The organism is Aeromicrobium sp. S22, from assembly GCF_009661045.1.
Lineage (GTDB): Bacteria > Actinomycetota > Actinomycetes > Propionibacteriales > Nocardioidaceae > Aeromicrobium > Aeromicrobium yanjiei.
In genome coordinates this window covers 838,914-894,867 of record NZ_WJWV01000001.1, presented here as the reverse complement: position 1 = coordinate 894,867, position 55,954 = coordinate 838,914, and the positions used below count along the sequence as shown (strand labels likewise).

The 55,954-nt window shown below is 70.7% G+C and carries 51 protein-coding genes and 1 tRNA gene (1 of these 52 running past the window's edge); 20 read left to right on the top strand and 32 right to left on the bottom strand.

Annotated elements, in window-relative coordinates; translation table 11 throughout:
• Positions 1–519, top strand: partial view of a 5-formyltetrahydrofolate cyclo-ligase gene (locus GEV27_RS04465; protein ID WP_208430745.1) — the 3' portion only. The gene continues 57 nt to the left of window position 1, outside the view; 519 of the gene's 576 nt are visible here — the last part of the coding sequence; the start codon falls outside the window, past its left edge; its stop codon occupies positions 517–519.
• Here GEV27_RS04465 and GEV27_RS04460 read toward each other — a convergent pair.
• Genes GEV27_RS04460 through GEV27_RS04450 form a run of 3 tightly spaced genes read right to left on the bottom strand, consistent with a single transcriptional unit; the run spans position 497 to position 5,486 of the window.
• Positions 497–3,022, bottom strand: coding sequence for a penicillin acylase family protein (locus tag GEV27_RS04460; RefSeq protein ID WP_309222029.1), 2,526 nt, complete (start codon positions 3,020–3,022; stop codon positions 497–499). The two genes, GEV27_RS04465 and GEV27_RS04460, sit on opposite strands and share 23 nt — an antisense overlap.
• Before the next feature lie 35 nt (positions 3,023–3,057).
• A complete protein-coding gene (locus tag GEV27_RS04455; RefSeq protein ID WP_153933539.1) occupies positions 3,058–4,110 on the bottom strand; it encodes a hemolysin family protein in 1,053 nt (350 codons plus the stop codon).
• Positions 4,107–5,486: a hemolysin family protein gene (locus GEV27_RS04450; protein ID WP_153654043.1), complete on the bottom strand. Its 1,380-nt coding sequence runs from the start codon at positions 5,484–5,486 to the stop codon at positions 4,107–4,109. The genes GEV27_RS04455 and GEV27_RS04450 overlap by 4 nt, the downstream gene beginning before the upstream one ends.
• A gap of 85 nt (positions 5,487–5,571) precedes the next feature.
• On the opposite strand from GEV27_RS04450, the gene GEV27_RS17660 reads away from it, so the two are divergent.
• The 3 genes from GEV27_RS17660 (at position 5,572) to mscL (ending at position 7,066) form a co-directional block, all read left to right on the top strand.
• Entirely contained in the window at positions 5,572–5,919 is a 348-nt protein-coding gene (locus GEV27_RS17660) for an FmdB family zinc ribbon protein (RefSeq protein ID WP_309222028.1), read from the top strand.
• Between the two features lie 71 nt (positions 5,920–5,990).
• Entirely contained in the window at positions 5,991–6,593 is a 603-nt protein-coding gene (locus tag GEV27_RS04440) for an SAF domain-containing protein (RefSeq protein WP_153933537.1), read from the top strand.
• Positions 6,594–6,652: 59 nt separating this feature from the next.
• On the top strand, positions 6,653–7,066 hold the full coding sequence (gene mscL / locus GEV27_RS04435; protein ID WP_153654048.1) for a large conductance mechanosensitive channel protein MscL: 414 nt from the start codon (positions 6,653–6,655) through the stop codon (positions 7,064–7,066).
• A gap of 13 nt (positions 7,067–7,079) precedes the next feature.
• Here the strand turns inward: mscL and GEV27_RS17530 are convergent, their stop codons facing one another.
• The 4 genes from GEV27_RS17530 to GEV27_RS04420 form a co-directional block, all read right to left on the bottom strand.
• Positions 7,080–7,256, bottom strand: coding sequence for a hypothetical protein (locus GEV27_RS17530; protein ID WP_194839872.1), 177 nt, complete (start codon positions 7,254–7,256; stop codon positions 7,080–7,082).
• Positions 7,237–8,139 (bottom strand): NAD(P)-dependent oxidoreductase, encoded by a 903-nt coding sequence (locus GEV27_RS04430; RefSeq protein WP_194944120.1) that lies wholly within the window; start codon positions 8,137–8,139, stop codon positions 7,237–7,239. Before GEV27_RS04430 ends, GEV27_RS17530 begins: the two co-directional genes overlap by 20 nt.
• Positions 8,140–8,284: 145 nt before the next feature.
• On the bottom strand, positions 8,285–9,061 hold the full coding sequence (locus tag GEV27_RS04425) for an HAD-IIA family hydrolase (RefSeq protein ID WP_153654052.1): 777 nt from the start codon (positions 9,059–9,061) through the stop codon (positions 8,285–8,287).
• Positions 9,062–9,094: 33 nt separating this feature from the next.
• On the bottom strand, positions 9,095–10,042 hold the full coding sequence (locus GEV27_RS04420; protein ID WP_153933535.1) for a PHB depolymerase family esterase: 948 nt from the start codon (positions 10,040–10,042) through the stop codon (positions 9,095–9,097).
• Positions 10,043–10,134: 92 nt separating this feature from the next.
• Between GEV27_RS04420 and GEV27_RS04415 the strand changes: the two genes are divergently transcribed.
• Positions 10,135–10,208 (top strand) — tRNA-Arg (locus GEV27_RS04415).
• Between the two features lie 110 nt (positions 10,209–10,318).
• On the top strand, positions 10,319–10,627 hold the full coding sequence (locus GEV27_RS04410) for an SAV_915 family protein (protein WP_153933534.1): 309 nt from the start codon (positions 10,319–10,321) through the stop codon (positions 10,625–10,627).
• Between the two features lie 4 nt (positions 10,628–10,631).
• Here the strand turns inward: GEV27_RS04410 and GEV27_RS04405 are convergent, their stop codons facing one another.
• Genes GEV27_RS04405 through kdpF form a run of 7 tightly spaced genes read right to left on the bottom strand, consistent with a single transcriptional unit; the run spans position 10,632 to position 19,163 of the window.
• On the bottom strand, positions 10,632–11,648 hold the full coding sequence (locus GEV27_RS04405) for a magnesium and cobalt transport protein CorA (protein WP_153933533.1): 1,017 nt from the start codon (positions 11,646–11,648) through the stop codon (positions 10,632–10,634).
• The gene (locus tag GEV27_RS04400; RefSeq protein ID WP_153654059.1) at positions 11,645–12,322 is read right to left on the bottom strand and encodes a response regulator; all 678 of its coding nucleotides are present in this window, start codon (positions 12,320–12,322) and stop codon (positions 11,645–11,647) included. The genes GEV27_RS04405 and GEV27_RS04400 overlap by 4 nt, the downstream gene beginning before the upstream one ends.
• Positions 12,319–14,814 (bottom strand): ATP-binding protein, encoded by a 2,496-nt coding sequence (locus GEV27_RS04395; RefSeq protein ID WP_309222027.1) that lies wholly within the window; start codon positions 14,812–14,814, stop codon positions 12,319–12,321. The genes GEV27_RS04400 and GEV27_RS04395 overlap by 4 nt, the downstream gene beginning before the upstream one ends.
• 2 nt (positions 14,815–14,816) lie before the next feature.
• Positions 14,817–15,404, bottom strand: coding sequence for a potassium-transporting ATPase subunit KdpC (gene kdpC, locus GEV27_RS04390; protein WP_153654061.1), 588 nt, complete (start codon positions 15,402–15,404; stop codon positions 14,817–14,819).
• A gap of 5 nt (positions 15,405–15,409) precedes the next feature.
• A complete protein-coding gene (gene kdpB / locus GEV27_RS04385) occupies positions 15,410–17,419 on the bottom strand; it encodes a potassium-transporting ATPase subunit KdpB (protein ID WP_153933532.1) in 2,010 nt (669 codons plus the stop codon).
• Positions 17,416–19,074: a potassium-transporting ATPase subunit KdpA gene (gene kdpA, locus GEV27_RS04380; RefSeq protein ID WP_153933531.1), complete on the bottom strand. Its 1,659-nt coding sequence runs from the start codon at positions 19,072–19,074 to the stop codon at positions 17,416–17,418. Before kdpA ends, kdpB begins: the two co-directional genes overlap by 4 nt.
• Positions 19,074–19,163, bottom strand: coding sequence for a K(+)-transporting ATPase subunit F (kdpF, locus tag GEV27_RS04375; RefSeq protein WP_153654067.1), 90 nt, complete (start codon positions 19,161–19,163; stop codon positions 19,074–19,076). Before kdpF ends, kdpA begins: the two co-directional genes overlap by 1 nt.
• Positions 19,164–19,342: 179 nt before the next feature.
• On the opposite strand from kdpF, the gene GEV27_RS04370 reads away from it, so the two are divergent.
• From GEV27_RS04370 to GEV27_RS04360, 3 genes are all read left to right on the top strand, one after another.
• A complete protein-coding gene (locus GEV27_RS04370) occupies positions 19,343–21,256 on the top strand; it encodes a potassium transporter Kup (RefSeq protein WP_153654069.1) in 1,914 nt (637 codons plus the stop codon).
• Positions 21,257–21,347: 91 nt separating this feature from the next.
• On the top strand, positions 21,348–21,926 hold the full coding sequence (locus tag GEV27_RS04365; RefSeq protein WP_153654071.1) for a hypothetical protein: 579 nt from the start codon (positions 21,348–21,350) through the stop codon (positions 21,924–21,926).
• Between the two features lie 49 nt (positions 21,927–21,975).
• The gene (locus GEV27_RS04360) at positions 21,976–22,971 is read left to right on the top strand and encodes a DNA topoisomerase IB (RefSeq protein ID WP_153654072.1); all 996 of its coding nucleotides are present in this window, start codon (positions 21,976–21,978) and stop codon (positions 22,969–22,971) included.
• Positions 22,972–23,082: 111 nt separating this feature from the next.
• Here the strand turns inward: GEV27_RS04360 and GEV27_RS04355 are convergent, their stop codons facing one another.
• Positions 23,083–24,423: an NAD(P)/FAD-dependent oxidoreductase gene (locus GEV27_RS04355; RefSeq protein WP_153933530.1), complete on the bottom strand. Its 1,341-nt coding sequence runs from the start codon at positions 24,421–24,423 to the stop codon at positions 23,083–23,085.
• Positions 24,424–24,485: 62 nt separating this feature from the next.
• Positions 24,486–24,977, bottom strand: a complete 492-nt coding sequence (locus GEV27_RS04350; RefSeq protein ID WP_194839874.1) for a PGPGW domain-containing protein — start codon at positions 24,975–24,977, stop codon at positions 24,486–24,488.
• A gap of 68 nt (positions 24,978–25,045) precedes the next feature.
• Here GEV27_RS04350 and GEV27_RS04345 point away from each other — a divergent pair, with 68 nt between their 5' ends.
• The gene (locus GEV27_RS04345; RefSeq protein ID WP_309222026.1) at positions 25,046–26,353 is read left to right on the top strand and encodes a cyclopropane-fatty-acyl-phospholipid synthase family protein; all 1,308 of its coding nucleotides are present in this window, start codon (positions 25,046–25,048) and stop codon (positions 26,351–26,353) included.
• Positions 26,341–27,174, top strand: a complete 834-nt coding sequence (locus GEV27_RS04340; protein WP_243838767.1) for a DUF1295 domain-containing protein — start codon at positions 26,341–26,343, stop codon at positions 27,172–27,174. The genes GEV27_RS04345 and GEV27_RS04340 overlap by 13 nt, the downstream gene beginning before the upstream one ends.
• Before the next feature lie 24 nt (positions 27,175–27,198).
• Here the strand turns inward: GEV27_RS04340 and GEV27_RS04335 are convergent, their stop codons facing one another.
• Positions 27,199–27,888, bottom strand: coding sequence for a metal-dependent transcriptional regulator (locus GEV27_RS04335; RefSeq protein ID WP_309222025.1), 690 nt, complete (start codon positions 27,886–27,888; stop codon positions 27,199–27,201).
• A gap of 55 nt (positions 27,889–27,943) precedes the next feature.
• On the opposite strand from GEV27_RS04335, the gene GEV27_RS04330 reads away from it, so the two are divergent.
• Genes GEV27_RS04330 through GEV27_RS04320 form a run of 3 tightly spaced genes read left to right on the top strand, consistent with a single transcriptional unit; the run spans position 27,944 to position 31,343 of the window.
• Complete coding sequence (locus GEV27_RS04330; protein WP_153654082.1) at positions 27,944–29,299, top strand: deoxyribodipyrimidine photo-lyase; 1,356 nt, start codon at positions 27,944–27,946, stop codon at positions 29,297–29,299.
• 11 nt (positions 29,300–29,310) lie between these two features.
• Entirely contained in the window at positions 29,311–30,015 is a 705-nt protein-coding gene (locus GEV27_RS04325; RefSeq protein WP_153933528.1) for a hypothetical protein, read from the top strand.
• A gap of 47 nt (positions 30,016–30,062) precedes the next feature.
• Complete coding sequence (locus GEV27_RS04320; RefSeq protein WP_309222024.1) at positions 30,063–31,343, top strand: MFS transporter; 1,281 nt, start codon at positions 30,063–30,065, stop codon at positions 31,341–31,343.
• Here GEV27_RS04320 and GEV27_RS04315 read toward each other — a convergent pair.
• Positions 31,324–32,694 (bottom strand): glycosyltransferase family 39 protein, encoded by a 1,371-nt coding sequence (locus GEV27_RS04315; RefSeq protein ID WP_153933527.1) that lies wholly within the window; start codon positions 32,692–32,694, stop codon positions 31,324–31,326. The two genes, GEV27_RS04320 and GEV27_RS04315, sit on opposite strands and share 20 nt — an antisense overlap.
• Before the next feature lie 38 nt (positions 32,695–32,732).
• On the bottom strand, positions 32,733–33,407 hold the full coding sequence (locus tag GEV27_RS04310) for a DedA family protein (RefSeq protein WP_153654090.1): 675 nt from the start codon (positions 33,405–33,407) through the stop codon (positions 32,733–32,735).
• Positions 33,408–33,520: 113 nt separating this feature from the next.
• Between GEV27_RS04310 and tagD the strand changes: the two genes are divergently transcribed.
• Positions 33,521–33,988: a glycerol-3-phosphate cytidylyltransferase gene (gene tagD, locus GEV27_RS04305; RefSeq protein WP_153654092.1), complete on the top strand. Its 468-nt coding sequence runs from the start codon at positions 33,521–33,523 to the stop codon at positions 33,986–33,988.
• A 141-nt stretch (positions 33,989–34,129) separates the two neighbouring features.
• On the opposite strand, the gene pdxH is transcribed toward tagD, so the two are convergent.
• Positions 34,130–34,774, bottom strand: coding sequence for a pyridoxamine 5'-phosphate oxidase (pdxH, locus tag GEV27_RS04300; RefSeq protein ID WP_153933526.1), 645 nt, complete (start codon positions 34,772–34,774; stop codon positions 34,130–34,132).
• Between the two features lie 36 nt (positions 34,775–34,810).
• Here pdxH and GEV27_RS04295 point away from each other — a divergent pair, with 36 nt between their 5' ends.
• The gene (locus tag GEV27_RS04295) at positions 34,811–35,917 is read left to right on the top strand and encodes a citrate synthase 2 (protein ID WP_153654095.1); all 1,107 of its coding nucleotides are present in this window, start codon (positions 34,811–34,813) and stop codon (positions 35,915–35,917) included.
• 69 nt (positions 35,918–35,986) lie between these two features.
• On the opposite strand, the gene GEV27_RS18215 is transcribed toward GEV27_RS04295, so the two are convergent.
• A complete protein-coding gene (locus GEV27_RS18215; protein ID WP_153933525.1) occupies positions 35,987–39,451 on the bottom strand; it encodes a glycosyltransferase in 3,465 nt (1,154 codons plus the stop codon).
• 307 nt (positions 39,452–39,758) lie between these two features.
• Between GEV27_RS18215 and GEV27_RS04285 the strand changes: the two genes are divergently transcribed.
• Positions 39,759–40,403: an NADPH-dependent F420 reductase gene (locus GEV27_RS04285; RefSeq protein ID WP_153933524.1), complete on the top strand. Its 645-nt coding sequence runs from the start codon at positions 39,759–39,761 to the stop codon at positions 40,401–40,403.
• Here the strand turns inward: GEV27_RS04285 and GEV27_RS04280 are convergent, their stop codons facing one another.
• The 5 genes from GEV27_RS04280 to GEV27_RS04260 all read right to left on the bottom strand — a co-directional run bounded on the left by GEV27_RS04280 (position 40,404) and on the right by GEV27_RS04260 (position 46,705).
• On the bottom strand, positions 40,404–41,195 hold the full coding sequence (locus GEV27_RS04280) for a transglutaminase-like domain-containing protein (protein WP_309222023.1): 792 nt from the start codon (positions 41,193–41,195) through the stop codon (positions 40,404–40,406).
• 140 nt (positions 41,196–41,335) lie between these two features.
• A complete protein-coding gene (meaB, locus tag GEV27_RS04275) occupies positions 41,336–42,322 on the bottom strand; it encodes a methylmalonyl Co-A mutase-associated GTPase MeaB (protein ID WP_153933523.1) in 987 nt (328 codons plus the stop codon).
• A gap of 13 nt (positions 42,323–42,335) precedes the next feature.
• On the bottom strand, positions 42,336–44,519 hold the full coding sequence (scpA, locus tag GEV27_RS04270) for a methylmalonyl-CoA mutase (RefSeq protein WP_153910123.1): 2,184 nt from the start codon (positions 44,517–44,519) through the stop codon (positions 42,336–42,338).
• Entirely contained in the window at positions 44,516–46,324 is a 1,809-nt protein-coding gene (locus GEV27_RS04265; protein WP_153933522.1) for a methylmalonyl-CoA mutase subunit beta, read from the bottom strand. The genes scpA and GEV27_RS04265 overlap by 4 nt, the downstream gene beginning before the upstream one ends.
• A 63-nt stretch (positions 46,325–46,387) precedes the next feature.
• Positions 46,388–46,705 (bottom strand): hypothetical protein, encoded by a 318-nt coding sequence (locus GEV27_RS04260; protein WP_153910121.1) that lies wholly within the window; start codon positions 46,703–46,705, stop codon positions 46,388–46,390.
• Positions 46,706–46,759: 54 nt separating this feature from the next.
• Between GEV27_RS04260 and serC the strand changes: the two genes are divergently transcribed.
• The gene (gene serC, locus GEV27_RS04255) at positions 46,760–47,866 is read left to right on the top strand and encodes a phosphoserine transaminase (RefSeq protein ID WP_309222022.1); all 1,107 of its coding nucleotides are present in this window, start codon (positions 46,760–46,762) and stop codon (positions 47,864–47,866) included.
• 17 nt (positions 47,867–47,883) lie between these two features.
• On the opposite strand, the gene GEV27_RS04250 is transcribed toward serC, so the two are convergent.
• The 3 genes from GEV27_RS04250 to GEV27_RS04240 all read right to left on the bottom strand — a co-directional run bounded on the left by GEV27_RS04250 (position 47,884) and on the right by GEV27_RS04240 (position 50,983).
• Positions 47,884–48,402, bottom strand: a complete 519-nt coding sequence (locus tag GEV27_RS04250) for a gamma carbonic anhydrase family protein (protein WP_153933521.1) — start codon at positions 48,400–48,402, stop codon at positions 47,884–47,886.
• Positions 48,403–48,451: 49 nt separating this feature from the next.
• Positions 48,452–49,891 carry an NCS2 family permease gene (locus GEV27_RS04245; RefSeq protein ID WP_153933520.1) on the bottom strand — a complete coding sequence of 480 codons (1,440 nt, stop codon included), beginning with the start codon at positions 49,889–49,891 and terminating at the stop codon, positions 48,452–48,454.
• A gap of 75 nt (positions 49,892–49,966) precedes the next feature.
• Positions 49,967–50,983 (bottom strand): hypothetical protein, encoded by a 1,017-nt coding sequence (locus GEV27_RS04240; RefSeq protein ID WP_153933519.1) that lies wholly within the window; start codon positions 50,981–50,983, stop codon positions 49,967–49,969.
• A gap of 59 nt (positions 50,984–51,042) precedes the next feature.
• Between GEV27_RS04240 and GEV27_RS18210 the strand changes: the two genes are divergently transcribed.
• Positions 51,043–51,450 (top strand): DUF2530 domain-containing protein, encoded by a 408-nt coding sequence (locus GEV27_RS18210; RefSeq protein ID WP_243838768.1) that lies wholly within the window; start codon positions 51,043–51,045, stop codon positions 51,448–51,450.
• Between the two features lie 97 nt (positions 51,451–51,547).
• Here the strand turns inward: GEV27_RS18210 and GEV27_RS04230 are convergent, their stop codons facing one another.
• Positions 51,548–53,116 (bottom strand): MDR family MFS transporter, encoded by a 1,569-nt coding sequence (locus GEV27_RS04230; protein WP_153933518.1) that lies wholly within the window; start codon positions 53,114–53,116, stop codon positions 51,548–51,550.
• Positions 53,117–53,202: 86 nt separating this feature from the next.
• On the bottom strand, positions 53,203–53,949 hold the full coding sequence (locus GEV27_RS04225) for a DUF3027 domain-containing protein (RefSeq protein ID WP_153654119.1): 747 nt from the start codon (positions 53,947–53,949) through the stop codon (positions 53,203–53,205).
• A gap of 61 nt (positions 53,950–54,010) precedes the next feature.
• Between GEV27_RS04225 and GEV27_RS04220 the strand changes: the two genes are divergently transcribed.
• A complete protein-coding gene (locus GEV27_RS04220) occupies positions 54,011–55,465 on the top strand; it encodes an MFS transporter (RefSeq protein ID WP_194944119.1) in 1,455 nt (484 codons plus the stop codon).
• 10 nt (positions 55,466–55,475) lie between these two features.
• On the opposite strand, the gene GEV27_RS04215 is transcribed toward GEV27_RS04220, so the two are convergent.
• Positions 55,476–55,871, bottom strand: coding sequence for a cold-shock protein (locus GEV27_RS04215; RefSeq protein WP_153654123.1), 396 nt, complete (start codon positions 55,869–55,871; stop codon positions 55,476–55,478).
• Between the last annotated feature and the right edge of the window lie 83 nt (positions 55,872–55,954).

Here is a 55,954-nt window from a genome sequence, read left to right as displayed (position 1 = left end):
GCTGAGCGTGCCGAGGCGGCCGAGGCGATCGCGCTGCACGTGCTGGCCATGCCGGCCGTGGTCCGCGCCCGCCGGGTCGCCTGCTATCTCTCGATGCCGTCCGAGCCCGGCACCGCCCCGACCCTTGCTGGGCTGCACGAGCGGGGCATCGAGGTCGTGGTGCCCGTGAGCCTGCCCGGGGGAACGCTCGACTGGGCCGTCCACGACCCGGCAGGGTCCTTCACCGTGACCCCGATGGGCATCGCGGAGCCGGACGGCCCGCGCCTCGGCGCGGACGCGCTGGCGGGTTGCGACGTCGTGCTGCTGCCGGCCCTGGCGGTCGACCACGCAGGTCACCGGCTGGGACGTGGGGCCGGTTACTACGACCGGGCCCTCGCGGCCACGACGGCACCCCTGTGCGCGATCGTCTTCACCGACGAGCTGCTGCCCGAGGTCCCCCACGAGGCCCACGACGTCCCCGTCCAGATGGCCGTGACCCCCTCGGGCCTGTTCCGCGTCAGGCCGAGCCGCGCGACGTGAGGGTCAGGGTGTCGTCGGTGGCGTCCTCGACGGCTCGGCGGCCGAACACCCACGGCACGGTCTCGCCCTTGCGCCACCGCTCCTGCTGGTCCACGTAGTGGTCGTGGAACGCATGTCCGGAGGCGCCGGTGAGCTGGATCCAGCGTGACCGGTCCAGGTCCGCGAGGTCGACGATCATCCGCATCGACGGCACGGACGTGACCTCGTAGCCCTCCGTCGCGTCCCAGCTCGTCGCGTCCACGATGCCGCCGCCGCCGCCGACGCGGTACGGGCCACGGTTGAACAGCTTGTCGACCAGCCCGACGCCGGAGTCGCCGAGCGTCGGGTTGACCAGCTCCAGCTTGTGCATCGTCCCCCAGCGCCACTGGCTGGGATTGCGCGACTGGATCATCGTCAGCTCGTCGCGGGCGTCCTGCATCGCCGTGGCAAGTATCTGGTCGCGCGACTCCTTCTCGGGGGTCGAGACGTCGTCCCACCAGTGGCTGCCGGGCTTGTCGAGCAGGCCGCTCACGACGTTGAACCAGCGCTCCCCACCCTCGGGCCACACGGCCTCGGGCAGCTCGTCGTGGAACGTCAGCTCCAGCAGGTGGCGCCAGACCGAGTTGAAGTACGCCGCTCCGGGTGAGTCCGCGTCCTGCTTGAGGTCCCACTTCTCGAGGGTGGCCTGCCCTTGGCGGTGGTAGCGGCTGCCCAGCTCGACCTTGAGCAGCGCCGGCACCAGACGAGCGGCGTTCGCGCTGTAGGTGTCGTTCTGGATGCTCGACATGTCCTGGACGTCCAGGCCCTTGCCGCCCTTGCCGATCCGAGACTCGATCAGCTCGCGGATGCGCTCCGAGCGGTAGCCCGCGGCGGTGTCCGCCCCCAGCAGCTTCGGGTACTGGTCCCCGATGACCTTGTTGTTGGCCGTGACGATGAAGCCCTCGTCCGGGTTGAGGACGCTCGGCAGCTCGTCGAACGGGATCGAGCCCTTCCACTCGAAGGCGGGGTCCCAGCCCGGCACCGGCCAGCGCCCGTCGCCCTGGCGACGGACCGGGATCGTGCCCGGGGACTGGTAGCCGATGTTGCCGTCGACGTCCGCGTAGACCAGGTTCTGCGACGGCACCGTGAACAGCTTCGCCGCGGCCCGGAAGTCGTCCCAGTCCTGGGCCCGGCCCAGGGCGAAGACCGCCTTGATCGTCGGCTCCGGCGTGAGCGCGGTCCACCGCAGCGCGACCTCGTACGAGCCGCGGGTCGCATTCTTCTGCGCGGCCTCGCCCACGTCCTCGGCGTCCTCGTCGAGATCGGACAGGATCGGGCCGTGACGGGTCGATCGCACCGTGATGGTCTGCGACTCCTCGCCGGCGATCTTGAACGTCTCGCGGCGGGTCTTCAGCGGCACCTGCTTGCCGTCGTACTCGTACGTGTCGCCCGTGACCCGCTCGAGGTAGAGATCGGCCACGTCGGCGTACATCGTCGTGACGCCCCACGCGATCTTGGCGTTGTGCCCCACGACCACACCGGGCAGGCCCGAGAACGAGAAGCCCGCGACGTCGTACGGGCAGGCCTCGTCGACGGTCCGGCAGTGCAGGCCGACCTGGTACCAGATGCCGGGCATCGACGGCGCGAGGTGCGGGTCGTTCGCCAGGATCGGCTCGCCGGTGGTCGTGTGGTCGCCGTCGACGACCCAGGAGTTCGAGCCGATGCCGTCGCCGATGCCGAGGAGGGCCGGCAGCGCCTCTGCGCTCGACCTGGCCTTCTTCAGCGACGTGACCGCCGAGCGCGCCAGGCCCTCCTGGGTCGGGGCGGGCGCCTGTGCGGTGAACGCGCCGTCACGGACGGTGCCCTCGTCGCCGACGATCGTGCGGTGGCCCTTCGGGTAGTCCGGATAGAGCTCCTCGACCTGCGCGACGGTCAGCTTCTCGGTGGCGAGGACGCGGTCGATCTCGTCGGTCATGTTGCTGCGCAGGTCCCACGCCATCGCCTTGATCCAGGCGAGCGAGTCCACGACCGTCCACGGCTCGGGCGTGTAGTCCGGCCCGGTCAGCTCCAGGACCGCGTACTCGAGCGACAGCTCGGAGCTCGACCGGTTGTCGATGTAGGAGTTGACGCCCCGCGCGTACGCCTTGAGCAACGACAGCGTCGTGTCGTCGAGGAGGGCGACCTCCTTCTCGGCCACCCGGCGCCAGCCGAGCGTGCGCACGTACTTGTCGGTGTCGAGGGCCGCGTCCCCCACCAGCTCCGCGAGCCGCCCGGACGTCACGTGCCGGCGGAAGTCCATCTCGTAGAACCGGTCCTGCGCGTGCACGTAGCCCTGGGCGAGGAACAGGTCCTCGGGGGTGTCGGCGTAGATCTGCGGGATGCCCAGACCGTCGCGCTTGACCTCCACGTCGCCCGCGAGGCTCGAGATCTGGACCTGGCCGTTGGTGTCGGGGAACGACTTGCGCACCGTCACGAACGAGAAGATCGCGACCCCGACGACGACGATGGCGAGCAGACCGGAGATGACGATCAGGAGGCGGCGCACGGAGACAGTCTGGACCACGACCCGGCCGCGGTCGCTCAGGACGTGCGGCCGGCCGCGGGCCGATTGCTGCGGATCTCGCCGACAAGCTCCTCGAGGACGTCCTCGAGCATGATGACGCCCAGCACCGTGCCGCTCTCGTCGGCCACGCGCGCCATGTGGGAGCCGCGGGTCTGCATCGTCCGCAGGGCCTCGTAGAGGCCCGAACCGGCCGCGACCGTCGCGAGCGGGCGCAGCCACTTGTCGGCGATCGTCACCAGGCGCGACCGCTCGTCGGTCTCCAGCACGTCCTTGATGTGCAGGTAGCCGGTGATGTCACCGTCCTCGTCCTCGACCGGGAACCGCGAGAAGCCGGTCTGGGCGCAGGCCTGCTCGACGTCGGCCGGCGTGGCGCTCGGCGGGATCGTGACGAGGCCGTCGCGCGGGAGCAGCACCTGGTCGATCGTGCCGTCGGAGAAGTCGAGGGCACCGGACACGAGACCGTACTCGTCCTCGTCGAGCAGACCCTCGCGGCGGGACTCCTCGACCAGGCCGGCGACCTCGTCGTGCGTGTACGTCGAGGAGACCTCGTCGACCGGCTCGACCCGGAACAGCCGCACGACCAGGTTGGCGGTCCCGTTGAGCACCACGACAAACGGCTTGAGCACGAACACGACGCCGAGCATGAACGGGCCGAGGAACAAGGCAGCCCGGTCGGGTCCCACGAGCGCGAGGTTCTTGGGGACCATCTCGCCGAGGACCACGTGCGCACCGACGACCAGGGTCATCGCGATGATGAACGAGACGGGGTGGACGAAGTTCTCGGGCATCCCGAGGGCCTCGAACACGGGCTCCATCAGGTGGGCGACCGCGGGCTCTCCCACGGCGCCGAGGCCCAGCGAGCAGATCGTGATGCCGAGCTGCGCGGCGGCCATCACCTGCGTGATGCTCTCGATCGCTCGCATCGCCATGCGGGCGGGACGTGAGCCAGCCGCGATGCGTGGCTCGAGCTGCGTCCGCCGCGCCGAGATCAGCGCGAACTCGGCCGCGACGAACAACGCGTTGAGCGCCAGCAGCACGAACGTCAGTGCGACGCCTCCCCAGTCGCTCATGACGTGGCCCCCGTGGTCGTCGCGTCGGCCGGTTCGTCGTCGATGACCGTCAGGGAGACACGGTCGATCCGGCGCCCCTCCATCCGCTCGATGGTCAGGGCGACGTGCAGCGGCTCGGGATCGTCCTCGTCGTCGTCGGGGGTGCGGTCGATGTCGAGGACCACGACGTCGCCGCGGACGCCGATGCGTCCGAGCTTCTCGAGGATCAGACCTGCGATCGTCTCGTAGTCCTCGCCCTCGGGGAGCGCGATGCCGGTCTGCTCCTCGACCTCGTCGGGACGCAGCAGGCCCGACAGCGACCAGGTGCCATCACGGCGGTGCCGGCTGCGGGAGGAGAGCCGGTCGTGCTCGTCGGCGATGTCACCCACGATCTCCTCGATGAGGTCCTCGAGGGTCACGACGCCGTCGGTGCCGCCGTACTCGTCGACGACGATCGCCATCTGCATGCCCTGCTCACGCAGCACCGAGAGCAGGGGGTCCAGCTCGATGCTGTCCGGAACGGTCGTCGCCGGGACCAGGATGTCCACGAGGCGTACGTTGCGGCGGCGGTTCAGGTCGACGCCGACCGCGTCCTTGACGTGGACGATGCCCAGGATCTCGTCGGGGCCCTTGCCGATGACCGGGAACCGGGAGTGGCCGGTCTGCCGCGCCGCCTCGATGACGTCGTGCGCCGTGTCGCGCCCCTCCAGGAAGTGCACGCGGACGCGCGGGGTGCGGACGTCGGCGGCGGTGCGGTCGCCGAACGCGATGCTGCGGGCGACCAGGTCGGCCGTCTCATCGTCGATCGCGCCCTCGATCGCGGAGCGGAGCACGAGCGAGCGGAGCTCGACCGGCGATCGGGCCGAACGCAGCTCCTCCTGCGGCTCGACGCCGAGGGCCCGCAGGATCGCGTTGGCCATGCCGTTGAGGAGCCGGATCGGCCACGCCATCGCCTTGGTGAACAGACGTTGCGGCAGCTGGGTCATCGCGGCGGTGCGCTGCGGCAGGGCCAGGGCGAAGTTCTTGGGCACGAGCTCGCCGACGAGCATCGTCACGACGGTGCTGAGCACGAGCGCGATGCCGTACGAGACGCCCCGGAGCGCGCCGCCCTCCAGGCCAGCGGCCTCGAGGGGATCGCGCAGCAGGTTGCCGATCGCCGGCTCGGCCAGGTAGCCGATCGCCAGGTTGGTGATCGTGATGCCGAGCTGTGCGCCGCTGAGCTGGGTCGACAGCGATCGCAGGGCGATCAAGGTGCCCTGCGCGCCCCGGTCACCTGCCTCGGCGTCGCGCTCGATCGTGGCACGGTCGACCGTGACGAAGGAGAACTCCGCGGCAACGAAGATGCCGCACGCGAGCATGAGGAGCAGGGACGTGGCCAGGAGAAGCCATTCGGTCATCGATGGGCTCCGGGAGGGACGGATTCGGTCACGGTGGGGCCAACTGTACCCTTGTGAAGCATTTTCGATCGAGCGGGAGCAAGTCGTGCCGAAGTACCAGTACCAGTGCAAGGACTGCGGAGAAGCGCTGGAGGTCCAGCAGAGCTTCACCGACGATGCGCTGACCGTCTGCCCCACCTGTGGGGGCGATCTGCGCAAGGTGTTCAACGCCGTGGGTGTCGTGTTCAAGGGCTCGGGCTTCTACAAGACCGACAGCCGTTCGGGCTCCACGTCGTCCAGCTCGTCGGGCTCGTCCTCGAGCTCGTCCTCGTCCTCGAGCTCGTCCTCGTCCTCGGGCGACAGCTCGTCGTCCGCAGCGTCGACGTCCTCGAGCGACAGCAAGCCGGCCGCGTCCACCCCGGCCTCCACGTCGGGCAGCGACTCCGCCGCCTGACGTCCGCTCCGCGGGCCTGGCCTGTGGACGACGGGCGGCACCGTCCGGCCGGACCTGCCTAGAGTCCGGTCATGGACCGGATCCAGGAGCTCGTGCTCGAGCACCGTCGTCTGCTCGCCGCGCTCTTCGCGGGTCTCGCAGTCCTCGCCGCTCTCACGTCGCTTCGCCACGACGTCGACGGCGTACGGGTGCAAGTGGTCCACCGCGATCTCCTCAGCGGGCACGTGATCGGAGCCGGCGACCTGCGCACGACCGTCGTGCCCGCGGCCGTGGCGCCGGCACACGCCCTCGAGCGGGCCGAGGCCGTCGGCCGCCGGATCGCCGGCCCGATGCGCGCAGGCGAGGTCGTCACGGACTTCCGCATCGTGCGGGCCGGCTCCCTGTCGGGCTACGGGGCCGGGGCCGTGCTGACCACGATCCGGGTCGACCGGGCCGATGGTGCAGCAGCCGTACGCGTCGGTGACCGGGTCGACGTGGTCGCGGTCGACCCCGACGGCGAGAACGAGGCGAGCGTGGTCGCCCGCGACGTCGAGGTCGTGACCGTGCCGTCCGACGACGACTCCGACGCGACCGCCCTGGGCCTCGTGACCACCGAGAAGAATGCGCTCAGGCTGGCCGGGGCGGGGCTGACGTCTCGGTTCAGCGTGATCACGTCCACCCCCGGGAGTCCCTAGTTCACGCTGGGAGTTCTCGCTAGGGTCGAGCCACCCATCGAACCCACAGAGGGGGCACCATGCTCAAGGGATTCAAGGACTTCCTGCTGCGCGGCAACATCGTCGACCTGGCGGTCGCTGTCGTCATCGGCACTGCGTTCACGGCGCTGGTGTCCTCGTTCACCTCGTCGTTCATCAACCCGCTGCTCGCGGCCGCAGGTGGCAGGGACTCCGCCAACGGGCTCGGGTTCAAGATCTTCAGCGGCAACGACGAGACCCTGGTCGACGTCGGTGGCTTCATCAACTCCGTCATCACGTTCGTGATCACCGCGGCTGTCGTCTACTTCTTCATCGTCGTGCCGATGAAGAAGATCAACGAGAGGCGGGACGCGGGCAAGGAGCCCGAGCCCGAGGGCGTCAGCGAGGACATCGCCCTGCTGCGCGAGATCCGCGACTCCCTCAAGAGCCGCCCCGGAGGGACGACCCAGCTCTAGCCTGGTTCCCGGCTCAGCCGTGGTGGGGCGGGACGTCGCGGAGGTACTCCTCGTCGCGGGACTTCGCCCCACGCTCGCCCCATCCCTCGTCGGTCTCGTCGGAGGTCGTGCTGGGCAGCAGGTCCCCGAGCAGCTCGGCCGCCCGGCGGCGGCGCTCCTGCTCGGCGCGGTCAGGCTTCGACGAGCTCATCGAACCACGCTGACGTGAGCTGGGGATGGCGCGGGTGCCACCCCGTGCGCTCGCTGAACAGGTGCGAGCTGACTCGCTGCGAACGCGTGAGGATCTCGAGCTTCTCGCCGCCGAGGCGCAGGATCCACGGGGGCAGGAAGTGCCCGCCCGTGCGGCCGGCCGCCTGGGCGATCGTGTCGACGTAGTCGCGCCGCTGGACCGGTTCGGAGCCGACGTTGTAGTAGCCCCCCGGGGCACACAGCGCGTGGACCACGGCCGTGCCCACGTCGTCGGGGTGGACGACGTGCATCCACGTGTCTTCCCTCCCCAGTCCGATGGACCTGCCAGCCGCCGCACGGCGGAACAGCCACGCGGTGTTGGCGTCGTCCCCGGTGATCAGCCCGAAGCGCAGGCTGACCGCGACGCCGCCCCGGTCGCCGAACGCGCGCACGTTGTCCTCCGCCACGACGACCGGCTCGGTCGCGCGGGTCACGTCGACAGGGCTGTGCTCGTCGATCCACTCGTCCGCCTGATCGGCGTAGATGAAGCTGAGGCTCTGCTGGATGAGGCGCCCGACTCCGGCTCGCGTCGCGGCGTCCGCGACGACCCGGGACCCGTTGAGCCGGATGCGGTCGATCGCCTTGAGCGATCCGGGCCTGAGGGCGGCGGCGCCGACCGGGACCTTGGTGGCGAGATTGGCGACGGCGTCGCACCCGGCCATGCCGGCCGCGAGCGTCTGCCGGTCGTACAGGTCACCCTTCCACGGCTGGGCGCCCGTCGCGGCCACCATGGCGGCGTGCTCCTCGGTCCGGACCAGCCCGACCACGTCATGACCTGCCTGGTGCAAGGCCTCGATGGACGATCGGCCCATCACTCCGCTCGCACCCGTGAGAAAAACCTTCACGCTTCGCTCCCTGGTGAGTTGCCCAGGCACGAACGGCCCGGGCGTCCCCCTCATGGACCTGTGGGCCCGGTCAGGAGATTACGAAACGATAACAAATTTCGCCCCGGATGCGTTACCCGCAGGTAACAACTGCGCGTCGGGCAGATCAGACGACGAGAGGCACGATGTCGGCGATCGAGGAGTAGATCTCGGTCGGCCGGAACGGGAAGCGGTCGACCGCGCTGGCCGGGGTCGACCCGGTCAGCACGAGGAACGTCCGCAGCCCGGCCTCGAGACCGGACAGCACGTCGGTGTCCATCCGGTCACCGATCATCACCGTGACCTCCGAGTGCGCCTCGATCTGGTTGAGGGCGCTGCGCATCATGAGCGGATTGGGCTTGCCGACGAAGTAGGGCTCCACGCCGGTCGCCTTCGTGATCAGGGCCGCGACCGATCCGGTCGCGGGCAGCGAGCCCGTGGGCGAGGGGCCGGTCGCGTCCGGATTGGTCGCGATGAACCGGGCACCCTTCTCGATCAGCTGGATCGCCCGGGTGATGGCCTCGAACGAGTACGTCCGGGTCTCCCCCAGCACGACGTAGTCCGGTGCGCTGCTCGTCATGATGTAGCCGACGTTGTGCAGCGCGGTCGTCATGCCGGCCTCGCCGATCACGTACGCCGTGCCCTCGGGGCGCTGCTCGGAGAGGAACTTCGCGGTCGCCAGGGCCGAGGTCCAGATCGCGGACTCGGGCACGTCGATGCCCGCAGCGCGCAGCCGTGCGCAGAGATCGCGTGGCGTGAAGATCGAGTTGTTGGTCAGGATCAGGAACTTGCGACCCGTCTCGTTGAGCCGCCCGATGAACTCCGCCGCGCCGGGGATCGCCTTCTCCTCGTGGACCAGCACCCCGTCCATGTCCGTCAGCCAGGTCTCGATGGGCTTGGTCATCGCGTCACCACGACCTGCTGGTTGCTCATGGACCTATTGTCCACCAGCGGGATGCTGGGCGAAGAACTTCCAGATCAGCGCCGTCGCGTCCACCGGGCTGTCCTTGGTGCGGGAGGTGCGACCAGGTGACATCGGGCCGCCGCCGGGCCATCCGTGCACGCCCCCGACCACCGCGTAGATCTCGACCGACGTGCCGTCCTCGCAGCCGGCCCAGGCGAAGTGCCGCACCGTGCTCGTCGCCCGGGTCGTGGCCCCGTCGGAGGGGCAGCGGTCGTGCTTCGCCCACTGGGACATGATGTCGTTGACCGGCGGCAGGTGGCCGATCACCGTGTTGGCGCCCTTGAACGGCACGGTCGTGTCGGCCGTCCCGTGGAAGTAGACGATCGACGCCGGGGGGGCCTCGGCGCACTGCGGCTCGTAGTAGGGGCCCGACACCGCCGCGTACGCCGCGAACTGCGTCGACGCGTCGCACGCCAGCGCCAGGGTGAGCGCAGAGCCGTTGGAGAAGCCTGCAGCGTACGTGCGCGAGGAGTCGACGCACGCGTCCTTCTTCAGCTGCTTGACGAGCGCGCGGACGAAGGCGAGGTCTGACCGCGGGTTGGAGGTGGGTGAGCGGAAGTGCCACTGCGAGGGCTTGCCGCGACCCAACGGCACCGCCAGGATCGCGTTGGCCTTGTCGGCCATCACCCCCATCTCGGTGGACTCGAGCACAGTGCGGGGATCGCCGCCGAGCCCGTGAAACATCAGCACCAGCGGGGTGCGCTCGGTCGGCCGGTAGCCCGGCGGCACGTGCAGGAGGTACGACCGCTCGCGACCGCCGACGACGATCGAGCGGTCCGTGTCACCTGCCGGAAGCGGGCGCGCGGTCGTGCAGCCGGCTTGCACGGCGCCCGACGCCGCGGTGTCGGCCGGCGCCCCGCACGCCGCGAGCGCGCCCAGGATCAGCGTCAGGATCGCGAGCCCGATCAGGGGCCGCCTCACGACTCACGCCCCGGGCATGACGGAGGCTGGGGACAACAGGGCACAGGGCGATCGTAGGTGCTCGGGGCAAGGCCCGATAGCCTGACACCCACGCCCTCGTAGCTCAGTCGGATAGAGCGACCGCCTCCTAAGCGGTAGGCCACAGGTTCGATTCCTGTCGAGGGCACCCCATGGCACTCGCCACCTCGAGACGCGTGACGTCGACGCTTTCGCCAAGGTCGTGTCAAGGTTGCGTGAAGGTGCTTCCGCCCGTCCCGCAGCGGTCCTACGTTCGTGATGTCAGCACGTCACCAGCTCGAGGAGCACCACCGCATGAAGACTCTGGTCGTCCCCGTCCGCCGTTCGCCGCTCGGGACCCTCACCCCGATGACGGCCCGTCAACAGAGCGGCACGCGGGTCGGCATCGCCTTCAGCTCGATCGCTGCGCTCGAGGCAGTCCAGCCGGGACGGGACTGGATCAGGCTGAGCGAGGGCGCGCTCCATGCGCTGCTCGCGCCCCTGGACATCGTCACGATCCAGGTCGATCCCCAGCTGATCGTGGCCGATCTGCGCAGCTCGGCCCCCGATCGCCCCCTCTGCGCCTGACGTCTCACAGCCAGCGCCGCCGCTTGAAGACGACGTAGAGGACGAGGCTCGTCAGGGCCATCGCCGCCAGCGCGGACGGGAAGCCGAATCTCCAGGCCAGCTCGGGCATGTGCTCGAAGTTCATGCCGTAGATCGTGCCGACCACCGTAGGTGCGAACAGGATCGCGGCCCAGCCGGAGATCTTCTTGACCTCCTCGCTCTGCGCGAGGCTCGTCTCCGCGAGATTGCGCATCTCGTCGTTCTGCCGCTGGCTGATCAGTGTGCTGTGGACCGTGAGCGCATTCTGCAGGATCGCCCGGAACGAGTCAGCGCGCTCGGCGATGCGGGCACAGTGCGCCCGTACGAGGCGCAGGCGGTGCTGCAGCTCGTGCTCGACGCCGTACTTGTCGAAGCCGTCCTCCAGGGACGCGATCATGTTCAGCAAGGAGTGGGTCGCCCGCTGGAACTCGATGACCTCACGCGCGAGCTCGTAGATCCGCCTCGAGACCGTGGCCTCGCCACGGAACAGCTGGTCCTCGATCTCGTCGATGTCGTCCTCGAGCCCACGCAGGACCGGCGCGTACTCGTCGACGACCTGGTCGATGATCGCGTACAGGACCGACTCCGGACCGGCACGGAGCAGCTCCGCATCGGCCTCGAGGTCCTGCCGCACCCCGCCGAGATCAGGCGACTCGGCATGCCGGATGGTCACCACGAAGTCCGGCCCGACGAAGACGTGCAGCTCGCCGAACTCGACCTTCTCGGTCTCCTGGACGTACCTCGCAGGTCGCAGGACCGCGAACAAGGTGCTGCCGTAACGCTCGAGCTTGGGACGTTGGTGGGCGGCGATCGCGTCGTCGACCGCCGACTGGTGCAGCTCGAACTCGGCCGCGACCGCGCAGATCTCGGCGACGTCCGGCCGGTAGAGCCCGATCCAGGCCATCCCCTGCTGCGACCGCAACAGCTCGAACGTGGCCTCGAGGGTCTCGGGGTTGGCCGTGCGTCGCCCGCCGACGTAGATCGCGTTGTCGATGAGGCTCATGCGGGATTGAACCGGTAGCCGAGACCTGCCTCGGTGATGAAGAGCCGCGGTTCGCCCGGGTCCGGCTCGAGCTTGCGCCGGATGCTCGCGAGGTGCACGCGCAGGTAGTTCGTCTCCTGCTCGTAGCCGGGTCCCCACACCTCGTGCAGCAGGTCCGCCTGCCGCACGAGCCGCCCGCGGTTGCGGACGAGCACCGAGACGATCTTCCACTCGGTCGGCGTGAGGTGGATGATCACGCCGTCACGCGTGGCCTTGGAGTCGGCCGAGTCGATCAGCAGCCCGCCCACCTGCACGACCGGCTCGACCGCACCGGTGATGTTGCGCCGCGTCGCGGCCCGCACGCGCGCGAGCAGCTCCTCCATGCTGAACGGCTTGGAGACGTAGTCGTCCGCGCCGAGGTCGAGCGCCTCGACCTTGTCGTCGGACTCGGCCCGCGCGGACACCACGATGACCGGCACCTGACTGAAGGACCGGACCTGGCGCAGGACCGCGATGCCGTCCAGGTCAGGCAGGCCCAGGTCCAGCAGGATCGCGTCGGGCATGCACTCGTGGACGATCTGCAGCGCCGAACGACCGTCGGTGGCGATCTCCACCCCGTAGCCCCGCGCCTTCAGGTTGATGCTCAAGGTGCGAAGGATTGCCGGATCGTCGTCGACGGTCAGCACGAGGGTCATGACTGCTCCTGAGGTGTGGTGAGCTCGAGGACGAAGGTGAGTCCCCCGCCCGGGGTGTCCTCAGCGGTGAGGGTGCCGCCCATGGCCTCGGTGAGGCCCTGGGCCACCGCGAGCCCGAGGCCGACGCCGTCCCCGGCCGGGACGTCGCCGAGGCGTTGGAACGGCGCGAAGAGACGCTCGTGGTTCTCCTCGGCGATGCCCGGGCCGCTGTCCGCGATCCGGATCACGACGCCCCGAGACGTCCGGGACCCGTCGACCGTGATCGGCGCCGGCGGCGGTGAGTACTTGATCGCGTTCTCGCAGATGTTGGCGACGACACGTTCCAGCAGGCCCGGATCGGCGAGCGCGACGAGCGACTCATCCAGGCGCACCGCGATGCGGCTGCCCTCGGCCACCGTGCCGATCGCCTGGTGCACCGTGTCGTCCAGGTCGACCTCGGTGAGGGTGGGCCTGACGGCGCCGGTCTGGATGCGACTCATGTCGAGCAGGTTCACGACGAGCGCGTTGAGCCGGTCTGCGGAGTCCTCGATCGTCTCGAGCAGCTGCGCCTCGTCGTCCGGGGACCACCGGATGTCCGTGTTGCGCAGGCTGCCTGCCGCCGCCTTCACCGCCGCAAGGGGCGAGCGGAGGTCGTGCGAGACGGCCGCGAGGAGCGCGGTCCGTGTCTTGTTGCCCACCGCGAGCTGGGCCCGCTCCGTCTCGGCCTGGTGGGCTCGGGTCCGCTCGGCCAGGACGGCTGCGTGCGCGGCGTACGCCTTGAGCAGACGCCGGTCGGACGCGTCGAGCCTTCGTCCGCAGAGGGCCAGCGTCGTGGACTCGTCGATCGAGACCGTGACGTCTGCGGAATCCAACGAGGCAGGAGGAGCACCCGACGCGGCCATGACCTCCTGCCGACCGTCGACGGCGCCGAAGACCGCCGCACCCCTGGCGCCGAACAGCTCACATGCGCTCGCCAGCAGGGTCTCCACGTCGTCACCCGCGTGCAGGAGGCTGTGGGCGAGCACGGTCAGGGCGTCGGACTCCGCCCGCGCCTTGCGGGCCAGCACCGTGTTGCGGGCGGCGCGGTCCACGACCGAGGCGACCGCGATGCCCACCACGAGGAACAACCCGATCGCGAAGGCGTTCTCGGGATCGGCGATCGTCAGCGACCACAACGGCGGTGTGAAGACGAGGTTGAGCGCCAGGCTGCTGACGACGGCCGCGATGATCGCCGGGACGATGCCGCCCACCAGTGCGGTGCCGACGACGACCGCCATCAGGACCATGGCCTCGGTCGGCAGGCCGTGCAGGGAATCGGTCAGGACCAGCAGCTCGCTGGCGACCAGCGGCGCCAGGATGCCGAAGGCGTATCCCAGGTACAGGCGCCCGCGGCTCAGGTTGCTGGAGGCGCGCACCGTCGTGTTCTTGCGTCGCGCGTAGTCGTGGGTGACCACGTGCGCGTCGATGTCGCCCGACGCGGCGATGACCAGCTCGCCCACCCCAGGGCGCAGCAGGGTCGAGAGCCGGCCACGGCGGCTGGCCCCGATGATCACCTGGCTCGCGTTCTCGGCACGAGCGAAGTCCAGGATCGCCGTGGCCGTGTCGTCGCCGACGACGGTGTGCAGCGTGCCGCCGAGGTCCTCGGTGGTCCTGCGGAGCTTGAGCAGCTGGTCCGGGGTGACCCCGGACAACCCGTCGCGACGTGCGACGTAGAGCGCCATCCACTCTCCTCCGGACCCGCGGGACGCGATGCGGGCGGCCCGGCGCAGCAGCGCCGCCGACTCCGGTCCGCCGGTCAGCGCGACCACGATGCGTTCGCGGGTGGCCCAGGTGGAGTCGATCTCGTGCTTCTCGCGGTACTGGTCGAGCCCCTCGTCCACCCGGTCGGCGAGCCACAGCAGGGCGAGCTCCCGCAGCGCGGCCAGATTGCCCTCACGGAAGTACTGCCCCAGGGCCGCGTCGACCTTGTCGTGGCTGTAGATGTTGCCGTGCGCCATGCGCCGACGCAGTGCCTGCGGGCTCATGTCGACCAGCTCGATCGCATCGGCCTGGCGCACCACCCGGTCAGGCACGGTCTCGCGCTGACGCTGTCCCGTGATGGCCTCGACGACGTCGTTGAGCGACTCCAGGTGCTGGATGTTGACCGTCGTGATCACGTGGATGCCGGCTGCCAGGATCGCCTCGACGTCCTGCCACCGCTTCTCGTGCAGCGAGCCGCCGATGTTGGTGTGCGCGAGCTCGTCGACCAGCACCACCTCGGGCCGCCGCGCGAGGATGCCGTCGAGATCCATCTCGAGGTAGGTGGTGCCGCGGTAGTCCATGGACCGCCGCGGCACCACCTCCAGGCCCGCGAGCGCCTTGGCGGTGTTCTCGCGGCCGTGCGTCTCCACGACGCCGACGACCACGTCGGTCCCCCGGGCGACCCGCCGCTGCGCCTCGTCGAGCATCGCGTACGTCTTGCCGACTCCTGGGGCAGCGCCGAGGTAGACCCGGAGCTTGCCTCGGGAGTCCACGGTCAGCTCGCCGCCTGCGTCGCGGCGTCCTTGACGGCCACGTTGAGCCGCAGGACGTTGACGCCCGGCTCGCCGAGGAAGCCGAGCGAACGCCCCTCGGTGAAGCGGTCGACCAGGGACCGGACCGCAGACGCGCTCAGTCCGTTGGCCTCGGCCACCCGGTCGACCTGGATGTCGGCGTACGCCACAGAAATGTGCGGGTCCAGTCCCGACCCGGACGCCGTGACGGCGTCGGGCGGGACCTCGGACGGATCGACCGACTCCGTCTTGGCGACCGCCGCGCGACGCTCCTCGATGGCCGCGATCAGATCCGTGTTGGACGGCCCGAGGTTGGAGGGAGCCGAGGCCAGGGTGTCGTAGTCGTTGGGCGACGGACGCGAGTGGAACCACTCGTCGCCCTCGAAGTTCTGGCCGATGATGCCCGAGCCGACGACCCGCCCGTCCATCGTCACCGGCTGCCCGTCGGTCTGGTGGTGCACGGTCCGACCGAGTCCCCAGACGGCCGCCGGGTAGACGATGCCGAGGATCACGGTGAAGACCAGGAGGATGCGCAGTCCCGCCAGGGACTGACGGCCGAAGTCTTTGATCATGCTGATTACCCGATTCCTGGGATGGTGGAGATGAGCAGGTCGATGAGCTTGATGCCGATGAACGGTGCGATGACGCCACCGACACCGAACACGAGGATGTTGCGCCGCAGGACCGCCGAGGCGGACGCAGGACGGAACTTGACGCCGCGCAGGGCCAGCGGGATCAGCGCCACGATCACCAAGGCGTTGAAGATGACCGCCGAGAGGATGGCCGACTGGGGAGTCGCCAGCCCCATGATGTTGAGCGCGTCGAGCGACGGGTAGGCGACCAGGAACATCGCCGGGATGATCGCGAAGTACTTCGCGACGTCGTTGGCGATCGAGAACGTGGTCAGCGCGCCGCGGGTGATGAGCAGCTGCTTGCCGATCTCGACGATGTCGATGAGCTTGGTCGGGTCGGAGTCGAGGTCGACCATGTTGCCGGCCTCCTTGGCCGCCGACGTGCCCGTGTTCATCGCCACGCCGACGTCCGCGGCGGCCAGCGCCGGCGCATCGTTGGTGCCGTCGCCGGTCATCGCGACCAGGCGCCCCCCGGCCTGCTCCCTGCGGATCAGGTCCATCTTGTCCTCGGGCGTGGCTTCGGCCAGGAAGTCGTCGACACCGGCCTCGGCGGCGATCGACTTGGCGGTGAGGGCGTTGTCGCCGGTGACCATGACGGTGCGGATGCCCATCGATCGCAGCTGGGCGAAGCGCTCGACCATGCCCTCCTTGACCACGTCCTTCAGGTGGATGACACCGAGCACGGTGCTCGTGTCGCCGTGCTTGGACGCCACGACGAGCGGGGTGCCGCCGTCGCTGGAGATCCACTCGATGACGTCGGTCAGCTGCGACGGCATCGTCCCGCCGACCCAGCCGTGGATCGCCGATCCCGCGCCCTTGCGGATCTGGGTGCCGTCCGCGAGGTCGACACCCGACATGCGGGTCTGTGCGGTGAACTCGACGAACGACGCACCCTGCGGCAGGTCGTTGTCGTCCGCACCCTCGGCCAGCGCCAGCGCGACGATCGATCGTCCCTCCGGGGTCTGGTCGGCCAGGCTGGAGAGCCGCACGACGTCGCGCAGCTCGGTGTCGGTGACGCTGCCGATCGGGACGAAGCGGGCGGCCTGCCGGTTGCCGTACGTGATGGTGCCGGTCTTGTCGAGCAGCAACGTGCTGACGTCTCCCGCGGCCTCGACCGCGCGGCCGGACATGGCCAGCACATTGACCCGCACGAGGCGGTCCATGCCGGCGATGCCGATCGCGCTGAGCAGCGCTCCGATCGTGGTCGGGATGAGGCACACGAGCAGCGCGATCAGCACCGTCAGGTCCTGCGGGGCTCCGGCGTAGTCGGCCATCGGTGCCAGGGTGGCGACCGCGAGGACGAACACCAGCGTCAGGCTGACCAGCAGGATCGACAGGGCGATCTCGTTGGGGGTCTTGCGGCGCGATGTGCCCTCGACCAGCGCGATCATCTTGTCGAGGAACGTGCTGCCGGGGGCCGACGTGATCTTGACGGTGATCTCGTCCGACAGCACCTTCGTGCCGCCGGTCACCGCTGACCGGTCGCCGCCGGCCTCCCGGATCACCGGGGCGGACTCGCCGGTGATGGCCGACTCGTCGACCGAGGCGACTCCCACCACGACGTCACCGTCGCCGGGGATGACCTCGCCCGCCGCGACGAGCACGAGGTCACCGACCTTCAGCTGCGTGCCGGGCACTGACGACTCGGTGCCGTCGGGCCCGACGACGCGCGCGATCGTGTCGGTGCGGGCCGCGCGCAGCGAGGCGGCCTGCGCCTTGCCGCGGCCCTCGGCGACGGCCTCGGCGAGGTTGCCGAAGATGACCGTCAGCCACAGCCAGATCGCCAGGGAGATCGTGAAGGTGCTCGGATCGGCGAAGACCGCGATCGTGGTCGCGACCGAGCCGAGCCAGACGATGAACATCACCGGGCTGCGCCACAGGTGGCGCGGGTCGAGCTTGCGAAGCGCTGCCGGCAGCTGGGCCAGCATCTGCTTCAGCAGGATGGAAAACGTCATGACAGTGCCTCCGCGATGGGACCGAGAGCCAGCGCCGGGAAGAAGGTCAGGCCTGTGATGAGCAGGATGACGCCGACGAGCAGGCCCCCGAAAAGGGGTGTGGTGGTGGGAAGGGTGCCTGCGGTCTCGGGCACCTTGGCCTGCTTGGCCAATGAACCGGCGAGCAGCAGGACCAGCACGATGGGGATCAGACGACCCAGCAGCATCGCGAGGCCGATCGTGATCTGGAAGAAGTCCGAGGTCACGGTGATGCCGCCGAACGCGCTGCCGTTGTTGTTGGCTCCCGAGGTGTACGCGTAGACGACCTCGCTGAACCCGTGGCCGCCCGGATTGCCCATCGCGTCCGGCGTGCTGGCCAGCGAGATGGCGGTTCCGACGCCGACGAGGATGATCGCCGGGACAGTCAGCACGTACAGCGCGACGTACGTCATCTCCTTCGAGCCGATCTTCTTGCCCAGGAACTCAGGCGTGCGCCCGACCAGGAGCCCCGCGATGAACACCGTGAGGATCGACATGATCAAGATGCCGTAGATGCCCGAGCCGACGCCGCCAGGAGTGACCTCGCCGAGCATCATGTTGAGCAGCGCCATGCCGCCGCCGACCGGGGTCATGGAGTCGTGCGACGCGTTGACCGCGCCCGTGGAGGTGCCGGTCGTCATCACGGCGAAGAGCGACGACGCCCACTCCCCCAGACGTGTCTCCTTGCCCTCCATCGACGCCCCGGCGACCTGAGCGGCCTGCGAGTGCGCGCCGACCTCGGCCCAGGTCACGACCGCGACGAACGTGGCCATGAGCGCGACCATCGCACCGAGGACCGTCAGGCCCTGGCGGCGGTTGCCGAGCATCGTGCCGAGCGTGCGGGTGAGGCAGATCGGGATGAGCAGGATCAAGAAGATCTCGAACAGGTTGGTGAAGCCGTTGGGGTTCTCGAAGGGATGGGCCGAGTTGGCGTTGTAGAACCCGCCGCCGTTCGTGCCGAGGAGCTTGATGACCTCCTGGCTCGCGACGGGCCCGCCCGTGATGGTCTGGCTGTGACCGGCCAACGTGTCGACGGACCTGTCCATGAAGTTCTGCATGACGCCGTTGCCGGCGAGGACGAGGGCGCCCACGACGGCGATGGGCAGCAGGATCCGGAGGGTCCCGCGGGTCAGGTCGACCCAGAAGTTGCCGAGCTCGCCGCTGCGCACGCGGACGAAGCCACGGATCAGCGCGACGGCCACCGCGATGCCGACGGCGGCGGACAGGAAGTTCTGCACCGCCAGCCCGCCGGCCTGCGCGGCGAAGCCCAAGGTCGACTCACCGCCGTACGACTGCCAGTTCGTGTTGGCCACGAACGAGCTCGCCGTGTTGAACGACATCCACCACGGCATGCCGGGCAGGTCACGGCTGAACGGCAGGTGCGCCTGGCCGAGCAGGATGGCCATCAGGACCACGACGCTGACGACCGAGAAGCCGACCACGCTCATCGCGTAGGCGCGCGGGCTCTGCTCGGCATCGGCGTTGACGCCGCCGAGGCGGTAGATGCGTCGTTCCACGCGGGAGTGACGCGGGGTCGTGAAGACCTTGGCCATGTAGTCACCGAGCGGCACGTAGACGAGGGCGAGGACGCCCACGAGCGTGACGAGGGTGAGGAGGCCGCTCCAGGTGTCGGACATCAGAAACGCTCCGGGAAGATCAGGGCCGCCAGCAGGTACGCCACGAGCGCGACGACCAGGACGATCAACAAACCGCTTTCGATACTCATGGGCGTCAGTCAATCGCCGGGTCCGGGCGGATCCGCCGACTTTGACAGCCTCTTAGCGGGCCTTGACGCGTTCTTAGCGCGGGCGTCCTGCGACGCCTGCAGACCCCCTGCCGGCGACCGGCGTCAAGATCGCGTCAAGATGTGGGGCCTACGCCGCGAGCCGGGCCTAGGTTGAGCAGGTGACCTCTTCCCGCCCGGCCTCACGCGACGTCCTTCGACTCGCGGTCGTGGTGGGCGCCCTCGGAGTCGTGTTCGGCGACATCGGCACCAGCCCGATCTACACGATCCAGACCGTCTTCAACCCCGACGACCCGCATCCCGTCCCGGTGACCGACGCCCATGTGCTGGGCGTGGTCTCGCTGATCCTGTGGTCGATCACGCTGATCGTGACCATCACGTACGTGATGCTGGCGATGCGTGTCGACCACGACGGCGAGGGCGGCATCATGGCGCTGATCTCGCTGGTACGCCGCTGGCTGGGCGACGGCAGGCGCGGTGCAGCGGTCGTGCTCGCAGGGCTCGGGCTCTTCGGCGCGTCCCTGTTCCTCGGCGACAGCATGATCACCCCGGCGATCTCGGTGCTGTCGGCGGTGGAGGGCGTCAAGACGATCGAGCCCGGTTTCGAGCCGTGGATCGTGCCGGTCACGGCCGCGATCATCGTGCTGCTGTTCTCGGTGCAACGTCACGGCACAGCCGTCGTCGGCAGATTCTTCGGGCCTGTGATGATCGCGTGGTTCGCAGCGATCGGTGCGTGCGGCGCGTGGGGCATCACGAAGGACGTCGACATCCTCAAGGCCGTCTCCCCCGTCTACGCGATCGACTTCCTGGCCGGCAGCTTCCACTACGCGTTCTTCGCCTTGGCCGCGATCGTGTTGGCGGTCACCGGCGCCGAGGCGCTGTACGCCGACATGGGCCACTTCGGACGCCGCCCGATCGCGACCGGCTGGCTCTTCCTGGTGTTTCCAGCGTGCGCCCTCAGCTACATGGGACAGGGAGCACTGATCCTGGAGGATCCGGACAACATCAGCGCCCCCTTCTTCCTGCTCGCCCCGGAGTGGGCGAGGATCCCGCTGATCGTCCTCGCGACAGCCGCGACGGTGATCGCCTCGCAGGCGGTGATCACGGGCGCCTTCTCCGTGACCTCGCAGGCCGCGCAGCTCGGCTACCTGCCGCGGCTGCGCATCCTCCACACGTCGTCGTCGGCGCGTGGACAGATCTACGTGCCCGGCATCAACTGGCTCCTGCTCATCTCGGTGCTCACGCTCGTCTTCGCGTTCCGCACCTCGGCCGCGCTCGCGTACGCGTTCGGCATGGCGGTCACCGGCACGATCACCATCACGACCATCTTGTTCTTCTACGTCGCCCACCGGGTGTGGAGCACACCCACGTGGGTCCTGGCGCTGGCGGCGGTCCCGCTCCTGGCCGTCGACGCGTTGTTCATCGGCGCGAACCTCACCAAGCTCGTCCACGGCGCGTGGCTGCCGCTCGCCATCGCGGTCACCGCCTTCACGGTGATGACGACCTGGCAGCGCGGCCGGTCGCTCGTGACCTCACGCCGTGAGCAGATGGAGGGACCACTGCAGGATTTCGTGGACGATCTCGACGACGAGGCCAAGGCGCCCGCGGTCGTCCCGGGCACCGCGATCTTCCTCAACCGAGGGACGACCACTCCCCTGGCGCTGCGTGCGAACGTCGAGCGCAACCACGTCCGGCACGAGCACGTGGTCATCGCGACGATCGAGATCGAGCCCGTGCCCCGGGTGGACCCGGCCGACCGCGTCCAGGCCGACTCGCTCGGCCACGAGCAGGACGGCATCACCCGCGTGATCGTCCGGTTCGGTTATGCCGAGCACGCGGACGTCCCGGCTGCCCTTGCGCTGCTCAGTCCCGAGCAGACCGAGGGACCGGTCGACCTGGAGGACGCGACCTACTTCCTGTCGCGGATCGAGCTGCGCGTCGGGTCCGACGAAACCATGGCGACCTGGCGCAAGCGGCTGTTCATCGCCACGTCGCACGTCACCGCCGACGCCGCCGACCACTTCAGCCTGCCTCGCGACCGGGTGGTCGTGCTCGGATCGCACGTCGACGTCTGATCCGGGGCCGGCCGCAAGGATCGCGTCAAGACGGCGGCAGGGTTGCGTCAAGCACCTGTCCCCACAGGCGAGCCCGGCGCAGGATCGTGGAGTGACTCTCACCGACGACGCCGACCGACACCTCCAGCTCACGCACCACGCGTACCGACACCTGGCCGAGGCCTGGGACCTTGGTCTCGAGGCCGTCCTCGAGCACGACGTCCGGGCAGCCCGGCAGGTCATGCGGGGGGCGACCACCCGCAGGTCCATGCTGCGCACCGCGCACGAGCACCTGCAGTGGGACGAGTCCCTGCGGCCCACGGGCACGAGCCGGCGTCCGGCGTCACAGCTGGTCGTGATCGCCGACCTCATGCGGATGAACCGGCTGCTGGGTCAGATCGCCCAGCTCGTGATCGCCGCGCCCTCGGGAGCGGCCGGCACGCTGGACGACCGGGACCGCGCCCGCGTCGAGGTCGCACGGCGCGTCGGCGCACAGCGCCTGCGGCAGTTCGCGGAGTCGACGCCCCGGCCCGTGCTCGATCGCGCGTACGTCGCCGCGGGGCACGAGCTCCTCGACGCGCTCGCCGCGCTGGCCGAGCACGCGCCACGACGGGGATCGGCCACCGATCTCTGCCTCGCCCTGGTCGTCACGATGATCGAGGTCTCCCGGCACACCACACGGATCGCCTGATCCTCCCGCCCGGTTTCGAGGGACGTGCGACGGGTAAGGCTCCTTGGCCATGGTCCGACTCCGCCGCACGTCCCCGTCATCTCCCGGTTGGTCACGGGTCCGCCACGGGCGTGGGTTCCGCTACCTCGACGAGGACGGGCTGCCGCTCGAGCCCGAGCAGATCATGCGCTGCAAGCAGCTCGTCATCCCGCCGGCCTGGACCGAGGTGTGGATCTGCTCGGTGCCCAACGGTCACCTGCAGGCCGTCGGCACCGACGATGCGGGGCGCCGCCAGTATCTCTACCACCCGTACTGGCGCGAACGTCGCGACCAGGAGAAGTTCGCCCGCATGGAGGGCTTCGCGGCCGCCCTGCTCCAGAACCGCGCGGCGGCCCGGCGGGACCTCGGCGGCGACGACATGTCGCTCGAGCGCGTGTCCGCGACCGCGTTCAGCCTGCTCGACCTCGGGATGTTCCGCATCGGCTCGGACCGGTACGTCGAGGAGAACGGCAGCTTCGGGCTCACCACGTTGCTCAAGCAGCACGTGCACCCCGAGGGACGCGGCCTCGGCTTCTCGTACGCCGCGAAGTCCGGGCAGCACGTCGAGGTGACCGTGCGCGACGAGCGGGTGCAGGCCGTGCTGGAGCAGCTGCGCCGCCGGCGTGGCGGCGGTGACCGGCTGCTCGCGTACAAGAGCGGGCGACAGTGGAAGTGGCTCGACGCGACCGACGTCAACGCGTACGTCAAGGAGCGCCTCGGCCCCGACTACTCGGCCAAGGACTTCCGCACCTGGCGTGGCACCACGATCGCCGCACTCGCCCTGGCCCGCTCCACCGCCACGTCGGCGACCGCTCGCAAGCGGGCCGCCGCTGCCGCGATGCGTGAGGTCTCCGAGCACCTCGGCAACACTCCCGCGGTCGCCCGCTCCTCGTACGTCGACCCTCGCGTGGTCGACGAGTTCGAGAACGGCGTCACGGTGGGGGCCGAGCACCGACGCGTCGCGCCGGGCGCACCCACGAGCCGTACCCTCGAGCGCCAGGTGCTCCGCCTCCTGCGCAACGCCTGACCCGACGACTGGCGCAACCCGATCCGCGACTGGCGCAACCCGGACAAAATGAGACGGCGTGTCGTCCATTTTCGCGCCACTCGCGGTCGGGGTTGCGCCAGTCGGGGTCGGTCAGAGGGCGGACTCGATCGCGCGCCAGAACGTCGGATAGGCGTAGATCGTGTTGGCGAGGGTGTCCACGGGGATCTCGGCGCGCACCGCGAACGCGAGCGCCGAGAGGGTCTCCCCGCCGTCCGGGCCCGCGCTGGTGGCGCCCACGATGACCCCCCGGTCGTCATCGATGACCAGCTTGATGAGTCCCCGGTTGCCCGGGCCGTGGATGAACCCCCGGCTGCTGGCCGCCAGGTCGGTCGACCCGACCCGGACCGTGAGGCCCTGCTCGCGGGCCTGCTTCTCGGTGATCCCCACCGCCCCGATCTCCGGATCGGTGAACGTGACCCGCGGCAGGCTCGTGTCGTAGTCCGGCAGGCGCTCCCCGAGGATCGCCTTGGCGACACGCTCGGCCTGGTACATCGAGACGTGGGTGAACGCGCCGCGCCCCACGATGTCGCCTATCGCCCACAACCCGTCCGTGACCTGCATCGAGTCGTCGACCGTCAGGTGGTGGCCCGCCTCGACGCCCACACTCTCCAGGCCGATGTCGTCCAGACGGGACCGACGGCCGGCGGCGACCAGCACCCGCTCGGCCTCGTAGGTGACCGCACCGCTCGTGACGTGGAAGACCTCGCCGTCGTGAGCCACGCCGTCGATCGTGATGCCGGCGTGGACGCCGATGCCCTCCGCCTCGAACACTGATGCGACGAGCTCGGACGACTCCGGCTCCTCGACCGCCAGGATGCGCTCGCCGACCTCCAGCACGGTCACCGCGGTGCCGAAGCGGGCAAAGGCCTGGGCCAGCTCGAGACCGATCGCCCCGCCGCCGATGACAATCAGCGACGCCGGCGCCGTCTCGGTCTCGAGGATCTCGCGGTTGGTCCAGAACGGGGTGCCGGCCAGGCCCTCGATCGGCGGCACCGCCGGCGTCGTGCCGGTGTTGAGCACGACCCCGCGCGAGGCGACGTAGGTGTCGTCGCCCACCGTGACCCGCCGCTCGCCGGCGAGGCGGCCGTGCCCGCGGACGAGCCGGGCCCCCGCGTCGGTGATGCGGTCGGCGGCGACGGTGTCGTCCCAGTCGTCGGTCGCCTCGTCCCGAATGCGCCGGGCGACGAGGGAGAAGTCCGGTGTCACCGAGGCCGAGCCGGCCAGCTCGTCGATCCGACGAGCCTCCGCGAGGGCGTTCGCGGCCCGGATCAGCATCTTGGACGGGATGCAGCCCCAGTAGGGACACTCACCGCCGACGAGCTCGGCCTCGACCGCGACGACGTCGAGACCCGCCTTCGCGAGGCGGGCGACGAGCGCCTCTCCACCGGGACCGAGACCGACCACCACGACGTCGCACGCGATTTCTGCCATGCCCCATCCTCAGTCATGAGGACGACGATGGCCACAGGTCGAGGACAGGACGCCCCGGAGAGCTACCTCTCGGCGCTCGTGCGGTCGGCGGCCGCTGTCCGGTCGCGGGGCTCGCGCCACTTCACGATGCTGTAGACCAGCAGCACCAGCGCGGCCACGGCCGAGGTCCACAGGCCGAGCGCGGTGCCCCACCCGGCGGCGGGGAGCTCGGGCCCGAAGCCCACGCCGAGGATCTCGAACTCGGGGATGTCGGGCTTCACCCACCACACGGCGCCGAGGAACACGAGCCACAGCACGCCGAGGACGCTGACGAAGATGCGGGGCCAGGTCGCGACGCCGAACTTGGCGGCGTCGATCGCCTTGCGCTCCAGCGGGTCGAGCAGCTTCTGCGCCCAGACGTAGTGACGTGACAACAGGGCGACACCGGCCACCACGACGATCGTGCCCGGTCCCGGCAAGGGCCACAGCACAGCGCCGAGCGCGATGAGGATCCAGCCGAGGACCTCGGTGCCCGTGCGCTGGGACCAGCCCTTCAACCTGGTTCCGACGCTCATGAGAACAGTCTGCCGCATCGTCTGAACTCAGATGGCGCAACCCTGCGGCCCCCGGTTGACTTGTCGCCGTGAACATCGCATCCTCCCTCCTCGGGCTCGCCGAGGAGACTCTCGGCCTGCCCCTGCCCATCCGTCTGCGGGCGTGGGACGGCAGCGAGGCCGGCGTGCCCGGCGCTCCGGTCGTGGTCATCCGCAGCAAGCGCGCCCTGCGCCACGTGATCTGGAAGCCCAGCGAGCTCGGTGTCGCGCGGGCGTACGTCCAGGGCGACCTGGACGTCGAGGGCGATCTCGGGGACGGTCTGCGCGCGATGTGGGACGCGGTGCGCGACGCCCGGGTCGCCGACGCCTCGGCCGGTCGGCCGCGGATCGGGCCACGGCAGCTGCTCAAGGGGGCCGCGCTCGCCGTACGCCTGGGAGTGATCGGCCCACGTCCGCCCGCTCCGGCCGCCGAGTCCGTCCTGACCGGCGAGCTGCACAGCAAGGAGCGCGACCAGGCGGCCATCTCGCACCACTACGACCTGTCGAACGACTTCTACGAGCTGATCCTCGACCCGCACATGGCCTACTCCAGCGGCTTCCACCACACGCCGGGGATGACGCTCGAGGAGGCCCAGACGGCCAAGCTGCACCTGATCTGCCGCAAGCTCGGCCTCGAGCCGGGCATGAAGATGGTCGACATCGGCTCGGGGTGGGGCTCGCTGACGCTCTTCGCGGCCGAGCACTACGGCGTCCACGTGACTGGAGTGACCCTGTCGGTCGAGCAGCGCGACTACGTCATGGCCAAGGCGGCCGACCGCGGTCTCGCCGACCGGGTCGACGTCAGCCTGCGCCACTTCCGCGATCTCGAGGCCTCGGGCGTGCGCGACGGGCAGGTGGACGCGATCGCGTCGGTCGAGATGGGCGAGCACGTGGGTGACGCCGAGTACGTCGTCTTCGTCGACTCGATCCACCGTTATCTGCGCCCCGGTGGCCGGGCGCTGATCCAGCAGATGTCCCGCAGCAACGACGCCCCCGGCGACAGCCCGGGCGGCGGCCCCTTCATCGAGACCTACATCGCCCCCGACATGCACATGAAGCCGTTGGCCAGGACGATCGGGCTGATCGCGGCGTCGGGCCTGGAGATCCGCGACGTGCAGGCGATGCGTGAGCACTACCCACAGACGGTCGCGGGGTGGGCCGCCCGCCTCGAGGAGAGCTGGGACCGCGCGGTCAAGCTGATCGGCGAGGAGAGCGCGCGGGTGTGGCGCCTGTACCTCGTCGGCGGGGCGCTGGCGTTCGAGGAGAACCGCATGGGCGTCGACCAGATCCTGGCCGTCAAGCCGTCCCGCCGCGGCGTCAGCGGGATGCCGGCCTCTCCCCTGGCGTGGCTGCCGTGATCCCCAACGACCTGTCCCAGACAGCAGCCACCGCGGCGGCGTGCCTCGGTGCCCTGCTGGTCTTCATGGGCCTCGGCCTGGCGTACGCACTTCGCCGCCGGCTGCTCTCGATCGTCGACACGCTGTGGGGCCTCGGCTTCGTCGTCGTCGCGACGGTCGCCGCGATCGTCTCCCTCGGCGGCAGCGGCGGGACCGTCCAGCGTTGGATCGTGCTGGTGATGGTCGCGGTCTGGGGCCTGCGCCTCGCGTGGCACGTCGGCGGGCGCAACCACGGCACGGGCGAGGACCCCCGCTACGCGGATCTGCTCGAGCAGGGTGAGCAGAAGGGCCGGTCCTTCACCCGGACGGCCGTGACCCGGGTGTTCGTGCCGCAGGGCGTCGCGATGTTCATCGTCTCGGCCCCGCTCATCGTCGGTCCCAACAACGAGCGCATGTCGCTGCCGCTGACCGTCGCAGGCGTGCTGGTCTGGGCCGTCGGGCTGTTCTTCGAGGCCGTCGGCGACGCGCAGCTCAAGGCGTACAAGCGTGATCCGGCTCACCAGGGCAAGATCATGGACACGGGCCTGTGGAGCCTGACCCGCCACCCGAACTACTTCGGCGATGCGTGCGTCTGGTGGGGCCTGGGACTCGTGGGGGCGGGCTCGTGGCCCGGCCTGGTCGCGCTGATCGGGCCGGCCGTCATGACGTACTCACTGGTCAACGTCACCGGCGCCAAGCTCAACGAGAAGAGCCAGCGCAGGAAGCCGGGCTGGGACGACTACGCCCGGCGCACCAGCTACTTCGTCCCGCGGAAGCCGAGGCCGCCTGCGGCCGAGCGCTGACGCGCGCCAGCCTGGGCCCGTTGCTCAGGCCGAGACGAAGATGTGGGCGGCTGCCTCGGCGTCGATCTCCGCGGTCTCGCCCTGGCGGGCGACGATCACGCCGTCGTGCCCCCGCGAGACGAGGACGTCGTTGCCGGGCAGTGCGCCGACGCGGCGCAGCACCGACATGACCTCGATGTCCTTCTGCAGCTCCTCCGCGATGCGGCGGACGACCAGGCGGACCGGCTCGACCGCGCCTCGCACCGCACCCGTCATCGACTGCACGCCGGTGAGGAACTGGGCCGGCACCTCGGCCTCGCCCAGCTCGGCCAGGCCCGGGATCGGGTTGCCGTAGGGGGACTCGGTCGGGTGCTCGAGGATCTCGACGAGGCGACGCTCGACCTGCTCGGACATCACGTGCTCCCAGCGGCACGCCTCCTCGTGGACGAACTCGATCTCCAGACCGATGACGTCGATCAGGAGGCGCTCCGCGAGACGGTGCTTGCGCATCACGCGGGTCGCGAGCTGGCGTCCCTTCTCGGACAGCTCGAGGTGGCGGTCGCCCTCGACGGCCAGCAGACCGTCACGCTCCATGCGCGCCACGGTCTGGGACACGGTCGGTCCGCTCTGGTGCAGGCGTTCGGCGATGCGCGCCCGCAGGGGCACGATGCCTTCCTCCTCCAGCTCGTAGACGGTGCGTAGATACATCTCGGTGGTGTCGATCAGCTCGCTCACACGTCCATTGTCCCACGTCGGGCACACTGCTCGATCACGCCGCAGAATGGAGCGCATGCCGACGTCAGTCATGTGGTTCCGCACCGATCTGCGCCTCCACGACCAGCCCGCCCTGCGCGCCGCGATCGAGGAGGGCCGCGACGGTGTCGTGCCGCTGCTGGTGCTGGACGACCGCTACTGGGGACCCGGAGCGTCGACCCGGCAGGCGTACCTCGTGCGCCTGATCGGCGACTTCGCCGACCGCATCGGCGGCCTGCACCTCGTGCACGGCGACCCGGTCACCGAGGTGCTCCGGGTGGCTCGGCAGGTCGACGCCTCCTCGGTGCACGTGTCGGCCGACTTCACGCCGATGGGCGCGGAGCGCGACCGGGACGTCGAGGCAGCCCTGGCCGACCACGACATCCCGCTCGTCCGCACCGGGTCGCCGTACGCGGTCTCGCCGGGTCGGGTGGCCAAGGACGACGGCACCGGCTACCGGGTGTTCACCCCGTTCTTCCGCGCATGGCAGGAGCACGGGTGGCGACAGCCCGCCGACGCCCCCGACGACGTCCCGTGGCTGCGGTCCGACGGCGGGACGGCCCGGCTCCCCGAGGCGACCGTGCCCGAGGGGATGACGCTCCCGCCGCACGGGGAGGACGCGGCCCGGGCCAGATGGGCCGAGTTCCTCGCCGACGACGTCGCGGACTACGCCTCGGCACGCGATCTCCCGGGTCCGGACCGCACGTCGCACATGTCCGTCCACCTCAAGTGGGGCACGATCCATCCGCGCACGATGCTGGCCGATCTGGCGCCCCTGCGCTCCGAGGGCGCAGCCGCGTACGCGCGCGAGCTCGCCTTCCGGGAGTTCTACGCCGACGTGCTCCACCAGCGACCGGACTCCACCTTCGGCTACTACAACCGGGCGTTCGAGCAGATGCGGTACGACGAGCCCGGCGGCGACCTCGAGGCCTGGAAGGCCGGCCGCACCGGCATCCCCATCGTCGACGCCGGGATGCGACAGCTGCGCGGGGAGGGCTGGGTGCACAACCGGGTGCGGATGATCGTCGCGAGCTTCCTCGTCAAGGATCTGCACCTGGAGTGGCAGCACGGGGCCCGGCACTTCCTCGACCTGCTCGTCGACGCCGATCTCGCGTCCAACCAGCACGGTTGGCAGTGGGTCGCCGGATCCGGCACAGACGCCTCGCCGTACTTCCGGATCTTCAACCCCATGACGCAGGGCAAGAAGTTCGACCCCGACGGCCAGTACGTGCGCCGCTGGGTGCCCGAGCTCGCCGACGTGCCTGCCAGACACGTGCACACCCCGTGGGAGATGGCCGAGCCGCCGGCCGACTATCCCGCACCGATCGTCGACCACGCCGAGGAACGACGCGAGTCCCTGCGGCGCTACGAGGAGATCAGGCCGGGTCGGTAGGGTCGGGCCCCATGGTGACGATCCCGGCACAGTTCAACGGACCCGACCACTCCGGCAACGGCGGCTACGTCGCCGGACTCATCGCGCAGGAGGTGGGGACCGGGCCGGTCACCTCGACGCTGCGCATCCCCCCGCCGCTCGACGTCCCCCTGAGCTGGGAGCGCGAGGGCGACCACGTGCGCCTACTGACCGCCGGCGGCGCCGTCGTCGGCGAGGCCGGACCGGGAGAGCTCGGGTCCGACGTCCCCGCGATGCCGTCCGCCGCGGAGGCCACGACCGGCCTCGCGGCGTACCCCGGCTTCGACCACCACCCGTTCGACCGCTGCTTCACGTGCGGCACCGCTCGCGGCGATGGCGACGGGCTGCGCCTGTTCACCGGTCCGTTCGCCGAGGGCCGCACCGCGGGGCCGTGGGTCCCCGACGCCGCCTTCGCCGCGGAGGACGGTCTCCTGGACGTCCCGACGACGTGGGCGGCCCTCGACTGCCCCGGCGGGTGGGCCGCCGACTTCACCCGTCAGACGATGGTGCTGGGCCGGATGACCGCCGAGGTGCTGCGCCGTCCCCGCGCCGGGGAGTCGCTCATCGCGACCGGAGAGCTCTCCGGGACGAGTGGGCGCAAGTTCTTCACGGGCACCGCGCTGTACGCCCTGGACGGCGAGCTGCTGGGTCGCGCGGAGCAGGTCTGGATCGAGATCGACGTCACCTCGTTCGGCTGAGCGCTTGCTGAGGCGAAGCCGTGGGAGCGGGCGTAACGTGACCTGACGTGCCGCGGTCCGTCTCCCACTTCTTCGCGGACGTCCGCCCCCTGCGCAACCACCACTTCCGGCGGCTCTGGGTCGCCAACATCATCACGGTGATCGGGGCCCAGCTGACGGTCGTCGCGGTGCCCGCACAGCTCTACGCCGACACGGGCGAGTCGTTCTACGTGGGGCTGGCCGGCGTCTTCGGCCTGGTCCCGCTGGTGATCTTCGGTCTGTACGGTGGCGCCCTCGCGGACGTCTTCGACCGGCGCACGATCCTGGTGGTCACGACGATCGGCCTCATCGTGACCAGCGCACTGTTCTGGGCGCAGGCCGCCGCGGACAACCGGAACGTCTGGCTCCTGCTGTGCCTGTTCTCGGTCCAGCAGGCGTTCTTCGCGGTCAACCAGCCCACCCGCAGCGCAGTCCTCCCCCGCCTCATCGAGCCCGAGCTGCTTCCTGCGGCCAACTCGCTCAACATGACCGTCACGATGGCCGGCGCGATCGCCGGCCCGCTCGTGGCGGGGATACTGATCCCGGTCATCGGCTTCGAGTGGATGTACCTGATCGACACGATCACGCTCTTCGCGACGCTCGGCGCGGTGCTCCGGCTGCCGAGCCTGCAGGTGCTGGAGGCGGCGGCCGGCGCCCCGGGCATCCGTGCGGTGATCGACGGCTTCGTCTACCTGCGCACGCAGCCCGTGCTGCTGATGTCGTTCGTGGTCGACCTCATCGCGATGGTGTTCGGCATGCCACGGGCGCTGTTCCCCGAGATCGCCCACGTGTCGTTCGACGGCCCCGACAACGGCGGCATCGTGTTCGCCCTGCTCTTCGCCGCGATCCCCGCCGGCGCGGTGATCGGCGGCGTCTTCAGCGGCTGGGTCTCGCACGTCGAGCGGCAGGGCCGGGCCGTCGTCATCTGCATCGGGGTCTGGGGCGTCGCGATGACCGGGTTCGGGCTGGCCGTCGCGCTCGCCGACCACTGGATGACCCCGATGCTGGTCGTGGCGCTGCTGATGCTCGTCGTCGGGGGTGCCGCGGACATGGCGTCGGCGGCGTTCCGATCGAGCATGCTGCAGTCCGCCGCGGACGACGCGATGCGCGGACGCCTCCAGGGTGTGTTCATCGTGGTCGTCGCCGGTGGGCCCCGCATCGCCGACACCCTGCACGGCGCGTCGGCCGCGGCCGTGGGGACCGCTGCGGCCGCGGCCGGCGGCGGCGTCCTGGTCGTCGTCGGCGTCGTCATCGCGTCGCTCGCGGTGCCCTCGTTCGTGCGCTACCGGATCACGCGCTCGGCGTCCTGAGCGTCCACAGCGACAGGCTCGTCACGCCGTACGAGCGCACCTGCTCGCGGTGGAAGTCACGGTTCAGCCTGGCCAGCTCGGGCGCGCCCCGGTGGGACGGGTAGCCACGGGTGACGACCCAGACCCGGTCCGTTCCCACGGGGACGCTGTCCGCCTGGGCCACGACGAGCCGCTCGAACGGTCCCTCGTACGCGTCCACGAACTTCAGGAACGAGGCAGGTACCGCGACCACCGCGTCACCGGGTGCGATCTCCGCCGCGAGATCGCGGGTCAGTGACCTCAGGTCGTCCGGACGCCGGTCCGGTGCCCGGATGTCGCGGTGTCCCGGCAGCACCGCGAGTGCCACCACGACCAGGATCGCGCCGAGGGCGACGGGGCGGCCCCGGCCGAGCAGGCGGGCGACCCCGTCGGCGCCCGCGCCCACCAGCAGCGCGACCGCGGGCACGACGTAGAGCACGTAGCGGTCGGCGTAGACCGGCTGCACCTGGGACACCAGCCACGACACCGCGACGGGCAGCACGGCCCACAGCAGGGGCAGCGGCGACCTGCGCAGCACCCACGCACCGCTGACAGCGAGCAGCGCGAGCACGACCGTGGCGACGTCGGTGCCGCCGATCTGGTCGACGAGCCCGCGAAGCTCGCTGAGGCCCGGGCGCCGGATCCAGCCGAGCTGGCCCGCCCGCTGCCCCGCCGCGACCACGGCCAGCGGCAGCAGGACGACGGCTGCGCCCGCCCACGCGAGCGCCACCCTGCGCGCGATCTGCCGGGCGGCGAGCAGGACGTACGCGCCGTGGGCCGCGAGCAGCAGCAAGGCGTAGAGGTGCAGGCAGCCGAGGGCCGCGACCGAGGCGGAGTACGCGACGACCCGCCCCGGGGAGGGCTGCTCGACCATCCGCAGCAGGGCCAGCGCCGACAGGACGGCCACCATGCTCACCAGCGCGTACGACCGGCCCTCCTGCGCGAAGCGGCTCGTGACGGGCAGGATCGCGTAGACGACCCCCGCGCACGTGGCCGCCGTCCGGCCCATGAGCCGCCGACCGACCAGGACGACACCCACCGTCGCGACGACGAACCCCACGAGGGACGGCAGCCGCACCCCCAGCTCGACCGGATCGATCCAGATCGTGAGGCGCAGCAGCAGGTCGTACGCGGCATGGACCGCATCAACCTCTCCCCACTCACGCCATGCATCGCCCAGGGGCTCCCGCGCGAAGTGCACGCTGACCGACTCGTCCCGCCAGAGCGCCGGTCTCGTGATCGACCACGCGCCGACGAGCGCGGCGAGCAGGGCGGGTCCGACGAGCTGTGCGAGCCCCGGCCAGGAACGGCGGCGGGGCTCGGCGGAGGTCACGGCGGGAGGCTACCCGACCCGTGGCCCCTGCGCGGGTCTCACACGAGCGGCTCCCCCACCAGCGTCTGCAGGGACGGTCGTGCGAGGACGCCCGTCGCCCGCTCGAGGGACGCGGTGTCCGGAGCCGCCCGCCCGGGGCGGACGCCGGTCGCGGCGCGGACCAGGAGCACCGGCAGCACGCCGACGCCCACCAGCACCAGCAACAGCCAGGCCGCACGGCCCAACGCATCGGTGGCTGCGCCGACCAGCCCGGCGACGACCGTCCCTCCGCCCACGTAGACCGCGGACCACAGGCTCGAGCCGGCGACGGAGGCGACGGCGAACCGGCGGTACTCCAGGCCGGACGCGCCCGCCGCGGCCGGGGTGAGGGTGCGGACCACGGGGACGAGGCGCGTCAGGAGCACAGCTGTGCCACCTCGGCGGCGCAGCAGGTCCATCGCGTGGTCGAGGTGGCGTCGGCCGAGCCGTCGCACCGCCCGGGTGTCGCGCAGGGCGTCGCCGTAGCGGCGACCCAGGACGTACCCGACGTGGTCGCCGAGGCTCGCACCCGCCGCGACGGCCAGGCCGAGCAGGATCAGCTCCGCCGGCGTGTCCAGGCCCGCGGCGAGGACGACGACGGCGGTCTCGCCGGGCAGGAGCATCCCGAGCCCCAGTCCCGACTCCGCGAAGGCGAGGGCAAGGCCCAGCCCGAGTGTCAGGGCGATTCCGGTCATGGTCCGAGCCTGCGAGGCCGAGGCGTACCCCCACCGGCGCCCGGGTGGCCGTGAGGTGAACTCCGCCCGACAGGTACCGACCGGCTGCACGCCGCCGTGAGTAGGCTCGCCCCATGACTACGGTGCTGACCTACGGGACGTTCGACCTGTTCCACATCGGTCACCTCAACCTGATCAACCGGCTCGCCGAGCTCGGCGACCGCCTCGTGATCGGGGTGTCGACCGACGAGTTCAACGCGGGCAAGGGCAAGACGTCCGTCGTGTCGTACGAGGACCGCGCTCGCATCATCGCCAGCATCAAGGGCGTCGACCTGGTGATCCCCGAGACGTCGTGGGATCAAAAGGTCTCCGACATCAAGGAGCACGACGTCGACGTCTTCGCGATCGGCGACGACTGGCGCGGCAAGTTCGACGACCTCAAGGAGCTGTGCGAGGTCGTCTACCTCCCCCGCACCGACGGCATCTCCAGCACCGAGATCAAGCAGATGCTCCGCGTGCTCGATCCCCAGCACATCACCGAGATGCAGGAGGCGCTGGCCGTCATGAGCCGGCTCCTCGAGCACTACCGCGACCTCACCTGACCCGTCCCCGCCTGGCCCAGCCCCGCCCCGCCCCGCCCAGATTTGCGGAGTTCTGCACGCTTTGCGGGCGGAATTCGGTGCAGGAGCCCGCAAATCTGGGCGGGGTTGGGGTCTGGGCGGGGTTGGGGTTGGGGTTGGGGGTCAGGGGGCGAGGCGCTCGCGGACCCAGCCGCCCGGGACCTCGGTGAAGCGGATGCGGTCGTGCAGGCGTCCCAGCCGTCCCTGCCAGAACTCGATCGACTCGATCGAGACGCGGTAGCCGCCCCAGACCTGGGGACGCTCGACGTCGCGGCCCTCGAACGTGCGCTCGGTCTCCGCGACCCGCTCGTCCAGCACGGCGCGGCTCGCGATCGGCTGTGACTGCGGCGACGCGACGGCACCGATCTGCGATCCCCGCGGTCGGGAGGCGAAGTACGCATCCGACTCCGCCTCGTCGAGCAGGCTCACGGCCCCCTCGATCCGCACCTGGCGCTGGAGCGGGTGCCACAGCATCGTCGCGGCGGCGCGGGGATTCTCGGCGAGCTCGAAGCCCTTGCGCGACTCGTACCCGGTGAAGAACGTGAGCCCGCGCTCGTCGATGCCCTTGAGCAGGACGATCCGCACCGAGGGACGTCCGTCGTGGGTCGCCGTGGCCAGGGCCATCGCATTGGGCTCGTACAGGCGAGCTGTCAGAGCGTCGTCCAGCCAGCGTCCGAACAGCGCCAGCGGATCGTCCCCTGCGTCGGTCTCGTCGAGGCCCGCGCGGGCGTAGTCCTCACGCATCCGGGCGAGATCGGGTGTCTCCATGTGTACAACGTATCCGCGCAGGGCAGAATGCAGCGTATGACTGAAGTCCATCACGGACTCGAGGGCGTCATCGCCTTCGAGAGTGAAATCGCCGAACCTGACAAGGAAGGGTCTGCGCTTCGCTATCGCGGCGTCGACATCGACGACCTCGTCGGTCGCGTCCCCTTCGAGAAGATCTGGGGCCTGCTGGTCGACGGGGCGTACGAGCCCGGTCTTCCCCCGGCCGAGCCGTTCCCGATCCCCGTGCACTCCGGCGACATCCGCGCCGACGTGCAGAGCGCCATCGCACTGACCGCCCCCGCGTGGGGCATGAAGCAGCTGTACGACATCGACGACGCCCAGGCGCGCGACGACCTCGCCCGCGCTGCGGTCATGGTCCTGTCGTACGTCGCCCAGGCGGCTCGCGGTGTCGGACAGCCCTTCGTCCCGCAGAGCGAGGTCGACAAGGCCGGCACCATCACCGAGCGCTTCCTGACGCGCTGGCGGGGTGAGGTCAACCCCGATCACGCCAAGGCCATCGACGCGTACTGGGTCTCGGCGGCCGAGCACGGCATGAACGCCTCGACGTTCACGGCCCGTGTCATCGCCTCGACCGGTGCCGACGCAGCTGCCGCACTCTCGGGTGCGGTCGGCGCGATGTCGGGCCCGCTGCACGGCGGCGCCCCGGCCCGTGTGCTGACGATGATCGAGGAGGTCGAGAAGTCCGGCGACGCCACCAAGTACGTCAAGGACCTGCTCGACAAGGGCGAGCGGCTCATGGGCTTCGGCCACCGCGTCTACCGCGCCCAGGACCCCCGCGCCCGCACCCTGCGACGTACGGCCAAGGAGCTCAACGCCCCGCGTGCCGAGGTCGCGATCGCGCTGGAGGAGGCGGCGCTCAAGGAGCTCAAGGAGCGTCGCCCCGACCGCGTCCTGGAGACCAACGTCGAGTTCTGGGCCGCCATCGTCCTGGACTACGCCGAGATTCCCCCGCACATGTTCACCGCGATGTTCACCTCGGCGCGCACGGCCGGCTGGAGCGCACACATCCTGGAGCAGAAGCGCACCGGACGCCTGATCCGACCGTCCGCGATCTACACCGGTCCCGCCTCGCGCGGAGCCGACGAGGTCGAGGGCTGGAACCCGGACTGGGCCAAGGCCTGAGCCACCCCCCAAGCGCCCCGCTCGACCTGTCGAGCGGGGCGCTTGGCATGTCGGGCGACTCCCAGCGGGCTATCGCGCGAGCTCGTGCAACGAGTGAGCCACGCCCCGGACGTCGAGCACGTCGGCGAGCAGCACCCTGGCCCGCTCCACGAACGAGTGCCGCGACGCGATCGCCACGGCATTGGCGTCCAGCTCGTCCTGGCTGGGCCACCGGTGCAGATCGGCGCTCGCGAGGTCGCTGAGGTCCTCGAGCGAGTCGTACGTCTGCACCGAGGGACCGAAGATCTCCTCCAGCCCCGGCACCCGGTCCGAGACGATGCGCGCGCCGGACGCGGCGGCGTCGAAGAGCCGGTTGGACAAGAAGCCGTTGCGGGCCATGTCCTCCCAGTGGTCGTTGAGCACGACGTGCGCGGCCCGATAGGCAGGAGCCAGGTTGACGTTGTCGAGGTACGTCGCGGCGACGTGCGACTCGTCGATGAACGCCTCCCACCCCCGGCCGTACAGCCGCAGGTCGAGCCCGGCCTCGATCGCGTCGCCCACGATCTGGCGCATGTGGCCGCGGGTGTTGCCCACGAACAGGGCGCCGCCCACGTCCGCGGCACCCACCGAGGGCCTGAACCGGTCGGGGTTGGTGGCCTGCAGCAGGGGCCGCACCTCGACCCCGGCCGTCGCGCTCATGTGCTCGGCCCAGGGCACGCCCGCGGCGTAGACCAGGTCGTAGCCGTCGGCGAGCTCCTGGACCGGGACCTCGTCAGGATGGCTGATGACCCACACCACGTTGGTCGCTCCCTGCAGGGGTGCGCACGGGACGCGTCCACGCAGCAGCAGGGTCACGTCGTCGTGGTCGTCGCTGCCCGGCCGCTGGAAGGCGGGCCGGCGGTCGACGACGATCTCCTGGCCCCAGTGGCGCAGGGCGTGGGCGAGGTCGCCCGCGAAGAAGGTGTCGCCCCACACGTCGCCGAGCGGGCCCCAGGTGGCCGGGTTCTTGATCGCCCAGCGCAGGCGCGGCAGCCCGGCGGCCGGTCCGCTCTCGACCACGGTGGCGCGCCGCCGCAGCACGGGCTTGACCGCGGTACGCCGTCCCGTCTGGGGCAGGCCCGCGTCGACCGCGAGCCGCAGCACCTCGAAGCCGGCCTGCTCCCACTGGGACGTGTCCGGGGTGGGCAGCCGACCGTGCCAGCGGTCGAGCAGCCGCAGCCGGTTGGACTCGACCCGGGCGAAGCGACCGGGTGACTTGCTCTCCAGGTGGACCACCTGGGACGCGGGCACCGTGACGAAGCTGCCTCCGCGCTCCTCAGCGAGGCGCAGGCACAGGTCGACGTCCTCCATCCCGTTGGCGAACACGGGATCGAAGCCGCGGGACGGCGCGAGCACGTCGGCGCGTACGGCCATGCAGGCGGCCGTGACGGCCGGGAAGCGCAGGTCGATCTCGGGCTTCACGTCCTCGACCGGATGGGCTGCGAGCAGGTGCCCGGGGATGCTGTCGGGCCCGTTGAAGACCGTGCCGGCGGACTGCACCGTCCCGTCCCCGTAGAGCAGCAGCGGCTGGGCGCCGAGAACGTCGGGGCCCTCCAGCGCCTCGACCAGCGGAGGGAGCCAGCCCGCCTGCACCTCGGTGTCGTTGTTGAGGAACACCACGACCTCACCGGTCGACTCCGCGAAGGCGACGTTGGACGCCGTGCCGAAGTTGGTGTTGCGCGGCAGACGTCGGATCCGCACCCGCGGATCGCCCGCGAACGTCCCCGCGAACACCGACGTCAGGTCGCGGTCGGAGCCGTTGTCGACCACGACGACCTCGATGTCGGCCGGCGAGTGGGCCAGCACGTGCTCGACCGCGGCCCGGACGAGCAGGCGATCGCGGAAGGCCGGGATCAGCATCGAGACCCGGCCGGGCACGCGCTCGGCGACCTGCTGCTCGATGAGGGGCCAGTCCAGGATGTGCTCGGCACGGATGACGTGCTCGTGCGTGCTGCGCAGCCCCGGGGCCAGCGGCAGCGCGCCGAGATCGGACCCACGCACCGCGACGAACGGGACGAACGTGCTCGGCAGGTCGCTGCGCAGGAGGTGGTCCCAGCCGTACTGGTCCTCGGCCTCGGCCCGGAAGGCACCATCACCCGCACGGAGCTGCTCGGTCGGGAACAACATCCCGGCCAGTCCGCGGGGCAGGTCCCACAGCAGGGTGTCGCGGGCGGGGAGCTCGGCCCGCCAGAGCGGTCCCGCGTCCTTGGCCTCCCCGGTGCCGCTGTCGACGGTCGCGGCGTGCGCGCCGACGCCGTCGGCGACACCGGACAGCAGGCCGCTGAGGTGGTGCGGCGACCAGGCCTCCTGAGGCTGCCAGAAGCAGGCCCACGGCTCGTCCGCGGTCGACAGGACGTCGTGGACGCGCTCGGCCCACGACGTCGAGGTCGTCTCCACCAGGACGACGCGCCCTCCCTCGTGGAGCTCGGCCAGCGACAGCGGCACGGGCTGCCCGGCGTCCACCGCCACGCGCAGCGTCCACCGCGGATGCTCCTGGCGCAGGACGGTGTCGACGTTCTTGGGCATCCATTTGGTCCACTCGCGCGCATCGCTGACGATCGCGACCGGGACCGTCGGATCGCCCGCCTCGGGCACGGCTGCGTCGAGCCACCAGCGGGCGTACGTCGTGGAGGGACGGCGCGCGATCCGTTCCTGCTCCCCGAGGTCGGCGGCGACGCGACGCATCGTGGCCACCAGCGCGCCGAGCTCGGTGGGCTCGATCCCGGAGGCCGGGGCGGGGACCGTGGGCGTCGACTCGTCCGCGTGCTCGAGGAAATGCCCCAGCGGGCCGCCCACGTGGTCCGCCGCCTCAGGACGCCGCTCGAGGTACGTCGTGCCGTCGAAGTGCGGCCCGGCGGCCCCGCGTACCTGGCCCGTCCGCAGGAAGCTCGCGAACTTGAGCGGCATGTGGGCGTTCGCGGATCCTCGGTACCAGAGCCGGTCGTACAGGGGCTGGGGGGTGAGCCCTGCGGACTCGCCGATCTCGAGGAAGTGCCACACCGCAGCCGTGCCGGACAGGAACGTGCGCCCGGCCTGGAGCTCGTAGTAGTCGCGGTCGAACAGCCCCGACTTCACGATCCTGCGAAGGGCGTCACCCTGCTGCTGACGGTGGGCGACGAAACGCCTCCAGCTGCGGGTGCCCAGCTGGGGGACGGGCGCACCGGCGTGCGCGTGCTCGAGATAGAAGCCGACGGGTCCTCCGGGGTGATCGGCCGCTCCCACCGCGTCCGCCACGAGGGCGACGTCGTCGAGCAGCGGCCGCACCGGGAAGAGCCGCGCGGACCCGTCCCGCACGGCGGCCGCGACGGCGTCCGGGGCCAGCCCGGTCGCCTCGACGTCCGTCAGCGGGTTGGGCAGCAGCCCCTCGGCGGCACCGACGTCGAGGTAGTGCCGAGCGGCCTCGTGCGCGTCCATCGACCTGCCGGTCTGGAGCGAGTAGTACCACGGGTCGACGAGCCTGGAGTCGACGAGCGGCTGGAGCTCTGATGACGCTGATCGTTCGACGCGGCGCACCACGCTCCTGAGCCTTCTGCCCGATGCCACTAGGACCCCCACATCGTTTCCGATCAGCGTACACAACCGGCGACGGGCCCATGGACAGGCAGAGGGGTCGGCCATCCCCCCGAGACGGCCGACCCCGCGACGCTGGTGCGTCCTGTGTCTCTCGCATGAAAAGTAGCGGACCCCGGAGGGAAAGTGCAGTCTTGACATTCGGGATGGGACTAGTTATTTGGAACTAGTCGTCACTAGTCCTTCCGGGTCGGGTCGCGGCCGCCGGCTCGGCAGGGCGGAATGTCTGAGGACGAGCGGCGGTTCCATCCACATGACCACCATCGGACTCATCGGCTCAGGCCTCATCGGCAGTCAGCTCGCTCGCGCCGCGACCGCACACGGCCACGACGTCGTGCTCAGCAACTCGCGCGGACCCGAGACGCTCGCGGGGCTCGTCGACGAGCTCGGCCCGCACGCCCGGGCCGCCACGCCTGCGGAGGCCGCCGCGGCGGGCGATCTCGTCGTGGTGACGATCCCCTTCCGCGCGATCTCGACCGTCCCGGTCGAGCCGCTGGCGGGCAGGACCGTCATCGACACGACCAACTACTACCCGCAGCGCGACGGGCAGGTGGCAGGGCTCGACGACGAGTCGACCACGAGCTCCGAGCTGCTCCAGGACCGTCTGGTCGGGGCGCACGTCGTCAAGGCGTTCAACCACATCAGCGCGGCCCACCTCTCCGAGCACGCAACACCCGCCGGCACCCCGGACCGCCGGGCTCTCGCGATCGCGGGCGACGACGCGGACGCCAAGGCCGCGGTGTCCACGTTCATCGACGAGATCGGCTTCGACGTCGTCGACCTCGGACCTCTCGCCGAGGGGTGGCGCGTGCAGCCCGGCACCCCCGCCTACGGTCCGCGGATGACCGCGGAGCAGCTGCGCGAGGCCGCGGCTTCTGCGCAGCGCGACCAGGGCTGATCAGCGCAGCGGGACCAGCTGGGACAGGTCGTCGCGGGGAAGCTCGTCGACGACGGCGCTGACCGCCATCCACCGCAGGTCCACCGCGGCGCCGTGCTGACTCAGGAACGCGGTCTCGGACGCGTCCTGACCTGTTGCGATGCGCACGAGCGAGCTCCGCGGCGCGAGGGCGGTGGCGTCGACGACGTGCCAGCCCCCGTCGACGTACGCCTCGGCGACCGCGTGGAAGTCCATGGGGAACAGCCCCGGCGCGTAGACCGAGGCCAGGCGCGCGGGGATGTCGAGGGCGCGCAGCAGGGCAACCACCAGGTGGGCGTAGTCCCGGCAGACCCCGGCCCGGGCGAGCATCGTCGCGACGGCCCCGTCGGTCGGCTGGCTGGCACCGGGGACGTACGTCAGGCGGTCCCCGACCCACGAGCTGACCGCGTCGAGCAGCTCCTTGCCCTCGAGGCCCGTGAACTCCGAGCGAGCGGTCGCGAAGAGGGTGTCGGACTCGCAGTAGCGGCTCGGACGCCGGTACTCGATGATGTCGAGCTCCTCGACCGGCGCCAGAGGTGCCTGGCCGCTGACCTCGGCGGAGTAGTCGATGACCATCGGTCCGGGGCGACCGGTCAGGCGGTGCAGCCGCGTGCCGTGCCGTCCGGCGACCACGTGCGCCTCGAGCGGGCTGCCGCCGGAGGTGATCTGGAGGGTCTCGTCGCAGTCATTGCCCTCCGCGACCGCGATCGAGAAGATCAGGTCGGCCTCGCCGTGCAGGTAGAGCTCGAGGTGGGCCGTCACTGATCGCTTCACGAAGCCGATCGTTTCACATCCCGCCCTCCCCGCGAGTGGCGCACACCTCCCCGCGAGTGACGCAGTTGCGCACGACACGCCGTCCCACTTCCTCCACCTTGCGCCAGTCGCGGATCGGGTTGCGCCAGTCGCGGATCAGGTCAGGAGTCGTAGGCCTCGAGGATCCTGTCGGCGGCGGACGCGGCGGGCAGCTCGCCGGACAGGACCGCCTCGCGGATCTCCTCACGTACGGCCGCGACGGCGGGGTTGGTGCGCAGGCGCTGGTCCAGCTCGTCGCGCACGAGCGCCCAGGTGAAGTCGAGCTGCTGCTGCGCCCGCTTCTCGCGCAGCCCACGGGTGCCCATGAACTCGCGGTGACGGATGACGCGCGCCCACACCGTGTCGATGCCGGTGCCCTCGAGCGCCGAGCAGCTCAGCACGGGCGGGACCCACCCGGTCCCCCCGGCGTACACGAGCCGCAAGGCGCCGGCGAGCTCCCGCGACGTCCCCTCGGCCTCCTGCGCCCGGTCGCCGTCGGCCTTGTTGACCGCCACGACGTCCGCGATCTCCAGGATGCCCTTCTTGATGCCCTGGAGCTGGTCACCCGTTCGCGCGATCGTCAGGAACAAGAAGGTGTCGACCATGCCCGCGACGGTGATCTCGGACTGTCCCACCCCGACCGTCTCGACCAGGATGACGTCGAACCCCGCGGCCTCCAGCACCGTCATCGCCTGGCTCGTCGCCCGCGCGACGCCGCCGAGGGTGCCCGCGCTCGGCGACGGGCGGATGAACGCGTCGGGAGTGACCGACAGCTTCGCCATGCGCGTCTTGTCGCCCAGCACCGAGCCGCCCGTACGCACGCTGGACGGGTCCACCGCGAGCACGCCGACGCGGTGTCCCTCGTCGATCAGGTGGGTGCCGAGCGCCTCGATGAAGGTCGACTTTCCCACTCCGGGGACGCCCGAGATGCCGACCCGGATCGCGCCGCCGACCCCACCGCCGTGCTCGGGGTCGCTGAGCAGGCTCAGCAGCTCCCGTGCCTCGGCGCGGTGGTCGCCGCGGCTCGACTCGACCAGCGTGATCGCCCGCGAGATGGCCGCGCGCTTGCCGACGCGCACGTCGTCGGCGAGCTCCGCGACGTCGACCATCAGCGTTGTCCGCTCACGACTGCAGGGTCGTGCGCAGCTTGTCGAGCAGGTCCAGCGCCGAGTCGGCGATGACAGTGCCCGGCAGGAACACCGCGGCCGCACCCATGTCCTTGAGCGTCTCGACGTCGTCGGGCGGGATGACGCCGCCGATCACGACCATGATGTCGGGACGGCCGAGCTCCTCCAACGACGTCTTGAGCGCGGGCAGCAGGGTGAGGTGACCCGCAGCCAGCGAGGACACGCCGACGATGTGCACGTCGGCGTCGATCGCCTGCTGGGCGACCTCCTCGGGCGTCGAGAACAGGGGGCCCACGTCGACGTCGAAGCCCATGTCGGCGAACGCCGTGACGATGACCTTCTGGCCGCGGTCGTGCCCGTCCTGGCCCATCTTGGCGACCAGGATGCGGGGGCGACGGCCCTCGGCCTGCTCGAACTCGTCGGTGGCCTCGATGACCTTGGCGACGTTGTCGGCCTGCCCTGCCTCGGTGCGGTACACACCTGAGATCGTACGGATGACCGCCTGGTGCCGCCCGTAGACCTTCTCCAGCGCGTCGGAGATCTCGCCGACCGTCGCCTTGGCGCGGGCCGCATTGACCGCGAGCGTCAGCAGGTTGTCGTCGAGCGATCCGTCGCTGGCCGAGCCACGCTCCGCGCTGCGTGTCAGCGCTGCGAGCGCCGCGTCGACGTCGTCCTGGTTGCGCTCGGCGCGCAGCCGCTCGAGCTTGGCGATCTGCGAGGCGTAGACCGCCTTGTTGTCGACCTTGAGCACGTCGAGGGGATCCTCGTCGGCGAGCCGGTACGTGTTGACCCCGATCACGGCCTGCCGGCCCGAGTCGATCCGCGCCTGCGTACGCGCGGCCGCCTCCTCGATGCGCATCTTGGGGATGCCGGCCTCGATCGCCTTGGACATGCCGCCGGCCTTCTCGACCTCCTGGATGTGCGCCCAGGCGCGGTTCGCGAGGTCGTGGGTCAGGCGCTCGACGTAGTAGGAGCCGCCCCACGGGTCGATGATGTCGGTCGTGCCGGACTCCTGCTGCAGCAGCAGCTGGGTGTTGCGCGCGATGCGGGCGCTGAAGTCGGTCGGCAGTGCGATCGCCTCGTCGAGGGCGTTGGTGTGCAGCGACTGCGTGTGTCCCTGGGTCGCGGCCATCGCCTCGATCGCGGTGCGCCCGACGTTGTTGTAGACGTCCTGCGCGGTCAGCGACCAGCCCGACGTCTGGCTGTGCGTCCGCAGGCTCAGGCTCTTGGGGTTCTTGGGGTTGAAGTCCGCCACGAGCTGCGCCCAGAGAGCGCGCGCGGCGCGCATCTTGGCGATCTCCATGTAGAAGTTCATGCCGATCGCCCAGAAGAAGCTGAGGCGCGGTGCGAACGCGTCGATGTCCAGGCCCACGTCGAGGCCGGCTCGGATGTACTCGACGCCGTCGGCCAGCGTGTACGCCAGCTCGAGGTCGTTCGTCGCCCCGGCCTCCTGGATGTGATAGCCCGAGATCGAGATCGAGTTGAACCGAGGCATCTTCTGCGCGGTGTACGCGAAGATGTCCGAGATGATCCGCATCGACGGCGCGGGCGGGTAGATGTAGGTGTTGCGGACCATGAACTCTTTGAGGATGTCGTTCTGGATGGTCCCCGACAGCTTCTCGGGCGGGACGCCCTGCTCCTCGGCCGCGACGATGTAGAGCGCGAGCACCGGCAGGACCGCGCCGTTCATCGTCATCGACACGCTCATCTCGTCGAGCGGGATGCCCTCGAACAGCTTGCGCGTGTCGTAGATCGAGTCGATCGCGACACCGGCCATGCCGACGTCGCCCACGACGCGCGGGTTGTCCGAGTCGTAGCCGCGGTGGGTCGCCAGGTCGAACGCGACCGAGAGCCCCTTCTGCCCGGCCGCGAGGTTGCGGCGGTAGAACGCATTGGACTCCTCCGCGGTGGAGAAGCCGGCGTACTGGCGGATCGTCCACGGCTGCGTCGTGTACATCGCCGGGTAGGGGCCGCGCAGGAACGGGGTGAGGCCCGGATAGGTGTCGAGCGCGTCGAGGCCCTCGAGGTCCGCGGGCGTGTAGAGGCCCTCGACCTCGATGCCCTCGGGCGAGGCCCACGGCTCGGCGCCGTCAGTCGCGCGGGCGTACGTCTCGGGGTCGGGCTCGTACGGCTGCTCGGGATCGAGCGGCAGGTCGCTGAAGCTCTCCGGGATGCTCATGCTCCCAGCTCCTCTCGGATTGAACGGAGGAAGGCCAGTGCGTCCAGCCCCATCGCGATGGTCGTGTCGGCACCCACGTCGGCCTTGCCGGCCAGGATCACGTACGTCGCCCCGGCGCCGCGAAGGGCCGTGACGAGGTCTGCGCCCCACTGCTCGTACGCCGCGTCGTTGCCGACGAGGCACACGACGGACGGCTTGCCCGCCGCGTCGTACGCCGTGAGGACGTCGTCGGGGCCGTCGGTGGCACCGGCGACGACGGTCTTCACACCGCCGGCGGCCAGCAGGTTGGCGGCGAACGTCGCACGCGCGGTGTGGGCCGCGATCGGTCCCATCGAGGCGAGGAACACCGGCTGCCTCGTCGGCTCGTCACGCAGCGCCTCGAACTCGCCCGCGTAGCGGTGCACCTCGAGGGGCTCGGCGTACGGACGGCGCTCGGGCAGCTGCTCGTCCAGGTTGGGGAACTCCGAGACGCCCGTGATGGGGCGGCGGCGCTTGGCGATCGCGAGCGCGCGGTCCGAGACGGTCTGCTCGACCTTGCCGCGCACGAGCGACAGCGCGGCGTCGAGGCTGTCGGTCGCGTCGATCTCGCCGAACAGCGCCCATGCGGCGCGGGCGAGGTCGTCGGTGAGCTTCTCCACCGCGTGGGAGCCGCCGGCCGGGTCGGTGACCGCCGCGACGTGCGACTCGCTGATGAGCAGGCTGGACGTGTTGCGGGCGATCCGGCGGCTGAACGGCTCCGGGAGGCCGAGCGGCTCGTCGAAGGGCAGGACGGTCACCGAGGTGGCGCCACCGACGCCGGCCGCGAACGAGGCCACGGTCGTGCGGAGCATGTTCACGTAGGGGTCGTACCTGGCCATCATCGGGCGGGAGGTGACCCCGTGCTGGACCTGCCCGGCCGCAGCGGAGGTGACGCCGCTGAGCTCGGCCACGCGGTTCCAGAGGCGGCGGGCTGCGCGGAACTTCGCGATCGTCGGGAACTGCTCGTCGGTCGCGGCGTAGCGGAAGTCGATCAGCCCGGCCGCGGTGTCGACGTCGAGGCCGGCGTCGACCAGCAGGCGCAGGTACGTCACCCCGGCGCCGAGCGAGTAGGCCAGCTCCTGGACGTCCGAGGCGCCGGCGTCGTGCACGGCCGTCGCGTCGACCGTGATGCCGCGCGCCCCGACCGTCTGCGCCAGACGGGCGACCTGCACCGCGACGTCGAGGTCGGTGACCCCGCGGCCGCGGAACGCGGCGCCGATCGGGTCCGCACCGAGGCTCGTGCCCGGGGCGGGGTCCACGCCCTTGTCGCCGATCACGTCGACGAGGGCCTGCGCGGCCTCCAACGGCTCGAACGGAGCGTCAAGGACGACCGGCGCGAGGTCCAGGAAGACCGGCTCGAGCACGCGGCCCAGGGCGTCCAGCGGGACGCCGCCGGTGCCGGCGGAGATCCAGAGCGAGTTGACACCGTTCTCGAGGTCGGTGACGACGTCGCGTGCCGTGCGCTCGGGATCGGGATCGGTGAACCACGCGCGGACGTCCCAGCCGTCCAGCTCGCGGGACGCGACCGCACCACGCGTGAAGGGCGCCTGCCCGGGGAGGCCGCCGTCGGGGACGTCCGCGCTCAGCGTGGGCGTGCCGAGGGGCGTGACCGCGATCCCGTCGAGCGTGGTCGTGGCCAGCGTCGACCAGACGTCGCTGTCGGCCGCGTCGTCGGACAGCCGGCGGGACTTGCGAAGGACGGCTGCCGTCGCCTGCTCCCACTCCTGCTGCGTGTGCTCCAGCCCTTCGGAGAGCGGGACGTCGACTGTCGAGCCGTCAGATGCCATAGGGGGCATCGTACGAACCCCGCCCGGCACCGGCCACCCAATGTGACGTATGTGACGACAGTGTTACGAGGCGTCCTCGTCGAGCTGCACCAGGAAGCCCGCCATGTCGAGCACCTGCACGTGCTCGGCCGGCGTGCCGCCGATCTCGTGCGCGACGGTGCGGCGCCGTCCGGTGAGCATCACGATGCGCCCGACCGTGCCGGCGATCTCGACGTCGCCGTCGTCGTCGACCGCACTCGTCACCTCGACGTCGAGCCCGTCGGGCAGCTGGGGCAGCAGCTCGGCGAAGTCGTCCGAGAGCGCGGTCCACGCCACCTCGTCGCCGACGGCGAAGCCGCCCTCCACCACGATGTCCTCGGCCCCGTCCACCCATGTCCACATGCCGCCGACCCTACGGGCACGCCCCACGTGGCGACGGGCTGAGACACTGGACGGGTGAAGATTCCCGCCGAGCTGTTGCCGAAGGACGGACGTTTCGGGTCCGGTCCGTCGAAGGTCCGCGTCGAGGCCCTCGACGCCCTCGCCGCGACCGGGACCTCCCTGATGGGCACGTCGCACCGCCAGGCACCGGTCAAGGACCTCGTCGGCCGGCTCCGCGAAGGGCTCGGCACCCTGTTCTCCCTGCCGGACGGCTACGAGGTCGTGCTCGGCGTCGGCGGCTCGCACGCCTTCTTCGACGCCGCGATGTTCGGCCTGGTCGACAAGCGGTCACAGCACCTGGTGCACGGCGAGTTCTCCCGCAAGTTCGCGACCGCCGTCGCGGCAGCTCCGTTCCTGCAGGACCCCGAGATCCTCGAGAGCGATCCCTCGACCCACCCGCTCCCCCACGCCACGGCCGGCGTCGACGTCTACGCCTGGGCACACAACGAGACCTCGACCGGCGTCATGCTGCCCATCGAGCGCGTGTGCGACGCGGACCCGGGCGCCCTCGTCCTGGTCGACGCGACCTCCGGTGCCGGCGGGCTCCCCGTGGACGTCTCGCAGACCGACGTCTACTACTTCGCCCCGCAGAAGGGCTTCGCATCGGACGGAGGGCTGTGGATCGCCCTCATGTCGCCGGCGGCGATCGAGCGGGCCGAGCGGATCAAGGCGAGCGGTCGGCACGTGCCGGGCTTCCTCGACCTGCCCGTCGCGATCGACAACTCGCGCAAGAACCAGACGTACAACACGCCCGCGCTCGCGACCCTGTTCCTCATGGAGCAGCAGGTGCAGTGGCTGCTCGGCAAGGGTGGGCTCGACTGGGCCGTGTCCCGCACCGCGGACTCGTCCTCACGCCTCTATGCGTGGGCCGAGGCCTCGACGTACGCCTCGCCGTTCGTCACCGCGCCTGCCGAGCGTTCGCAGGTCGTGGGCACGATCGACCTCGACGGGGTCGCGCAGGAGGCCGTCACCGCCGCGCTGCGCGAGAACGGCATCGTCGACGTCGACAGCTATCGCGGCCTCGGTCGCAACCAGCTGCGGGTCGCGATGTTCCCCGCGATCGAGCCCGAGGACGTCACCCAGCTGACCCGCTGCATCGACTACGTCGTCGACAACCTCTAGCCCGACTCGCGGGTGGGTCAGCCGAGGGGGGTGCCGGCCCGGTGGAGGTCGCGGTGCTCCTCGTAGATCGCGGCGTTGTGGTGCAGCTTGTCGATCTCGGCCTGGCTCAGCTCGCGACGCACCTTGGCCGGCACGCCGGCCACGAGCGAGCGGGGCGGCACGACCGTGCCCTCCAGCACGAGCGCCCCGGCAGCCACGAGCGACTCGGCGCCGATGACCGAGCCGTTCATGATCGTCGCGCTCATGCCGACGAGCACGTGGTCCTCGACGGTCGCCCCGTGGATCACCGCACCGTGGCCGACCGAGACACCCTCGCCCAGCACGACCGGCTTGCCCTTGTCGACGTGGAACACCGCATTGTCCTGGACGTTGCTGCGGGCGCCGATCGTGATGGGCTCGTTGTCGGCGCGCAGGACTGCGCCGTACCAGATGCTCGCGCCCTCGCCGATGACGACCGAGCCGGCGAGCACGGCGGTCGGCGCGACCCACGCGCCGTCCGCGACCTGGGGGACCTTGTCTCCGAGTGCGATCTGCATGACGCCAACCTAGCGACGTGCGACCGCACCCGGACGAGGACTCCCCGGGTCAGCTGACCCAGCGGGAGATCGGGTCGATCGCGAAGTAGACCACGAACAGCGCCGCGATGAGCCACATCAGGGCGTGCACCTGGCCGATCTTGCCCTTGACGATCTTGAGCAGGACGAACGCGATGAAGCCCGCGCCGATGCCGGCGGTGATCGAGTACGTGAACGGCATGAGGGCGATCGTCAGGAAGGCGGGGATCGCGATCTCCTCGTCGCGCCAGTCGATGTCCGCGACCTGGGTCATCATCAAGAAGCCGACCAGCACGAGCGCGGGCACTGCGGCCTCGCTCGGGATGTGCTCGACGATCGGCGTGAAGATCGTGGCGAGCAGGAACAGCAGGCCCGTCACGACCGCCGACAGACCCGTCCGCGCGCCGTCGCCGACGCCCGAGGCGGACTCGATGTACGACGTGTTGCTCGAGACGCCTGCGGCTCCGCCGGCCGCGGCGGCGATCGAGTCGACGATCAGGATGCGCTGGGCGCCGGCGGGTGCGCCGTCCTCGTCGTTGAGCCCCGCCTCGGCGCCGATCGCCGTCATCGTGCCCATGGTGTCGAAGAAGTCCGCGAGCAGGAGGCTGAAGACGAGCAGGATCACCGTGACGATCCCGACCCGCTCGATCGAGCCGAACAGGCTGAACTCACCGAGCAGGCCGAAGTCGGGAGTCTTGACGATCGAGTCGGGGAGCGTCGGGACGTTGAGGTTCCAGCCCTTGGGGTTCGTCTTGCCGTCGACGACGCTCGGACCGGCGTCGACGATCTTCTCCACGACGAGCGCGAGGATCGAGGTGATGACGATGCCGAGCAGGATCGCGCCCGGGACGCGACGCGCGTGGAGCGCGATCATCAGGAGCAGGCCGATGCAGAACACGAGGACGGGCCAGCCGGACAGCGTTCCACCCGTGCCCAGGCCGATGGGCGGGGACGCATTGCCGGTCGTGCGCACGAAGCCCGCGTCGACCAGGCCGATCAGTGCGATGAACAGGCCGATGCCGACCGCGATCGCGGTCTTGAGCGCTCGGGGCACCGCGTCGAAGACGGCCTTGCGGAAGCCCGTGAGGACCAGCACCAGGATCACGAGGCCCTCGAGCACGACCAGCCCCATCGCGTCGGCCCAGGTCATCTGGGAGGCGACGGAGAACGCGACGAACGCGTTCAGGCCGAGGCCCGCGGCCAGGGCGAGCGGGAAGTTGGCGACCACGCCCATGAGGATCGTGAGGACACCTGCGACGAGGGCCGTGGTGGCCGCGATCATGGGCAGGTCCGGGGCGGACCCGCCGCCGAGGTACTGGCCGTCGGCGTCCTTGACGAAGCCGAGGATCAGCGGGTTCAGCACGATGATGTACGCCATCGTCAAGAAGGTCACGACGCCGCCGCGGACCTCACGGCTGACGGTCGACCCGCGCTCGCCGATCTTGAAGTAGCTGTCGATGTGTTGACGCATGGGGCTCCCGTTCCGGACCGGTGTGAACGGATGGATGATGCCAGAACCGCGCCGCGGCTCGCACACTGCCTCCTGCTAGCGGCTCCTCGTCGCGGCAGCACTGATGACCGCCAGCAGCGCGATGACGACGCCTGCCCACAGCCACGTCGCTCCCGCGAAGCCGTTGCCACCCTCGGGCGGTCCCTGGTCGGGCGTGGCGGGAGCGCCCGCGGCGGGCGCCGTCCCTGCGCGCTCGGTCGGCTCCACCTCGGGCACCGGCGCGGCGAACGCGACCCGGAACAGCGGGGAGTCGCCACCCTCGCTGCCCACGAGGATCGAGCGGCCGTCCGGCTCCATCGCCAGCGTCTCGCCCTGTCGCACCGAGGGCAGCGCGAGGGTGTCCACCTGCTTCCACGTGCGGGCGTCGAGCACGTACGCCCGCGAGTAGCTGCGCGCCACGACGTACGCGCCGTCCGGCGTGAACGCCGCGTCGGTGAGCATGCCCGGCACCGTGGCGTCGAGGACCCTCACTCGGTTGGGCTCGTCCTGCTCCAGCCGGTCGGGCAGGGCGAAGACCTCTCCACCGAGCAGCCCCTTGGTGAGCAGGAACTTCTCGTCGGTGCGGGGGTTGACGACCAGGCTCTCGACGTCACGGCGCCCCTCGGGGTACGTGAGGGGGAAGCGCTTCACGCTGACCGCTCCCCCGTCCTCACGCCCGAACGCGGGCAGCGAGTAGAGCGCGACGTCGGAGCGCTGACGGTTGTTGTCGCCGGTGTCGGCGACCCAGAGCGTGCCCGCGCGGTCAGCCGACAGCGCCTCGGTGTCGGTGAAGGTCGCGGCCGGCGTCGCGCTGCCGACGACCCGCCCCGTGGGGACGTCCACCGCGTACACCGCGGCGGCGTTGCCCGAGTCGTTGATCGTGTAGGCCAGGCCGGCGTCCGCACGATCGATCACGAGACCGCTCGACTCGGTGATCCGCGCGTCCGAGATGCGACTGACCGGCTCTCCGGACGTCGCGGCTCCGGCCCTGTCGGCCAGCGAGCTCACCACCACGATGATGAGCAGGGCGACCAGGAGGCCCGGGATGAGGAGGCGACGGTGACGCGGATTCATGGGTCTCCAGCATGACAGCAGGGAGCCGGCGCGATGATCGCGGCGGGTAGTGTGAACGTGTGAGCGACGAGGACGAGTGGGCGATCCGCCAGAGCGACGGACCCGAGACCATCGAGCGCAAGATGGGCCACCGGGAGATCGCCCGGCTGGAGCGCGCCGCCCGCCGTCATGAGTTCGGCCGGCCCGAGCTCACCGAGCTCGAGATCGGCAAGACGACGCACCGCGTCGCCGAGGTCGAGCCGATGGACGTCGACGGCGTCCGCACCATGACGGTCGGCACGATCGCCTGGGGCGTGCTCGCGATCGCCCTGCTGCCGTTCCTCGGCACGCTGGAGGAGAACGGCCGCACGTGGTGGCTGTGGACCGCGGTCGCCGGCTTCGGCCTCGGCTGCATCGGCATCGAGTACTGCCGCCGTCGTCGCAACGCCCTGCGCATGCAGCCCGGCCGCCGCCGCGCCGGCGACTGACCCGCCCCCAGCCCCACCCCAGCCCCAGCCCAGATTTGCGGACTCCTGCACCGAATTCCTCGCGGAAACGGTGCAGAAGTACGCAAATCTGGGGGGGTCAGGCGTCGGTGCCGGCGTCGGCGTCTTTGCGGACCGTGAGGCGCAGCGGCGCCTCGCGGATCAGCAGCGCGGCGAGCAGGCTGAGCACCGAGACGATCGCGGCGACCATGAAGATCGTGCCGGTCGCGTCGCCGTACGCCTCGCGGACGATCTCGGCCACCTGCGGCGGCAGGTTCTTGACGTCGAGCAGCGAGCCGCCCGCACCGGAGGACTCGACCCCGAGCGCCGCGAGCTTGGACGTGACGTCGCCCTTGACCTGCGAGGCGAGGATCGCGCCCAGCACCGAGACGCCCACCGCGCCACCGAGGGAGCGGAAGAAGGCGACCGTCGCGCTGGCCGCGCCGACCTGGGAGACGTCCACCGTGTTCTGCACCGCGAGCACGTAGTTCTGCAGCAGCATGCCCATGCCGATGCCGAGGAACGCCATGAAGACCATCGCGTGCCACTCCGGGGTGGTGTGGTCGATCGTGGCGAGCAGCCCGCAGCCGATGATCAGGGAGACCGAGCCGATCACGAGGAAGCGCTTCCACCTGCCGTAGCGGGTGATCAGCTGGCCCGAGACGATCGTGCCGACCAGCGAGCCGAGCATCAGCGGGATCGTGAGCAGACCCGCCTGGGTGGGGGTGCGACCGCCGGCGACCTGGAAGTACTGGCCGATGAAGACCGAGCCACCGAACATCGCGATGCCGACGGCGACGCTGCCCACGATCGCGAGCGCGGTGGTGCGCTCGCGGACGACCGACAGCGGGACGAGGGGCTCGGGGTGACGCAGCTCGACCCGTACCGCGATCGCGCCGGCCAGGAGCGTGCCGCCGAGGTACGCGGCGCTCTGCCAGGAGACCCAGTCGAACGAGTCACCTGCGAAGGTGACCCAGAGCAGCGGGAGGCTGGCCGCGATCGCGATGAAGATCGCGCCGAAGTAGTCGAAGTTGACCTTGCGGCGCACCGTGGCGATGCGCAGGTACTTCTGCAGCACGACCAGGCTGATGACCGCGAGCGGCACGCAGACGAAGAACGTCCAGCGCCAGCCCAGCCCGGGGGTGTCGACGATGAGCCCGCCGAGCAGCGGTCCACTGACCGTCGCGACGGCCATCGTCGCGCCCATGTAGCCGCTGTAGCGGCCGCGCTGGCGCGGCGGGATGATAGAGCCGATGATCGACTGCGCGTTGGCGGTCAGGCCACCCATCGCGACACCCTGGACGACGCGCATCGCGATCAGCTCGGGCACGTTGCGGGACAGCCCCGCGAGCATCGAGCCGATCACGAACAGCACGATCGAGATCTGCACCAGGACCTTCTTGTTGACCAGGTCCGAGAGCTTGCCCCACACGGGGGTGGACACGGTCATGGCGAGCAGCGAGGCCGTGACGACCCAGGTGTACTGGGTCTGCGAGCCCTCCAGGTCCGCGATGATCGTCGGCAGCGCATTCGACACGATCGTGCTGCTGATGATCGCCGTGAACAGCGCCGCGAGGAGGCCGAACAGGACCTCCATGATCTCGCGGTGCGACAGCTCGCCCTGGACGGCTGGTGCCCGGCCGGCGCCGGCCTCGGTGCTTAGTTGCATGCAGCAACCATACGTTGGCGCCGAAGGGTCCGCAACAGCGACAGCCCCACGTGAGCAGTCTCACATGGGGCTGTCGGGCGTACGTGTCAGAGTCCGTCGACCTCGTCGAGCGTCAGCGTGTCGAAGACCGGCGGCGGCAGCTCCTGGGCGCTCGCCGCGCGGCTGAGCCGGGCACCGGAGTGGGCCCCGCACCCGTGGTCGAACGAGACCACGCGGCCGTCGTCATTGGCCATGCCGTTGGCGCAGACCCCGAACCGGTCCGACAGCGGGCCGGCCAGGCTCACCAGGAATCCGCAGGAGTGGCACACTCCCCCGGCCTGCTGGGCGATGGGTGCGTCGGGTCCCTGGTCGCCGCCCTGCCAGCGATCGGCGGCCATCTCGCGGCCCTCGAGCGACAGGACCCACTCGCGGCCGAGGCCGACCTCGCGGGCGAAGAAGCGGTCAGGCGTCTGCTCCTCACCGTCGCCGGCCGACCACGCGGGCACGAGTCGCAGATCGTCCTCGTCGGGCGGCAGCACGTCACCAGGGCTCAGGTCGCCCGGGCGGATGCGGTCGCGGTACGGCGTCCAGGCCGGCGCGATGATCGCGTCGTCACCGGGCAGCAGCACGACGTCGTTGATCGTCACGACATCGCTGTCGGGGGCGCGCGAGACGCTGACCGACCAGTACCAGCCGACGTAGCCGGGCATCAGGCACGCGAAGTGGTGCGAGACCAGACGCTCGCCGTCCTCGACGACCCGCAGGTGATCGCCCACGGCTCCGGCGTCGGCAGCGCCGTCGGCCGCCGCACGGGCGATGTCGACGGCTGCGGACAGCTGGGAATCACTGGACATTCGTCAATTGTGACCCATGTCCGGGGGCACGCCGATCCCGGGGTGAGGCAGGATGAAGAGCATGGAGGAACCCGAGGGGCCGTACGACTACGCGAGCGATCCGGCGTACGCACGCGAGCCGTCCGGGGCCGGGACCCCACCCCCCTCCTCGCCCTCCCGACTCGCTCGCACGGCGCACGGGATCGGGCGGGCGTCGCGCAGCACCGCCCACGTCGTCGCCAAGGGCAGCACCGTCGCGTTCACCGGCGCCCGCCGCTTCACGCACTCCGGCGGAGCGGGCGAGAGCGGCTTCTCCCGCCTGCTCGAGCTGCACGCGTTCAACACCGCAGGTGACGCCGCCGTCGCGATCTCGCTGGCGGGGACGCTGTTCTTCACGGTGCCGACCGGTGAGGCCACGGGCCAGGTCGCGCTCTTCCTCGTCCTGACGATGCTGCCGTTCGCGATCGTCGCTCCCCTGATCGGGCCGTTCCTCGACCGCTTCCGCCGTGGTCGCAGGTGGGCCATCGGAGCGACCCTCGCGATCCGCGCGTTCTGCTGCTGGGTCCTGGCGGGCGCGGTCGCCGACGCCTCCCCCGCGTTCTACTTCGCGGCGCTCGGCTGCCTCGTGTCGTCCAAGGCGTACGGCGTGACGCGGGCGTCGGCCGTCCCCCGGCTGCTGCCCGAGACGTTCACGCTGGTCAAGGCCAACTCGCGCATCTCGCTGACGGGCACGGGCGCCGCCGCGATCTCCGCACCGCTGGCCGTCGGCGCGGCCACGATCGGTGCCGACTGGGCCCTGCGCTACGCGGCGCTGCTGTTCGCGATCGGGACGATCCTGGCGATCCTGCTGCCGGCGAAGGTCGACTCCAGCGAGGGCGAGGAGCCCGTCGACCTGGCCGGGCACGCCACCTCCGGCCCCCAGAAGGGTCTCAGCATCAGCCGCGCGGTCGTCAACGCCCTGCGCAGCAACTCGGGGCTGCGGCTGCTCTCGGGGTTCTTGACGATCTTCATGGCGTTCACGCTGCGTGAGCCCCCCGCGTCGATGGGCTGGGACGGCAACGCGACGATCCTGCTCGGCCTCGTGGTCGGCGGCGCCGGCGCGGGCAACACGATCGGCACACTCATCGGCTCGGCCGCGAGCACCCGCCGCCCCGAGCAGGTCGTGGTCGGCGTCCTGGTCCTCGACGTCGTCGTGCTGGCCGTGGTCGGCGTGTTCTTCACGTGGTGGACCGCGGTGATCCTCGGCCTGACCGTCGGCATCTGCCAGTCCCTGGGCAAGCTCAGCCTCGACGCGCTGATCCAGCGCGACGTGCCCGAGCGCGTACGCACCAGCATGTTCGCGCGGTCGGAGACGCTGCTGCAGCTCGGCTGGGTGACCGGGGGCCTGATCGGCATCGGGCTGTTCAGCCTCGACGCGACGCCCCAGGTCGGCGCGCTCGTGATCGGCGGCCTGCTGATCGTCTGGCTCGGATTCGTGCTGACCCGGGCGCGTCGGCCCGAGCCGGCGGTCGCGACGTCACGCCGCCCTCAGACGTGAGCCGCTCCGCTCAGAGCTCGAGCTCGCTCGCCACGGCGCGCAGCACCTGGGCGACCGGCTTGGCCTTCTTGGCGTCGGGGTGCCGGCCGTGACGGTAGGACTCGCCGATCGAGTCGAGCATCCGGATCAGGTCCTCGACGATGACGGCCATCGCCTCGGGATCCTTGCGACGGGCCTGCTGCTGCGCCCGTGAGACCGAGCTGACGGGCTCGAGGACACGCACCTGCAGGGCCTGGTCACCCCGGCTGCCCTGCACGATCCCGAACTCGACGCGGGTGCCGGCCTTGAGGGTCGTCACCCCGTCGGGCAGCGCGTCTGAGCGCACGTGGACGTCAGGACCGTTCTCCTGGGTCAGGAAGCCGAAGCCCTTGCCTGCGTCGTACCACTTGACTTTGCCCGTGGGCATGATGCCACCTTCATGTCGCTGTGATCAGGACGACCGATGGTCGTACGCCCAGACTAGTCGGCCGGTGGTCCCCCCGGCACCGC

What these genes read in the sequence shown, in the direction of transcription:
- mscL (WP_153654048.1), top strand. Translation starts at nt 6,653, where the DNA reads ATGCTCAAGGGATTCAAGGACTTCCTGCTGCGCGGCAACATCGTCGAC.
- GEV27_RS04220 (WP_194944119.1), top strand. Translation starts at nt 54,011, where the DNA reads ATGGAGGAACCCGAGGGGCCGTACGACTACGCGAGCGATCCGGCGTAC.
- meaB (WP_153933523.1), bottom strand. Translation starts at nt 42,322, where the DNA reads ATGGTCGACGTCGCGGAGCTCGCCGACGACGTGCGCGTCGGCAAGCGC.
- GEV27_RS04450 (WP_153654043.1), bottom strand. Translation starts at nt 5,486, where the DNA reads ATGACCGAATGGCTTCTCCTGGCCACGTCCCTGCTCCTCATGCTCGCG.
- GEV27_RS04295 (WP_153654095.1), top strand. Translation starts at nt 34,811, where the DNA reads ATGACTGAAGTCCATCACGGACTCGAGGGCGTCATCGCCTTCGAGAGT.
- GEV27_RS04215 (WP_153654123.1), bottom strand. Translation starts at nt 55,871, where the DNA reads ATGCCCACGGGCAAAGTCAAGTGGTACGACGCAGGCAAGGGCTTCGGC.
- GEV27_RS04285 (WP_153933524.1), top strand. Translation starts at nt 39,759, where the DNA reads ATGACCACCATCGGACTCATCGGCTCAGGCCTCATCGGCAGTCAGCTC.
- GEV27_RS04230 (WP_153933518.1), bottom strand. Translation starts at nt 53,116, where the DNA reads ATGCAACTAAGCACCGAGGCCGGCGCCGGCCGGGCACCAGCCGTCCAG.
- GEV27_RS04245 (WP_153933520.1), bottom strand. Translation starts at nt 49,891, where the DNA reads ATGCGTCAACACATCGACAGCTACTTCAAGATCGGCGAGCGCGGGTCG.
- GEV27_RS04330 (WP_153654082.1), top strand. Translation starts at nt 27,944, where the DNA reads ATGCCGACGTCAGTCATGTGGTTCCGCACCGATCTGCGCCTCCACGAC.
- GEV27_RS04360 (WP_153654072.1), top strand. Translation starts at nt 21,976, where the DNA reads ATGGTCCGACTCCGCCGCACGTCCCCGTCATCTCCCGGTTGGTCACGG.
- GEV27_RS04225 (WP_153654119.1), bottom strand. Translation starts at nt 53,949, where the DNA reads ATGTCCAGTGATTCCCAGCTGTCCGCAGCCGTCGACATCGCCCGTGCG.
- GEV27_RS04355 (WP_153933530.1), bottom strand. Translation starts at nt 24,423, where the DNA reads ATGGCAGAAATCGCGTGCGACGTCGTGGTGGTCGGTCTCGGTCCCGGT.
- kdpF (WP_153654067.1), bottom strand. Translation starts at nt 19,163, where the DNA reads ATGAGTATCGAAAGCGGTTTGTTGATCGTCCTGGTCGTCGCGCTCGTG.
- scpA (WP_153910123.1), bottom strand. Translation starts at nt 44,519, where the DNA reads ATGAGCATCCCGGAGAGCTTCAGCGACCTGCCGCTCGATCCCGAGCAG.
- GEV27_RS04410 (WP_153933534.1), top strand. Translation starts at nt 10,319, where the DNA reads ATGTCAGCACGTCACCAGCTCGAGGAGCACCACCGCATGAAGACTCTG.
- GEV27_RS04405 (WP_153933533.1), bottom strand. Translation starts at nt 11,648, where the DNA reads ATGAGCCTCATCGACAACGCGATCTACGTCGGCGGGCGACGCACGGCC.
- GEV27_RS04265 (WP_153933522.1), bottom strand. Translation starts at nt 46,324, where the DNA reads ATGGCATCTGACGGCTCGACAGTCGACGTCCCGCTCTCCGAAGGGCTG.
- GEV27_RS04260 (WP_153910121.1), bottom strand. Translation starts at nt 46,705, where the DNA reads ATGTGGACATGGGTGGACGGGGCCGAGGACATCGTGGTGGAGGGCGGC.
- tagD (WP_153654092.1), top strand. Translation starts at nt 33,521, where the DNA reads ATGACTACGGTGCTGACCTACGGGACGTTCGACCTGTTCCACATCGGT.
- kdpA (WP_153933531.1), bottom strand. Translation starts at nt 19,074, where the DNA reads ATGTCCGACACCTGGAGCGGCCTCCTCACCCTCGTCACGCTCGTGGGC.
- kdpC (WP_153654061.1), bottom strand. Translation starts at nt 15,404, where the DNA reads ATGATCAAAGACTTCGGCCGTCAGTCCCTGGCGGGACTGCGCATCCTC.
- GEV27_RS04325 (WP_153933528.1), top strand. Translation starts at nt 29,311, where the DNA reads ATGGTGACGATCCCGGCACAGTTCAACGGACCCGACCACTCCGGCAAC.
- GEV27_RS04250 (WP_153933521.1), bottom strand. Translation starts at nt 48,402, where the DNA reads ATGCAGATCGCACTCGGAGACAAGGTCCCCCAGGTCGCGGACGGCGCG.
- GEV27_RS04425 (WP_153654052.1), bottom strand. Translation starts at nt 9,061, where the DNA reads ATGACCAAGCCCATCGAGACCTGGCTGACGGACATGGACGGGGTGCTG.
- GEV27_RS17530 (WP_194839872.1), bottom strand. Translation starts at nt 7,256, where the DNA reads ATGAGCTCGTCGAAGCCTGACCGCGCCGAGCAGGAGCGCCGCCGCCGG.
- pdxH (WP_153933526.1), bottom strand. Translation starts at nt 34,774, where the DNA reads ATGGAGACACCCGATCTCGCCCGGATGCGTGAGGACTACGCCCGCGCG.
- GEV27_RS04455 (WP_153933539.1), bottom strand. Translation starts at nt 4,110, where the DNA reads ATGAGCGACTGGGGAGGCGTCGCACTGACGTTCGTGCTGCTGGCGCTC.
- GEV27_RS04240 (WP_153933519.1), bottom strand. Translation starts at nt 50,983, where the DNA reads ATGAATCCGCGTCACCGTCGCCTCCTCATCCCGGGCCTCCTGGTCGCC.
- GEV27_RS04440 (WP_153933537.1), top strand. Translation starts at nt 5,991, where the DNA reads ATGGACCGGATCCAGGAGCTCGTGCTCGAGCACCGTCGTCTGCTCGCC.
- GEV27_RS04400 (WP_153654059.1), bottom strand. Translation starts at nt 12,322, where the DNA reads ATGACCCTCGTGCTGACCGTCGACGACGATCCGGCAATCCTTCGCACC.
- GEV27_RS04350 (WP_194839874.1), bottom strand. Translation starts at nt 24,977, where the DNA reads ATGAGCGTCGGAACCAGGTTGAAGGGCTGGTCCCAGCGCACGGGCACC.
- kdpB (WP_153933532.1), bottom strand. Translation starts at nt 17,419, where the DNA reads ATGACGTTTTCCATCCTGCTGAAGCAGATGCTGGCCCAGCTGCCGGCA.
- GEV27_RS04310 (WP_153654090.1), bottom strand. Translation starts at nt 33,407, where the DNA reads ATGACCGGAATCGCCCTGACACTCGGGCTGGGCCTTGCCCTCGCCTTC.